Below are 57671 nucleotides of genomic sequence, written 5' to 3' on the forward strand. Positions count from 1 at the left end.
GCTCGCCGAGTGCGACCGCGTGGGCGACGGCAGGGCCGACTACTCGCACAAGCACCGTCGCCATGGCGTGAACGTGCAGGTCGTGACCGACCCGAACGGGCACGTGCTGTGGATGTCGCCGGCCTTGCCGGGCCGGTGCCACGACCTGACCGCGGCCCGCACCCACCGGATCATCCGGATCTGCGAACGCCAGGGCGTCCCCGTCCTGGCCGACCGCGCCTACCAGGGCGCCGGCCCCTGGGTCACCACCGGACGCAGACGGCCGCCCGGCGGGCAGCTGTCTGCGACACAGCGGACGGTCAACCGAGCACTGGCCATGTCCCGGGCACCCGTCGAACGGGGCATGGCACTGCTGAAGTCCTGGCGGATCTTCCGAAGGTCCCGGATCAGCCCCAACCGCATGACGTCAGTCACCAAAGCCGTCCTCACCCTGGAGAGGCAGCGCTGAAAACGCTCAATGACTGGGGCAAGCGCCTGCGTGGCTCGGGCTCTCTGAGGTGGGGTCTGCCTGCAGCCGCCTTGATCGCCCGAGCAGAACACTCACTGTAATCAGCGAGTTTCTCCCACCGCTTGGCCGGGCCGCTGCATTGGAATTCCGAAGCGGCCGACGACGGTGAAGTAGATATCCCACTCATAACCCGCTTGGGTACTGCCATCGTGGATGAGGTTGTCCGTAGGTGCTATGTACGCCTCGCCGGGTGAAATACGCAGCCGCACAACGGGATAGGCCGGCATACGCTCCACAAAGCGAACAAGCAGGTCTCCGGTTAGCCGCGCAACGGATAGATCCGTGGCGTCATTACCAAGCTGCCATATTCTAGAGAGGGGAAGATTAATGTAGGTGAAATACCGATCCCCATTTCCAAGGTTCATCGCGATACGATTTGGGGAACCATCGCGAGCTTTCATCTGTGCCCCAAACCAGTTGTCGCAATGAAGCCCAACGAGACGGCCAGTCTTGTTGTCCACTGTGACGTTGGGCAGCCCCGGAGGATTAACGCGGATACCCATTTGCCATATCTGCGATGAACCGGATTCAGCATGTTCAGTGGCGCACTCAATCGCTCGCTGCAGCGGCTGACCGCTTACATATCTATTCACCTCATCCCAGTCGGACAGCATCTCAGCCCTACTTCGGGCAGCTTCGAACTCATCGTAGAGATCAGACGAAAGAGATAGAACCGCAACGCAGCAGCCGGGCGCCGCGGAAACTCCGTTCACGATGGTGTCAAGCTCGGAGGCCGACGGAAGAACCCATGGCTCTCTGGCAACCACAGCGTTGTCCTCGTACAGCAAAGCATGCCGTGGGTGGCATGACAGGGTTGAAGCATATGGCGGCGCGGCAAGTCCAGAACTTATCCAGACCCGAGGCTTTTCTGAACGGGGGCTTGTTGTTGCATCGACGAAACTGATTCCACGTTCGAGTACCACGCGTCATCACCACCCCACACTCGGATCTGAGAGTCCCAAGCGATGGGCATATATGTCGAGCGAAGGGGCTGGACCCTCAGCGTCCGGATGGTGCTGAGCGATCTTCCTCCACCCCCACCTCTCATAGATGGAGATGGAAGCGCCAGCCTGCGGCTGCACTGCCAAGGTTGCCCACTTCTCGGACCGATCACTGAGAATTGAATCATGCAGGCTTCTGCCTACTCCAAGGAACCGAAAGTCCTGTCGGACTGCGAAATCAGTAACATGGAAAGTTGGCCCTGCGAAACGACGGACGACCCTATCCGGAAGGAATCCCCGCTGCTGCTGGGAGGGAACAGGAGCTCCGTACACGAAACCGATCAAAGTCGACCCTGTCACAGCCAAAGCCAGCGTGAAACCCTCGGTCAACATGAGCCTCGACAGGCGATTCCGTTGGTGGCATCCCTCGTCATCGCACCACACGAACGGAGGCGCCGAAAACACCTCGACGTACAAGTCCGTGATCTCGTCACGCCATCGAGAAGCGAGGTTAGCCGAGCCAAGTCGGACGATCACTGCCGACCGGACCATCACAGAAACCCGCTAGTCAGCTGGAAAGACAAGGCGGAAGCCTCCTCCCAGATACATGCCCGAATACCCGAATCCACGACATGCCGCCCGGGAGTTGTAGGGTGCGCAGTACCATGCTCCCCCTCTCATCACTCGGTCGCAGATCCTATACAGGTTTTCCCTACCATCTGATGCATCATAAGGGTAGGGCAGCGGCATAGAGCTGCACCATTCCCAAACGTTGCCAACCATGTCATGCGCGCCATAGGGACTCACCCCAGCGGGGTAGAGGCCGATTTCAGCAGCTTTTCCCAGCCCGCCGTCCGGCGTATTCACCAGTTGAGGATCCCAGGTATCACCCCATGGATAGATCCGGCCGTCTGTACCCCGGGCAGCTTTCTCCCATTCAGCTTCTGTCGGTAGGCGGCAAGGACGCTCCAGCCGTTCACTCAACCAAACAGAATAAGTGACGGCATGGAACCAAGAGACAGACGTAACCGGGAGAGCAGGTTTAGCCAACTGATCGTCCCACGTCACCCCACGGAATGTGTATGGCCTGGGAACGGCGCCATCGGATACGGCGACCGCATACTCCGCCACCGTGACGGGAAACACACCAAACTCAATGTCTACTGTATTTGCAATATGAGCTGGACACTCATCAGTGTAAGCGGCTCGGTCTCTTTGCGGATCACTGCCCATGCTAAATGATCCGTGAGGAACATGCACGGCCGGCGGGGTTACGGCCCCGCAAGATGCTTGGACACTAAAGCCGAGCTCTTGCAGGTAGACCGGCAATCCATGTAGGGAAAAGAGGCCGAATTGACCACTCGCCTGACGCTCGCTGGCGGAGGTGCGTGGATTGATCTTCGACATGTGAGCCTCGCTCCCTTGATTGGCGCCGCCGGGAGGCCCCGAATCTCGGAGCTCACCGGTGCCTGCGTGGCTCAGGTTGCGGCGACTCAGACCCCATCTACCATAACTACTAGTGAGCGACCTTCGTCAAATTCTACGGAGGCAGTGATGGACTCTGAGCGGCATGCCTTCCACCAGGAGATTGGCCCCCACCTGGACCAACTGGGTGATGCGGTTCTAGACCTCGCCGACGAGACTGCCGAGGACAACCTGCCCGAAAGCCCAGAACTTCAGTGGGGGCAGTGGGCAAACTGGGCCTCATGGACCAAGATCGCATGATGCGTTACTTCCGGGCATCTAACGCCGTATGCCTCGTGGGATAAATCGCCAAACGCGAAATGGCGCCAATCATGACAGCTGGGCATCCATCTGTGCAGACGCAGCTTGCGGTCGTACAGGCGACACCATTCTGCAATATTCGCTGCCGATACTGCTATCTGCCTGACCGTGGATCAACCGAAGTTATTTCCATGGCTACGCTCGAGCGCATTGCCGACCAATTGTCTAAATCTCGTCATGTGCGGGATACTTTGACAGTTGTCTGGCATGCGGGAGAGCCCTTGCGACTCCCAATCCAGTTCTACCGCGAGGCTTTCGACCTGTTCCGGAACCGGGACTGGGGCGGTGTCGACTTGTCCTTCTCGATACAGACCAACGCCATGATGATCAATCAACAGTGGTGCGACCTATTTAGCGAATATAAGGTAAACGTAGGTGTGAGTCTGGATGGGCCGGCGGAGTTGCACGACCAAAATCGAGTCGACCGAGCGGGACGCGGCACGTTCGATAGGGTGATGCGGGGAGTCCGCCTACTGCAGGATTCCGGCCTGAATCCATCGGTTATCGCGGTCGTCACCAAAGGCTCACTTACACACGGCCGGGAGTTCTGGCAGTTCTTCGCTGATGCCGGCATTAGCGTTGTGGGTCTGAATCCGGAAGAAGCCGAGGGATCACATGAGTGCTCCAGTATCCACGACGACGACTCAGAGCACGGATTTCGGGCCTTCGTCGATGAGATCCTGACTCTGGGCATCGGTCAGCGCGGGTATCCCCGCTTGCGAGAGTACGACAACTTTCGTCAGCTCGCGAGTTCGTTCCGCACGAATGAAGTGCGCTGCCACGACAACGTTCCTATGGCGATCTTGAGCTTCGACCATCGGGGCAATATCTCTACATTCTCACCTGAACTCTTGACGGCAAGGCATGAGCCATTCGGAGATTTTCTCTTCGGTAACGTTCACGACGACGAAATAGATACCATAGTCGAGAGCCCAAAGTTCACGGCGGTCAATAAGGCCGTCCAAAGCGGTGTGGCCAAGTGTCAATCGGAGTGCGGTTACTTTGACTTTTGTGGTGGTGGTTCTCCGTCGAACAAGATTGCGGAGGCCGGCACGTTCGACGTGGCGGAAACTCGATCATGCAGGCTCAGAATAAAAGTTATGGCAAGCGCATTCGTCGATTCCGCTCGCCCACGGAAAGAGTCTCGAGGAGGTCGGAGTCATGACAACTAGCGCAGATGGTGGACGATGTCCGGCAGATGTATTCATCGTTGGCGCCGGGGTACAGGTGCCGGCTCATCTCACATCTGCGGCGATCGACGCCCTGGACCAGTGCCAGGAGATCTATTCGATCCTCCCGCGGTCCACGAGCCGCTTGATGCCGAGCAGATGGGCATCAAAAACGAGAGATCTGCAGGAAATATACCAACGGGGTGGGCGTCGGCTGGATGTCTATAGGAAAGAGATCGACCTCATCTGGCAAGCTGGTCGCAGCAATCCCCCCGTGGCTTACCTCACAGTGGGAAATCCGGTGGTTTTCGACAGTGTCACTGCAGGGCTGATCGAGCGGGCTAAATGCGGCGACATGCGCGTCCGCGTGGTTGCTGGCGTATCCTCCGTAGATGCCATCATGGCTGATCTCGGGATCGATTACGCACCCGGGATCCAGATTTTTGATGCGTCTTCCCTTGTGGCTCACAATATTCAGCCACGAAATGACATTGACTGTTTGGTGATGCAGCCCAACGTTTTTGGCACAGCATTTGTGACGATGGGGCGGAAGCCGCGTGCGGCAGCGTTGTGGCCCCTGCGCGATCATCTTCTTAAGTGTTACCCAAGTGATCATACGGTGACCTGTATCACGTGTTCTGTGAGATCAGGTAATCCGGCTCATGTCGAGTCCTTTCCGCTGAGTTGTCTAGGCGGGACCGAAATGTCACCCCAGACCCTAGGCGCGTCTCTTTTCATCCCTGCAGCAGTTCCGCTCAAGCCAGATGAAGACTTCTCGGACCGCTTTCGAGATCAAAGCGAGTTTGAGAGGAATTATCGGTAATACTTAGAGGTGTATATGAGGTCAGGACAGGGCCATACGATCAACGATGGGCGGTTCGGCGTTGCTGTATTCCTCTCAGGGGGTGTCGACTCCACCGTTCTCCTGGGAAAGATGTGCGCCGAGGAGTCGAGCGAACTGATCGCCGTTCACTTCGCGGGTTTCTCCTCACCGGAAGAGGCAGCAGCCGCTCGAGCCATCGCGCATCAGGCGCGAGTCGCATATTGGAGCATCGATATGTCATCGTTGCTGCTGTCCTGGAGATCCGCACGAGTCACCCAGGAAGGGAGCGGTGAGCGGGCTGTTTTCGGCGCAGCCACAATGTACTCGGCTGCTTTGGCTTTCGCAATGGCACACAAAATCAACTCGGTGGCGTTCGGGCTCCACCGAGAGGATGCGCAAGAATATATTGAGCAAAGTCCATCATTCCTCAACCATATACGGCAAGGAATCAAGCTCGTCGGAAGTGAGGTGCGAATTCTGGTTCCATTCCAGGATATGAGTAAATGCGACATCGTCCGGATAGGAAACGCTCTGAGTGTGGATATGTCTCGGTCCTGGAGTTGTCTGCGTCCATCAGTAAGTGTGCAATGCGGTACTTGCGAGGCATGTCTCTCAAGGAGAAATGCATTCAGGCAGGCCGCAGTGGTCGATGCCACGCAGTACGAGAGGCAATAACCCGTTGAAATAGGAACTGAGGTTCGCGTCGCTTTGGTCTAGGGAGGTTGCTGTGGCAGCTGAGATGTGGGTCGGCCTGGCGGACGCGGTGCGCGGGGTAAGGGCAGAACTCGATGCGGCGCAGAAGGAAGGTGCTGGGAGGGAAGTCGGGTTTGAGGTGGGACAAATTGAGCTCGAGTTCGCTGTTGATGTCCGCAAGGAAGCTGCTGGCGAGGCCGGCGCACGAGTGTATGTGTTGTCGCTGGGGGCGCGGGGGTCAGTCGCAGCGACAGCCACAAACAGGATGAAGCTCGTGCTCACTCCCAAGGACCAGCAGGACAGGAGCCTGCGTGTAGTGGGCCCAGTAGAACAACAAATCCCCCCTGAATGACGCGCTTTCGGTAGGTTCCAATGGGGTTGGACACAGGTGCGGTGGCAGAGGTCTGGGTTCGAGGTTCGGAGCCCGGATGGGCCGTAGGCTCTGGTTGCCTAGTAGGGGAGAGACTCCTTCTAACGGCGGCACACGTGGTCACGCCTAGCAGCACGGTACAAGTGCGCTTGCTGGACGAGGGCGTCCTACGTGACGCACGTGTGGTCTGGCTTGGCGAGTTGGACGCGGCGCTGGTGGAAATCACCGACCCATCCTTCGACCCCGGTTGGCGGGCTCCCGCCCGCTTCGGACGGCTGGTTAGTTCTGTCCCGTCTGTGCCGTGCGAGGCAGTCGGGTTCCCCGAGGCTATGCGATTCCTCGAAGATCCTGAGCTGCTGCGGCGAGACAGTGAACATCTGGCTGGTCACATAAATACAGTTGCACGCTCAAAGCAGAACCTACTGGAGATACTTGTGGACAGCGGGCCCGATGACCAGATAGGGCAGATATCCCCGTGGGCAGGGATGTCGGGTGCCGCCGTGTGGAGCGGGGACTTGCTGGTGGGTTCGGTTGGCTGGGCGCCCCGGGGTTTCAGGCAGAGCCGGCTCACTGCCGTACCGATCGAGGCGCTCGCCGTCGAAGAAGGCTTCAGGTGGGCGGTGACGTCGGCTACCGGCCGGAAAGTCCTTTGCGAGCCAGTGGAACTGCAGGACCTTGTCGCCCCATGGTTTCCTGCTCAGGGCCCTCAATCTCCAGCTGCACTGCTGAGAGCTGAGCATGAGGTCGTCCCATTCCGCGGCCGTGAGCGGGCTCTGCAAGCCCTATTGAGCTGGTGTAAAGATCCCGAGACGTGTTCTTCGCTACTCCTGACGGGGCCGGGCGGGCAGGGTAAGACCCGTCTCGCCCGACGTCTGTGCGAGTTACTAGCAGAAGAGGATTGGGTGGTCGGTCAGATAGCGGAACCCACGGACGTGTCGACGCAACATTTGGCGACCCTGACGCGATGCACGGCACCCGTGCTACTGGTGCTCGACTACGTTGAGACCCGACCCGAGCAGGCACAACAGATCGTCGACTATCTCGTCAGTCATCCTCCGCGCTGCCCCGTGCGGTTGCTGCTCCTAGCCCGCGCGTCCGGAGAGTGGTTCACTGCTCTGCGTTCCGCATCAACGGCCATGTCTACCACCGTACGCCCAGAACCACTGCGCGTTGAAGCTTTCACCATTACAGCAACGGAACGCGAGGCCGCCTGGCAAGAAGCCCTCACCGCCCTTGGTAATGGGCTTCAGCTATTGGACGAGGTATACACAACCGTGGACCTCAGTGCTCGATGCACGGGAGCCCGACCACCGGCCTTCGCAGATTCGGGTTCTATCCAAGCTTTGACATTGCATGTCGCGGCGCTCGCGAAGCTCCTAAGTGAACAACCTGAAGCGGATCTTCCACCGCAACGAGTGTTGCTCGCTCATGAACGCCGGTATTGGCAGCGCGTCGCCAACCGCCGTGACCTCGATATGGATCAGATCCGCCCGTTGGCGATGGCTGCCGCCCAGCTGTCCGGACCTGCCCCACGCGCCGACGCACTACATATCCTCGCCCAGGTTCCCGGGTTGCGGGGTGAGATGGCCGAGCAGGATCGACGCGCCCTCGCGGAATGGATCCGCGACCTGTATCCGCCCCCCGCCACCGGGGATGCTTATTGGGGAAGCTTGCAACCTGACCCCCTGGCCGAGCAATATCTCATCGACAGCATTACCAGCGAGCCTGAGCTCGCAGTCCATGTGTTGCCCGCGTGCAACCCAGAGCAGCTCCGGCATGCGCTCACCCTTCTCAGCCGAGCTGCGGCGCGACCCGGTGGAAAGGCTCTCATGGAGGCTCTCAGCCTGTTCGTGCATGCCCCGCACAGCAAACCTGAAGACCTGCAACGGTTGTACGCGGTGATGCCCGACCAGCCTCAGGCTTTTGCAGAGCTCGCCGCAGAGTTGGCCACTCGCCTCGTAACCCTACGCCGTACGGGCAAAGATAGGGCGGATTTGGCTGGGTGGCTCACAAACCAAGCGAGCCGCCTCGGTTCGCTCGGGCGCCCTGTGGATGCTCTCAAGGCCGCCACCGAAGCCGTTGACACTTACCGGCAACTAGCCAAGGACCACCCTGATGTCTATCTCGCTAGTCTTGCCGGGTCCCTACACAACCAGTCGACCTACCTATCCTCACTGGGGCGACTGGAGGAATCCCTCAAGGCCGCCACCGAAGCGGTCGCAATCCGCCGCAGCCTGGCGGAAGAGCACCCCAACGCTTATCGCCCAGACCTTGCCAGCTCACTAACCAGCCAATCCAACCAGCTAGCATCTTTGGGACGCCACCGGCCATCCCTAGAGGCGACCATAGAAGCCGTCGGAATTTATCGGCACCTGGCCGAAGAGTATCCCGATGCCTATCTGCCTGGCCTCGCTGGCTCACTCCATAACCAGTCTCTCAGCCACTACTCACTGGGAGAACTGGAGGAGGCACTAGGGTCGATCACAGAAGCGATCAAGATCCGTCGTTTCCTAACTTCCGCCGGAAAAGAGGAATTTGAGCCCCTGCTAGCGGAGTCCGTGCAGGTACAGGCTCTCCTACTCAATGAGCGTGACAGCCGCCAGGGCGAAGGAAGCCATTGAACCCTCCACCTTGCGGCGGTCGACGAACCGGTCAGACTGGCCTGCGGAATGCACCAGTTGACCGCTTAACTTGACCCCATCTTCTGCACCATCCTGACAGTTACTCAGGTTGAATTCGCGGAGTCCGTCGAGCCGTGACGGTTCTTGATCGCTGCGGCACGACGTCATCATGCGGTACGCGCATGGGGAGGGCTGACGCCCAGGGAGCAGGAGAAGCACGAGCGGGTGCGTCTTGAGGCGGCCGAGCGGTTCGCTCGCGGCGAGAAGAGCGAGGCTGTCGCGAGGGATCTTCGGGTGACGTCGCGGTCTGTGCGGCGCTGGCGGCGGGAATGGCACAGCTCCCCTCGCGAGGAGGGCATCAGGCTAGCCTCGTTCCTGCCGGCTACCGGTGGTAGGGACACGGAGTGCCAGACAGCGCCATCCTCGAAGATCCTTATCGCGTGATCGGCGCGACAGGGGTGAACGTTCGGTTGTCGCGCAGGAGAGCCCATAGGACACTGGCGCGCCGGCGGGCGAGCGCAATGACGGCCTGGACTGCTTGCAGCCCTCGCCGTGCTTCTTGAGGTAGAAGTCCCTGTTGGGGCCCTCGCGGATGATGCTGGTCTGGGCGGACAGGTAGAACACTCTGCGTAGGCGCCGGCTATAGCGCTTGGGGCGGTGCAGGTTGCCGATGCGACGGCCCGAGTCCCTTGGCACGGGCACCAGCCCCGCTGCTGAGGCCAGGTGGCCAGCGTCCGCGTAAGCCGACAGGTCACCGGCGGTCACGACGAACTCGGCACCGAGAATTGGGCCCATACCTGGCAACGATTCGATGATCTCGGCCTGAGGGTGGGTGCGGAATCTTTCCCGGATCTGGCGGTCGACGCCCTTTAGTCGGTCATCCAGGCTAAGGATCTGCGCAGCCAAATCGGCGACGATCTGGGCGGCAACATCCTCACCGGGCAGCAAGATTTGCTGAGCCTGAGAAGCCTCTAGCGCGGTAGCAGCGACCGCATGGGCGGCGCGGACACCGCGCTTGGCAAGCCACGCGCCGTGAGTCTCGCGCCAGGTCGGTTGCCAACTGGGCAGGCACATCGATGGTTGCGAAGTCCTGGCGATGGCGGGCAGTTTCGGCGATGACGTAGGCGTCGCGTGCATCTGTCTTGGCTTCGCCACGGTAGGCGCCAGCCATGCGGTTGACCGTGCCACCAGGTACATAGACAGCCTGCTGACTGTGACTAGCGAGCAGTGCTATGAGTAGAACGGAAGCCGTTCCGGAGATGTCCACCGCCCAGCGGACCTCATCTGCCAGGTCCAGGATCTCGCCGAGGGCCACGAGGATGGCAGTCTCATCGTAGTCGATCTTCTTCGACCATAGGGTCGTACCGGTTTCGTCGACCACTGCTGCCCCAGTGATGGCCCTTGCCTGCGTCGATCCCACACCAGGCTTGGCTGAGTCGGTTGCTCACTCGCCCTCTCCTCACTCCGCACGGCATGTCGTGAGCCCGAGGAACACCCCCGCTGTCCGCACCGTAAACAGGGGCCGCACAAGGCGCGCACATCTCAATCAGCAGTCAGGGCGCCCTAGAGAGTCGGACGGCCACTCCTCGCTAGCCACTACTGGCAGGCCCTACTCAGCCACATAGGACTCTCCTGGGCTGACCAACACCTTACGGAGCCCTACTGGGCCGACCCGGCCACCCAAGCCCTCGACGCCGAAGGGATCACCACCGAGATCACCCCCAGCCTGTCCCGTATGCCGATCCCAGATCGCATCCACCGCGTGCGTACCCCCGGAGGCCGCCAGGCGATCAACCGGTCCGGGCGGGGAAGATCCGTGAAGATGCATGGCTCCTTTCGCACGGGAGGTGCGCGCCTCTCTCCCCTCTCACTGTCGGCCGTTCTGGTTCGGTCCCAGCGCAAATGTCAGTGCCGCGTTTTAGCGTGAACTCCAAGTGGAAAAAGGGCGATTGGAGCCTTCGGGGTGATCTTTGAGGAGCCACGGGCGGTCTACGAGAGCATTACGTCACGTATGAAGGCGCTGGCGGTGGTCCGCCCGCTGCTGGCGCTCGACAGCAGCAAGGCCAAGGCTGAGCGGGGGTGGGAGGGCTACCGCCTGGCTGAGCTGGCGCTGGCTGCGATCGATGTCGTCACGCTGCGCACGGACATGCGCACGGCGGTCCGCCAGGAGACGGTGGTGGACCATGTGGCCGAGTTCGCCGCGCTGCAGCTGCCGGGACGCCCGGCTGAGGAGTACCGGGCCGTCGCGCGCTGGGTGACCGAACGGCTGATCAACACCGAGGAGCGCGACCGGGCGTTCCGTCACGCGATCGGCAGCGTGACGGACGAGGGATTCCAGACCCGTATGACGTCGTTCCAGATCCTCAAGGAGGTGCCTGACCATGTGGGGCAAGCGGCGCTGATTGCCACGGATGCGGCGATCACCGTGCTGGTGCATGCGATCGACGTGGACATCGCTTCCGAACAGATCGCTGCCGAGGCCAAGTTGGAGGCGCTCCTGAAGCGTGCCCGTATCGGCGAGGCGTGGCAGATCGCGCACACGGCCCGTCTGCAGAGCATCCGTTACGCCAAGGACATCCATGGGCGTATCGAGGCGATGAAGCGGAACGTGCGGGCGGTGGACTGGGATACGGAGGTCAAGGAGACCGTCGACGATGCCCTGGAGCACGTCCGGAGCCGTTCCGCGACTGAGCAGCAGCTCAAGGAGCGAGTCGACCAGCTGCTGGAGGTCACTGACGACGCGCACAAGCGTCGGCAGTTGGAGGGGCTGGGGGCGCTGATCGTCGAATGCATGCAACGGCATTCGGTGCTTATCGACATGCTGTTGAAGGTCGGCCCGGAGTACCGGCGCCAACAGGACCGCCAGGTGTTCGTGGCCCCGACGCTGCACGCCCGGGTGCACATGCACGAGCAGCTCCTGCAGCCGGTGATGGAATTTTCCCTGGATGCCTGCCTGGAGCCCTTGGAGGCGTTCACCAGGGCCGTCCTGGGCCCGCAGCAGCCCCGCGTGATGTATCTGCCGGACTATTTCGAGGCCCTGGCCCGCGTCAGCGAATCGGCCGCGGGGGACCTGGTACCGGTTGCACAGGACGACGACCCAGGCGACAGCGAGCACACGGCCCTGTTCAGCGACGCGCAGCACGAGGCGGTGGACGCCCTGCTGAACACGGCCACCGACCAGGGAGTGCGGCTGTCCGCGCTGCTGGGCTCCGCCCGCCTGCCCGGCTCCGGCATGGGTCCTGAATCCGGCACGGACGCACTCCTGGCGATGCGCGTGCAACAGCTCTTCCGGCGGGTGCCGGTGCGTCAACTGGCCGTCGGTGAGCCTGCCGTCGTGGCTCTCGACGACGGCACCGAGCTGGTGGACGAACGCTTCGGCGGCAGCGACTTCCTGCTGATCCGCGCCCAATCGCAGCCCTCGGTCCCACCCGGACCATCCGATGCCCCCACCGACGACAACCGGCTGTCGTCGGTGACGCCCGTCCCCGACCGTGACCAGGAGAGCGCGTGAGCCAGCACGAGGACATTGCGGACGCCGCCCGGATGGTCGCCCTGGCCCTGGCCCGTGGCAAGGCACCGGCCCGCTCCGGGGAGTACGCGCGGCTGGTCCGGCGCTTCGAGACCGAACCGGCCTTCGCCCAGATCGTACGGAAGATCGCCCAGGGCTTCGACCTGACGGTGCTGGAGGTCCACCGCATGCCGGGCCTGGTTCTGGGGACCACCCCGGAGACCGACTTCGCCGTCTCGGTGGCCGACCTGGTCCCTCAGACCGCCGACCGGCCGCTGTATCTGCTGGCCCAGCTCGCCATCGCCGCCCTGGCCTTCCCCCGGCCCGAGGACCTCGACGACGACGAGTACGTCACCCGAGTCTCGGTCAAGCAGGTGGACGAGGAGGTCCGCTCCCTGGCCCGGGCCATCGAGCACCGGCTTGCGCAAACCGACGCCGACACCGATCCCCCGGCGGACCAGCCCGGCCTGGAGGGACTGTGGCGGGCCTATCTGCGGCGCAACGCCACCGGCACCACTCGGGCGGACAAGACTCCCAGGACGGTGACCTACTCCCTGGTGCGCCGGGCCCTGACCCACCTGGCCGAGCACGGCTTCGTGCGCAAGGTGAGCGACGAGGACGCCGGCACCTACGCCACCAGCGTCAAGTACCGGCTACAGATCCGCGACCAGGCCGCCGGCGACATGCTGCGGGAACTGGCGGCCCTGGGCGTGGCCGCCCTGCCCTCCCGCGACCAGGCCACCACCTCCGAGTCGGCGGCAGACAGCGCTCTGAGTGCCGATGACACCCTGCCGGGTTCGCCGCTGCCCACTGACCTGCCGTAAGGACGCCTGCCATGTATGAACTCAATCGGATTCTGCTGCGCAATTTCGGCCCGGTCGACGCACGGTACGAAGACGTCACCCTGGACTTCTCCGGCGCCGGCCCGGAGGTGGAAACCGCTTCGCTGATCCCGGCCGCCGGCCATGTCACCCACCGCCCGGCCCCGGCCAACCTGATCATGCTGCAAAACGGCGGCGGCAAGGGCGTACTGCTGACCGGCATCACCTGCACCACCATCCCGCACCGCCACCAGGATGTGGAGACGTTGCGCAACTTCACGGTGTCCCTGGCACAGCCCTCTCACGTGGTTCTCGAATGGGCCGACGCGAGGACCGGACGCCTGCTGGTCACCGCCCAGATCCTGGCGCCGGACCGCGAGGGGAAACTGCACCGCCGCTTTTACAGCTTCCACCCGGCCGCCGCCCTGGACGCCGACCGTCTGCCCTTCCACCGCGACGGGCACTGGCTGCCGTTCGAGGACTATTGCACCGAGTTGCGGGACGTACAGCGCCGCGTCGACGCCCTGGAACTGCGCATCGAGGACGGCCAGGAACGATGGGAGAAACACCAGCGCACCCTGGGCCTGCAGCCCGATCTGTTCGACGTGCAGCGCCGGATGAACGCCAAGGAGAGCGACGCGGCGGCGGCATTCACCACCACCACATCCGACGCCTTTGTGGACTGGCTGCTGCGCAAGGCCACCGACGACGACCAGTACGCCGAGCTGGGCACCGCCTTCCACTCCTACGCCCATGCCCACGACCAGCGCGCCGCATGGGACAAGGAACGACAGTTCGCCCTGACCATGCAGCGAGCCTGTGGGGAGGTCGCCATCCTTCACCAGACCCGGCAGAAGACCGCCCACGCCGCCGAGAGCGCGCAGCAACGGCTCGTGCACCTGACCGCCACTGTCCAGCTCCGCGAGCAGCAACTGTCCGACGCGCTCACGGTCCACGCCGACGCCATCACGGACACCTACCGAGCGCACGAGGAGGCAAAGCGGGCAGCCGAGCGGGCCGAGCAGCGCGTGCACCACGTACGCCATCACGCCAGCGCCCTCGAACTGGCCACCGTCCGGGCAAAGCAGCGCGGCGCCGAGCAGGACAAGAAGGAGACCGAAGCCGAAAAGTCGGGCTGGGAGACGGTCCCGGTGGCGCTACGCCATGCGCATGCTGTGGACGATCACACCCGCGCTCAGGAAGCCCTCAGCCAGGCAGAGCGCACCGCCGCGCCCTACCTCCGGGCCGTCCACCAGGCAGCAGCCGACCTCCGTACTGGGTACGCCCGCGCCGAGGCCGCCGCCCAGGACAAGGTCCGCCGACTGGCCGAGGCCAACCAGCAGACCGAGACCGACATCGAGCAGTGGCAGCACCGCCGCGAACAGCTCCTTGAAGACACCGGCGCGGCCCAGGCCGATCTCCGCACGCTCCGCGAGCAGATCGACTCCTTCACCACCACGCTGGGTCGGGCGCGCCATGACCGGCTCGTCGAGCCGGACGAACTAGCCGGGGACGCCGCGGCCCGCGCCGAGGCGCACACCCGCCACCTCGACCAGCTCATGGACGAGGCCAAACAAGCACGTCAGACTGCCCGCACCGGGCGGGACCATGCGCACCGGCACCTGGCCGACACGCAGCGGCAGGCGCTGTCCGACCGTGCCGCGGCTGATGCGGCGCTCGCCCAGACCGACCGGCTGCGCAAGCAGGCCACGGCGGTCCAGTCCCTGCCGCTGTGCGCCGACCTCCTCGAAGCCACGCCCGACGAGCTGCGCGCCGTCGACGCGTTGGAATGGCTCCATGAGCATGCCACCGTGCTGGGGGAGGCCGCCGGACGCCGCATCGCGAACCTGGAGACCACGCTCACCGGGACCCGCCTCGGCCTGCGCGAGGACCAGGACCTGCTCGACGTGCTCGATACGAGCGGGGGCCTGCACCCGGCCAGCGCTGCCGTGCGGCGCCTGTGTGAGGACCTTGTCACGCACGGCATCTCGGCCTGGCCCGGCTGGCGGTGGATGCACGACAACGTGCCCGCCGACGCCCATCCCCAGGTCATCCGCGCGCACCCCGACCTGGTCGGCGGGATCATCGTGGGCGGCGCCGATGGCCTGGACGCCGCTCGCCGCCACATGGAACAAACCCGTCCGCTCCCGGCCGCCGCTGTGACCGTGGGCACCGGCGAGCGCCTGCTGCGCCCGGGCTCCTGCGACGACGACCGCTTCGTAATCGAGCCCTCCCCCGCCCTGCACGACGAAGACGCCGCCGAACGCGAACGAGGCGAGGTCACCGCGCGCATCACGGCCGCCACCCGCCAGCTGCAAGACCTCGATGCGCGCCTGGCGGAGGCCCGGGAGCTGGAGCGCCACCTCGCCAACTGGCTAGAAGCCTGCGCGCAGATGCCCGTCCCCGACCGCCTCGCCCAGCTGAACGACTTGCAGACCACCGCCGCCGCGTCCGAGACCGCCGCCCAGGAGGCCCGCGACGCGGCCGAGGGTCACGACGCCGCCCTACACGAGGCGGAGCAGGCGTACGAGGTCCTCGTCGACCGGGCCGGTCAAGCCCAGCGCGCCCTGCACGTCCTCCGGCAACTGGCCGGCGCCGAGACCGAGGCCGGCCAGGCCCGCGACCGCATCTCCGCCCTGACCGCGCAGTGCCAGGAGTGGCGGACCGAAGCCGACGATTTGCGTGCCGCGTGCAAGCGGGCCGAAGCGGAGCTGCTGCGCCGCGCCCAGGCCATCGAAGCCGCCCGGCAGGAGGCCGACAGCCATGCCGAGAGCCGTCGGGCCGTCCCCGCCCCGCCCGGCGGCGACGCGGCTATCGAACCCGACACACCGCACGAGCCTCTCCCCGTGCTCAAGCACCGCTACGAACAGGCCCTGGACGAGCTGCGCGCCGTCCAGGTCGGGGAAGACCAGCAGCAGCGCGCCGCCCGCGCCGAAGAACACCTTCTGACGTGCCAGAGGGAATGGAACCAGGTGCCCGGGCCGATTCAGGCGCTCGCCCAGAAGTTCAGCGCGGACCCGCGGGCCACCGACGAGGTCCAACGCCACGCCATCCTGCGCGACGTGGCCGGACAGCTCACCGACCTCGACGAACGGCTCAACGCACTGCGTGACAAGGAGAGCGAGCTGAAGATCCGCACCGACCACCTTAAGTCCGCCGCCGCGGCAGCACCGCTGACCGGCGAGGAGGCCGCCGCCTGGACGCCGGCCACCCTGGAGGATGCCACCGCCCTGAGTGCCCGCGCGGGACAGGAGCTGGAGGAAGCCCGTACCACGGAGCGCGCCGCGTCCGAACGCTACAACGGCGCCCGCCGCAGCCAGGCCAACAGCAGCCGCGACCTTGCGGCGTTCCGGTCCGTCCTGCCGCGCCTGGAAAGCGCCGCTCACGGTCTCGACCTTCCCGCCGCCGCAGAGCCCTATCCGGGCACCGCCGAGGCTGCCGAGACAGAGGCCCGGCAGGCCGCCGAGGAATACCGCACCTGCCACCAGGCTGCCCGCGACGCCGACCGCGCTCTGGAAACCGGCGTCAGCCGCCTCAAAGAGGAAGCCGCCGACGTCCGCTTCGAAGGACTCGACATCCCGCTGCGCACGCAGATCTCCGCCTTGGGCGGCGCGAAGATCCCCGCCCTGGCCGAGAACTGGACCCAGGCGCTCGGCTCCCGCATCGCCGCACTGACCAGCGACCTGGATGCCATGGCCAAGACCCGCGACGCCCTCGCCTCCCAGCTCGGCGCCCACGTCACCGATCTCCTGCACCGCCTCGACCAGGCCAGCCGCTTCTCCGCCTTCCCAGACGGCGACGCCCCGTGGGCCGGACAGAAATTCCTCACCATCCGCTACAAGAAACCCGACCAGCAGACCCTCGCCGCCTCGATGCGCGAAACCGTCGACGCCCTCGCCCAAAACCCCCGCACCCGCAAACTCAAAGGCATCGACGTCGTCCTGCGCTGCCTCAAGGAGGCCGTACCGCGCGGATTCACCGCCGAGGTCATGAAGCCCAACGCCGCCCAGCGGATCACCCGCGTGCCCGTGGAGAAGATGGGCACCACCTTCTCCGGCGGTCAGGAACTCACCGGCGCCATCCTCCTCTACTGCGCCCTGGCCGCACTGCGCACCTCGCCCGGCCCCCGCAGCCGCACCCGCAACGGCGGGCTCCTGCTCCTGGACAACCCCATCGGCCGCGCCAACGCCACCTACCTCGTCGACCTCCAGTTCGAGATGGCCGCCGCCCTCGGCATCCAGCTCATCTACACCACCGGCCTGAGCGACGAGGAGGTCACCGCCCGCTTCCCGATGTGCATCCCGCTGCGCAACGACGCCGAAGCCCGCGCCGGCCTCTCCCTGATCCGCCTCGACGAGCGCATCCGCCACGCCCTCGTCCCCTCCCCTCGCATCGTCCCCGACGACAGCGCCGCCGTCCCGTCCGGCTACCTCCACTCCGCACGCCTGTACACGAAGGAGACCCCCGCTCAATGACCGCCGGTTCTCCCCCTCCGCTCCCGCCACTGTCACCCGCGGCGGCCAGCCTCAGCGCCGCGCTGCAGGCCCGGGCCGAGAAGGCCACCGTGTCCCGCGCCACCCTCGTCGAAGCATTCACCGCAGCCCTGCCCGGCCTGGCCAGTGGCGAGCACGCGCGCACCGCGCTCGCCACACTCCTGCACGAACTCGCCGACCACCGCCTCCTCAACCTGCCCACCAGCAGAGCCCACTGGGACGCCGGCCGACCACGCCTGCCCGAACAAGTACGCCTGCCCGCCACCACCCAGGCGACGCCGCGTGCACCGCGTGAACCCGTCTCGTGGCGCCCGGAACTCGACTGGGCCTACACCGCCCGTCTCACCGCCGCACAGACCGAGGACCTCCTGGCATGCAACCGCTGGTTCCGGGACAGCAGCAACGCCCCCGAACGGCATACGCCAATCCCGCTGCGCGAGCGGTCCTACGAGATCTTCCGCGACGAGAAACGTCTCGACGCCCTCATCTCCGGCGCGCTGTTCGCCCCCGGGCGCCTCACCCTCGATCAGCTGGCCACCTACCGCCAGCCGCCCCCGCTCGCCCACCACCAAGTCGGCGACGGCGACACCCTTCTAGTGGTGGAGAACAGCGACACCTACGCCACACTCCACGACCTGCTCTCCAAGCAGCCCGGCCGCACCCGGTTCGTCGCCTTCGGAGCCGGACGTTCCTTCGAAGCCTCCGTCAGCCGCCTCACAGAACTCTCCGGCATCCACCGCATTCTCTACTACGGCGACCTCGACGCCGACGGCCTGGCCATCCCTGCTCGCGCGTCCCTCACCGCCCTCCAGCACGGCCTGCCCCCGATCGCACCGGCAACTGACCTCTACCGACTCCTCCTCGGCCACACCCCCACGCCCTCCGCTCTCGTTGCCGACGACCATGCCGAGACGCTCACTGCCTGGCTGCCGCCGCCCCTGTCCACACAGGCCCACGATCTACTCACTGCCGGCCAGCGCCTCGCGCAGGAAGCGACCAACCGCAACCAGCTCTCCGTCGACTCCAGTTGGCGCACTTGACATCCCGTTGACGGCCGCCGCCGACCCCGGCGGCGTACACCACCGGAGGTCCCGTCCCACGGGTGAGGGATAGAAAGTGACGATCGAGGGCAGGGAGGCATCTATTCCGGCAGGGGGACCCAGCCCGAGTGTGTCTTGGTCGAGATCGCGCGGGGGTGCGGGCGGAAGCCCGCACTGACGAGCCCTCGCCAAGACGACCCTTCCGTAATCCGCTGACCACGGTGTCCGCGAGTCCTGAGGACTTGCAGCGGACCGTTGCCAGGTCGGAGATACTGGTGTTTCTGTGACCCCCTGCGGCCTGATGCTATCCCCATGTGCCTGGGTGGTTACGCTCCGGCAGTGACGGCATTGGTGAAGGAGTCTGCCCAGGTGGCGACGGCGACGGAGTACCCGCAGGGATCGGCGAGCAGCACCCCGAATACGGCGGCCGTTCCGCCGGTCCCAGAGCCGGGACAGGTCGTCAAGGTGCGGGGCTCCACCTGGGCCGTGTCCGATATCCAGAAGCAGGGCCTTCCTCGTAGCCCCGCAGACGAGGGCATGCCGGGACTTACACATGTGGTGAGCCTGCAGTCGCTGGACGAGGACCGGCTCGGGCAAGAGCTGACGGTGGTCTGGGAGCTGGAGGTCGGGCACACTCTCGCTCCGAACCAGGGACTGCCGGAGACCGTGCGGGCGGAGGCGTTCGATGATCCGAACACTCTCGCCGCATTCGTGGACGCGGTCCGCTGGGGTGCGGTCACCTCGGCGGACTCCAGCTCCTACCAAGCCCCCTTCCGCAGCGGCGCGAACGTGGAGGCGTACCAGCTGGTGCCACTGAGCCGGGCTCTGCAGTCTTCGCGTACGAATTTGCTGCTCGCGGACGACGTCGGCCTGGGCAAGACCATCGAGGCTGGGCTTGTCGTGCAGGAGCTGCTGCTGAGGCACCGTGCACGATCCGTGGTGATCGTGTGTCCGCCGAGCCTGTCGCTGAAGTGGCAGGACGAGATGCGGGAGAAGTTCGGCCTCGACTTCGTCATCGTCAACAGCGAGCTGATGGCGAAGGTGCGGCGGAGCCACGGGCTGAACGCCAACCCGTTCCGGCTCTATCCGCGCGTGATCGTGAGCATGGCGTGGCTGCCGTCACTGCGGGCACAGCGCCTGCTGCGCGACGTGCTGGCCGATGTGCGCAGCGCGGGCACGGCCAAGCGGTACGCGTTCGACGTGCTGGTGGTCGACGAAGCGCACCATGTGGCGCCGGCCAGCCCGACGACGGCGCCGGGGCAGCGCGGATACGCGGTGGACAGCAAGCGGACGACGGCGACGATGCGGCTCGCCGAGTCGTGCGAGCACAGACTGTTCCTGAGCGCGACGCCGCACAACGGCTATTCGGAGTCCTTCACCGCCCTCCTGGAGATGATCGACGGTCGCCGGTTCACCCGCGGCGCGAGCATCGACGAACAGGCGCTGAAGGAGGTGATGGTGCGGTGGCTGAAGACCGATCTGCCGGACAAGGGATTCAAGACCCGGCAGGTGAAGCCCCTTCCCTTCACGCCGTCGGAGGAGGAGCAGCAGCAGTTCGCGAAGTTGGAGCGGCTGCTGGCGGACAGTGCCCGGGCAAACGGTAAGGGCTCGGGCGGCGACATCGTCGCGATGCTGCTGAAGAAGCGATTCCTGTCCAGCCCGTGGTCGTTCGCCCGCACCCTTGAGCTGTACGAGGGCGCGGACGGCGGCGACCGGCAGCTTCGGATGGACGACGAAGACCAGTACTACACAGAGGTGCTGGGTAGCGGCCAGTCCGACGAGGAGGAGGGCGCGGCCGAACACCCCGAGTTCACCGCGCTGCGCCACTCCAAGGGCTCGGACCCCCTGGTCGCGGCCACCAGCAGCGAAATCGCCTCGCTCATCGAGTGGGGGCGCCGTTATGAGCACAAGCCGGACTCCCGGCTGGAAGAACTCCTGAATTTCCTCGCCGCGGTCTGCCGACCGGACGGCACTCACTGGACCAACGAACGCGTCGTGGTTTTCACGGAGTACGCGGCCACCCTGGAATGGATCGAGCGCGTCCTGCGGCAGCGCGGCTACAACGACGTACTCGAGGTCATCCAGGGCTCGACCCCGACCGAGGAGCGGGAGAAGATCCGCGCCCGGTTCACCGAGAGCCCGGACAAGCACCCGGTCCGCATCCTGCTCGCCACCGACTCCGCCGGCGAGGGCATCGACCTGCAGACCCACTGCCACCGCCTGGTCAACTTCGACATCCCCTTCAACCCGTCCCGCCTGGAGCAGCGCATCGGCCGGATCGACCGGTACGGGCAGACCAAGCGCCCGGAGATCTTTCACTTCGTTCCGGTCTCCAGCTCCACGACGTACGACGCGGACATGAAGTTCATGGGGATCATCGCGACCAAGGTCGGACAGGCCACCAAGGACCTCGGCAAGGTCAACCAGGTCATCGATGCCGAGGTGCAAGAGCACTTCGCCCCCACCCGTACGGTGCGCAAGGCGCGGCTGGCCGCGCCGGACGACGGCAACGAGGTGATCACCCGCGTGCTGGCCGGCGGAATGGAGCTGAACCGCCGGCTCACCAAGCTCTCCGAGACCTACCAGGAGAGCAAGGCCGCCATGCATCTCACGCCCGCAAACGCCCGGCGGGTGGTGGACACGGCGCTCACGCTGACCTCTCAGCCCCCGCTCGTCGAGATCGGCGATGACCGCACCGAAGCACAGGTCTTCGAGATCCCGAATCTCAGCCGCTCCTGGCAGCCGGCCCTGCGCGGCCTGGACACTCGCCTCGAGCCTGGGGTGCCGCGCCCGATCACCTTCGACGACCAGGCCGCGCAACACCGCACCGACCTGGTCCATATCCATCTCGGGCACGCCCTCATGCAGCGCGCCACCCGCACTCTGCGCTCCGCGCTCTTCAGCACGGACTCCCCGGTACATCGGGTCACCGCCGTCATCGCCCCCGGCCTTCCCGAGTCCTGTGTCGCCGCTGTCTCTCGGCTCGTCCTGGTCGGACGCGGCGGGCTACGCCTGCACGAGGAGGTCTTTCTCACCGGCGTCCGGCTGCGTGGTCAGGCCCTTGCCGAGTCCAAGGTCGAGCAGGTCCTCGATGAGACCCTCGACTCTACCGATCTGCTCCTTGCCGATGAGAAGGTGCGTGTTCACCTCGCCGAGCTGTGGAACGACGACAGCTCCCGGTTGCGAACACGCCTGCTGACCGCGATGGAGCGCAAGAGCGCCAGCCGCCAGGAGAAGGTCACCGAGGCACTCACCCAGCGCCGGGACGCCGACATCAAGCGCGCCCACGAAATCTTCGGCGCCTTCCGGCTCAATTTGTCCGAGTCCCGTGACCGCCTGGAGCAGGCCATCCGCGCCGAGGAAGAGCTGCTGTTCACCGACGACCAGCAAAAGCAGCGCCGCCGGGACCTGCACCACATGAACGAGCGCCTGGACAGCCTGGACGACGAGGAGGCGCGCGAGATCGCCTCAATCCAGGAGCGCTACAGCGACATCAAGCCCTATGTATCCGCCGCGGCGGTCGTGTTCGCCCTCACCCCCGAAGACGCGAAGAACGGAATGGTCAAGGCATGAGCCGCCGCTACCCCCAGACCGCCGCCGACCTGCACCGCGCCTGGCTCGAACTCGTCGATGCCGACGGCCCCTTCCTCGCCGTCCCCGCCCTGGAACGCGTCTACCGCGAAGGCATCCCTCAGCCCGACTCCCGGGCGCTAGACGCCATCAAGGACGCCAAGCCCGCCTTTGAGAAGGCATGGGAGAACTGGGACGAGCACCCGGGTGACGAAGCCGCCCTCGCCCTGTACCGCGAGGCCCGCGACACCTGGGTCGACCTCGTCCTGCGCCAGGGCCTGCGCTGGGGCGCCTCCTACACCGTCCCCGCCCCGGCCGCCGCCGAGGTCCGCTCACCCGATTACACCGTCACCGTGCGCGCCGACGGCGCCCTCGTCCACGGCGACACCACCGGCGCCCTCGTCCTGATCACCGACCCTACGGACTCCCTGCGCGACCCGCTCACCGACGGCTGGTCGGCCAGCCCCATCGACCGCATGGAAGAGCTGCTGCGCGCCTCCGGCGTCCCCATCGGCGTCGTTACCGACGGCCGCTGGTGGGCGATCGTCAGCGCCCGCCCCCAGACCATGGTCGCCTCCGGCATCGTCGACGCCCAGACCTGGATCGAAGAGCCCCAGACCCGCAACGCCTTCATCGAACTCCTCCAGCGCCGCCGCCTGGTAGGCGGCAAACAGCAGGACCGCCTGACGGAACTCTTCGGCGAGTCCGTCACCGCCGCCGAGAAGATCACCGAAGCCCTCGGCACTCAGGTCCGCCGCGCCGTCGAACTCATCGTCCAGGCCCTGTCCGAAGGCGCTCTGGACGCACAGCGACGCGGCGAGCCCGACCCGCTGCCGGCGGCACGGGGCGAGGTCTACGAGGCCGCCGTCACCGTCATGATGCGCGTCGTCTTCCTCCTCTTCGCCGAAGAACGGGGACTGCTGCCCCAGAGCCGCCTCTTCGCCATGGGATACGGCATCAGCGACGAACTCGACCTCCTTGACGCCCGCGAGAAGGAGGAGGGCGAACAGGCCCTCGACGCCACGTTCCTGACCTGGCACCGGCTCCTGGCCACCTCCCAGGCCCTTTACCGGGGCGCAAGCTTCGAGGACCTGCGCCTGCCCGAGTACGGCGGCTCCCTCTTCGACCCGGCCCGCTTCCCCTTCCTCACCGCCTGTGACTCACAGGAGACCCTGGCCATCACGGTCAGCGACCGAGTCATGCTCGAAGTCCTACGTGCCGTCCAGTACGCCAAACTCCCAGGAGGGGACCGCAGGATCTCCTTCCGCGACATCGACGTCGAACAGATCGGATACATCTACGAGGGTCTCCTCGGCTACTCCTGCGAACCCGCCGAAGAGGTCATCGTCAGCCTGAACGGCAGCGCGGGATCCGAACCGGAAATCCCCCTCGCCACCCTCGAAGAGCTCAGCCAGGCTACGCACACCGAGACCGCGCTGGCCGACGCGATCCTCACCTGGGTCAAGCAGCACCAGCCGGCCGCGAAGCCGCCCAGCAAAGCCGCCCTCACCAAGGCGCTGAAAGCGGGCAACACCCTCGACGACACCGAGATCGCCCTACGCGACGTCACCGACGACCCCGAACTACGCGACCGGCTCCGCCCGTTCATCGGCATCATCCGCCGCGACCTGCGCAACCGGCCGCTAGTCGTCGAGCCCGGCGGCGTTCTCTTGGTGGAAACTCCCTCGCGAGCCTCGGCGGGCGCGCACTACACGCCCCGCTCTCTAGCCGAGGAGGTCGTTCGGTACGCGCTGGAGCCTCTCGTCTACTCGCCCGGACCACACCAGAGCGCGAACCAGGACGCGTGGCGGCCGATCGACTCCGACCAGATCCTCGACCTGCGTATCGCCGACATCGCCTGCGGCTCGGGTGCCTTCCTCGTGGCCGCGGCACGGTACCTCGCCGACCGGCTCGTCGAGGCATGGCAGCGCGAGGGCGTGGCGTACGGAAGGACGCCGCACGACCTGCACGTCCACGCGATAAGGACCGTCGTCGCGACCTGTCTGTACGGCGCCGACATCAACGGCATGGCTGTGGAGATGTGCAAGCTGTCGCTCTGGCTGGTGTCGTTGGACCCGAAGCTCCCGTTCTCATTCGTCGATGACAAGGTGGTGCACGGCAACGCCCTCCTCGGCCTGACGGACGCCCAGCAGCTGCGCGACCTCCACATCCACGTCGACGCGGTTCGCGATCAGATTAGTCTCTTTGATATCGATATCGACGGTACTCTAGGCCGCGCTGCCCGGCTGCGTCGCCAGCTTGCCACCGAGGTTAACGACAGGGACCCGCAACGTTCCGCGGCTACCAAGCGGCGACAATGGCGCGAATACCAGAGAATCACTGCGCAGCTCACTGACGTGGCCGACGCTGTGATTGCTGCCGGTCTCCGGTGGGGAGGCAAGCCCGGCAAGCAGATGCGAGATGCGTACGAGAACCTGCGCATTGCCGTTGAACTTGCCTACCCGGTCGGAGGCGGTGAACCAAATAGGGTCATGCTTGACGGAATCTTGGAAGCAGGACTCACTCCGACGGTCGCTACGGATTACATGCGATGGAAGCCCCTGCATTGGATCCTTGCGGTGCCGGACGTCATGGAGCGCGGAGGGTTCGACGCCATCGTCGGTAATCCTCCATTTCTTGGCGAGTACAAAATCCCAAAGGCGATGGGCTCTAATGTCCGATCCTGGTTGGTCGAGATCCTCGCTTTCGGAAGGAAGGGCAAGGCCGACCTTGTCGCGTATTTCTTCCTTCGCGCGATGATGCTCGTCAAGAATCAAGGCACTCTCGGGCTCATCGCCACTAGTTCCGTCGGGGAAGGGCAAACGCGCGAAGTCGGCTTGGATCAGATGGCTCGAAATGGTTTCACGATTGGTCGAGCCATCCAAAGTAAGTCCTGGCCTACCACCAATGCCGACCTCGAATACGCCGCAGTATGGGGTGTTCGCGGCAACATTCCGCAGGAGGTGCCGCGGATTGTTGACGGAATCGAAGCGAAGAGAATTTCGACGGTACTTGAGCCTATGGGGAACGTGGACGATTACCGCGTAAGGCTGACAGTCAATCGAGGTATTGCGTTCAAGGGCTGCGAGCCGTACGGCGGAGGGTTTATTATTTCACCGGAGCAGGCTTTGGAATGGATTGCCGTCGACCCGGAGAATGCGCGCGTGCTCAAGCCATTCCTTGGAGGGGATGACCTCAACGCCCGGCCCGACGGCAAGCCCTCCCGGTGGGCAATTGACTTTACGGGACTTTCCGAAGAGGAGGCTCGCGCCTTCGTTCTGCCCTATGCGCACGTACTCAAGCACGTGAAGCCTGACCGCGCCAAGAAGGCCAAGGCAGTGCGAGAGGCGCCCTGGTGGCTGTTTCACCGACCTCGCCCGGCTTTGCGTACAGCGATCTCCTCATTGGAGGAAATGCTCGCTATCACACGGCACAGTAAGACCGCGCTACCTATGCGCATTCCGACTACCTGGTTGCCTAGCGACGCGACTATCGCTTTCGCTACGGATTCCTTCGGGGATCAGGCAGTGCTGTCGTCGAGTCTTCATCAGGTCTGGGCTATCAAATTTGGCTCGGGGATGCGTAACGATCCTCGCTACACCCCGTCGTCCGTGTTCGAGACCTTCCCCTTTCCGCCAAAGAGTGAACGAATGTCTGACGCCGGCAGGAGGCTAGAGCTTGATCGACGGGAAATCATGACTCGCCGCGGACTAGGGCTGACAGATCTCTATAGCCTGGTCAACAGTCACGCCATTACTGATTCCGCTGACCCTGATGTGGCGAGAATCCGTGCGATCCACATGGAACTCGACCTCGCCGTCATGGCCGCCTACGGATGGGATAACATCCCCCTGGATCACGGCTTCCATACCTACCGTCAGATGGAGCGTTGGACGGTGAGCGCCGCCGCCCGGGTGGAGATCCTCGACCGCCTCCTCGAAGAGAATCATCGTCGCGCCGCCTTGCAAGGCGTTGTCAGTCCCACCGGCAACGATGAGGACATCGACGAGGATGAGGAGGAGGACGAGTGACTACCTCCCAGCGCGACGGCGCGTGGCCCGCAGCGACACCCGGCGTCCTCCCGGCCCTGGCCTATCGGCTCGCCCTGGACCCTGACGACCGTTCCTGGACCGCCCGCGAGAACCTGGTCGACATCTTGGAGCGTGAGCTCCTCGGCCCGGCCAACGGCCCGGACGAGATCCTGGACGGTGTTCCCGACTCGGCGTACCTGATCGGCCGGATCGCGCCCGTGCGCCTCACCGCCGGCCAGGACGACCCCAGCGAGGCCGGATCGGACGACGCCGCGACCGACGTGGGCGACGCCGTGGACGCTGCCGAGAGCCGGGGCGTGCCGCTCACCGCCGTAGACGACAGCAGCGCGAGTTCGGATGAGGACGAGGTCGAGGACCAGCCACAAAAGCGTGGGCTGATGATCCCGGCCTCGATGGGGCTACGCTTCCAGATCCCTGACGATCTCGAAGAGTTCACGGTGACCGCCTCTTGGGGCACGTACGAGCCGCTGAAGGAGAAGCGCGGCGAGGGCACCGAAGACGGCGAGGGCGCGGCACCCGCTCCGGCTCTCCGTCGTTTCCAGCGCACCCCGCACGCCATAGCGAAGGCGATCAAGGTTGCTGACCTGAAGCCGTCCCGTACGACCGAGATTGTGCTCAAGGACAAGGTCTTGCTCCGGGTGGATCGTTATGACGACTCCGAGCGTGGCTGTCGGCTGATCGAGGTGGCGTTGTGCAATGACCGAGAGACGCCTCGCAAGATCCCGGTCGAGGCGTGGCTGTATCAGACCAAGCTGTCGGTGTCGGCCGGTGGCGCTGAGGTGTTCCTGCCGGTCAATGACGTACTCCTGGACACGCGCGAGGAACCGGACGACGAGCTGCGGCGGCTGCGGCTTCAGTACCGCAACCGTCTGGAATTCGCCCATGGCCGGACCTGCTCGGTGGACTGGGAGGTAGCCGAAGGAGCGCGCAGGGCCAGTGGGGTCTGGACAACGTGGCTGCCGGTAAGCGAGACGCCGCAGACGGCCGCCGAGGAGATCGGCGCGGCTCTGCTGGACATGCGCAAGCTCCAGGAGGCATCGATCGATGAGCTGCGTACGGGTCTTGAGCCGATCGTCGCGGGTTACACGGCCTGGCTGGACGGTGAGGAGCAGCGGGCCGAGGCGCTTCCGGAGCATCTGCGGTCCGAGGGTTTGGACGCGGTCACCGAGGCGCGTCGAGTGCAACGCCAGCTTGAGGAGGGTCTGAAGCATCTCCTCGGGGACAAGGAGGCGTTGCGCTGTTTCCGGTTCATGAACCGGGTGATGGCTGATCAGCGTGTGCAGTCGCAGGTCGCGGAGCGGCGGGCGAGTCGGCCGGAGGAGAGCATTGATGAGGCTCGCGAGGCGATCCTCGCGGAGAAGGGGGCTCTGGCGCACTCGTGGCGTACCTTCCAGCTCGCCTTCGTGCTTATGCAGTTGCCGTTGCTGTCCGACCCGGCGGCCGAGAAGCGGTCGGGGGAGCTGGCCAAGGCGCAGCTGCTGTTCTTCCCGACTGGTGGTGGCAAGACGGAGGCGTATCTAGGTCTGGCCACCTACACGTTCGCGATCCGGCGCCGCCAAGGCGTCGTGGATGCCTTCGACGGTCCGCTGGACGGGCGGTCCGGGGTCGCCGTCCTCATGCGGTACACGCTGCGCCTGCTCACCGCCCAGCAGTTCCAGCGCGCCACCGCCCTGGTGTGCGCGGCGGAGCTTGCACGGCGCGACGATGTGGCGACGTGGGGGGAGGAGCCGTTCCGGATCGGGCTGTGGGTCGGCACCGATGTGAGCCCGAAACGGTACGACGAGGCCGCCGAGCAGTTGCAGAAAGCCCACGGGGGCCGTGGCTATCGGCTGACGGTGCTGCAGATCCAGCGCTGCCCTTGGTGCGGGACGCGGGTCGAGGCGCGCGATGTTCGCACGGAGCCCACGTTGCGCCGGGTGTACGTGTACTGCGGGGACGAGCTGGCCGACTGTCCGTTCGCCGACGGCGGTGATGTGCCGGACGGGCTGCCGGTGCTCACGGTGGACGAGGAGATTTACCGGCTCGCGCCAGCATTCGTCATCGCCACGGTGGACAAGTTCGCCCGCCTGGCGCGGGAGGGCGAGGCTGCCTCACTGTTCGGGCACGTCTCGCGGCGCTGTGAACGACACGGCTTCGTGCATCCCGACTATCAGCAGTGCGACATCAAGGACGGCAGCAAGCATCCCAAGAAGGACGGCTGGCCGGCGGCCCCCGTTCACCCGGCCACGCGGTTGCGACCCCCGGATCTGGTTATTCAGGACGAGTTGCATCTGATCACCGGGGCACTCGGCACGACGGTGGGCCTGTTCGAGGTGGCCATCGACGTGATGACCGACTGGCGGACGAAGGACGGGCGCCCGGTGCGTCCGCTGCTCGTCGCCTCCACGGCCACTGCCCGCAACGCGTCGGAGCAGGTGCGTGCGCTGTACGGGCGCGACGTCACCATCTTCCCGCCGCAGGTCCTGGACGCCGGGAACACTTACTTCTCCAAGGAAATCCCGGTCTCCGAGAAGCACCCGGGGCGCCGGTACGTCGGGATCAGCACGACGGGGGTGCGCCTGACCACAGCGGAGATCCGGGTCGCCGAGGTTCTCCTGGCCGGCGGGCAACTGCTTCTCGACCGCTCCGGCCGCGTGGCCGATCCGTACATGACCCTGGTCGGCTACTTCAGCGCCACCCGTGAACTCGCCGGCCTGGCCCGATACATGAGCGACGACATTCAAACCGCGCTCGCCAAGGGCCGCCCCTGGTCGAAGCTCCCCCGCCGCACCGGAACCGACTACGGTTCGCTGCACGTCGCCGAGCTGACCTCGCGCGTGGCCAGCGCGGACATCACCGCGACCCTGGACCAGATGGCGACGGCGTTCGACCCGGGCTTCGACTCCACCGCGGGCAAGCGCAACCGGCGCGCGCTCAGGGAGGCGAAGAAGCCGGAGCCCACGCGCGAGGTCAATCCGTACGACGTGGTTCTGGCCACCTCCATGCTCCAGGTGGGTGTGGACGTGACTCGCCTTGGCCTGATGCTCGTGGTCGGGCAGCCGAAGAACACCGCAGAATACATTCAGGCGTCCTCGCGTGTGGGCCGTACGGCGGACCGGCCGGGGCTGGTGGTCGCGCTCGGAAACTGGGCGCGGCCGAGGGACCTCGCCCACTTCGAGCAGTTCCGCCACTACCACGAGACGTTCTACGCCCAGGTGGAGGCGCTGTCGGTGACCCCGTTCTCGGTGACCTCTCTGGAGCGCGGCCTGGACGGCGTGCTAGTGAGCGCCGCCCGGGTCCTGCAGGCCGCGAAGGCTGGCCAGGGGCTGTCCCCGGAGGACGGGGCGGCCCGTATCGAGGCCGAGCAGCACTTCGCGGGCGAACTCGTAGACGCCCTCGTCCGTCGCGTCGCGCGGGCCGGCGACGAAGACGCCGCCACCCGTGCCCGCCTGCGCCTGGAAAACCGCCTCGACCAATGGGGCAAGCGCCGCAAGAGCCTCATGGAGGACCGCAAGTCGCTGGTGTACGAGAGGGTTCTGGACGACGGTCGACACGACGCGCTGATGATGAGCGCGGAGAACGCCAAGGCGGGCATCGACACCCGTGACGCCGCGCCGTTCATCGTGGCGAACTCGATGCGCGAGGTGCAGCCGGAGATCAACCTCCTGGTGAGCCCGATCAAGGAACGACTGGTCTACCGCGCACCCGACCATGCCCCTCAGTGGAAGATGCCGGAGGACAACTCGTGAGTGACGAGACGCGCTTCGTCTACGACGTTGCCCACGCCGTCGACCCGCTGGGCGACCTGGAGCAGGAGGCGGAGAAGGCCACCAAGCACAACCGTGCCAAGGTCGGCTCGGCCCGCCCCTCCTCCCTGCTGTACACCTACGGTCCCGGCGCGATCATGGACTTGCCGCAGTTCACGATCATGCCCACCGGCCTGGACGACTGGGATCGCATCTGGCGGCGCCGCGACTCCGCACCCCCGCAGATCCACGCTCCACGCCTGCGTGACGTAGTCCGGATGATGCTGCGTTCCTCCGACGTCCAGTTGCGGCCGTACCCCTGGCAACCGAAGAAGCACAGCCGCTCCGCCGAAGGCAACGACCTCGGAGTCCCCTCCCGGGTCTTCCCGCAATGGCTGCGCTGCACGGGCTGCGACATGCTCGGACTACTCACCCAGTTCGACTACCGCAACACGCACCCCTTCCGCACCGACCTGGCCGTCTTCGAGCACGCCAAGTGCACGGGCCGCGCGGGCGCCGGCACCCGCAAGCCGATGCGCCGCACCGCCATCCCAGCCCGGTATCTGCTGGCCTGCGTCGACGGACACCTGGACGAGTTCCCATACGACCTGTGGGTGCACCACGGACAGCCGTGCAACAAGGCGGAGCTGCCCGCCCTGAAAATGGTCGACCGGACCGCCGGCAAGGGCGCCTCGGCCGTCATCCACTGCGCGTCCTGCGACATGCGGCGGCCCATGAACGAGGCCCAGGGCGAGGCCGGCAGGGCAAAACTCCCGCAGTGCCGCGGACGCCACCCCCACTTGGACGCCTTCGAGCCCAAGGGCTGCCGCAACGAGACCCGGCTGATGCTCGTCGGCGCCTCCAACCTGTGGTTCCCGGCCACACAGTCCATCATCGTGATGCCGGAATCCCAGGAGGAGAAAGCCAGCGACCTCGCCGACCGGGTCCGCACCGCGCTGGGCGACAAACTCGCCAAATACCGCGACAACCTGGGTATGATCCGGGACCTGCTCGGCATGGACGGCGGCGTCGACGTCACCGGCCTGTCCGACCACGACCTGGAGCAGGTCCTGCAGGCCGCCACCGCCCCCACCGACACCCCGGAGGAACAGGAGGAGAAGCTCCGCGACTGGGACCCGGTCGACCTCCTCGTCCCCGAATGGCGCTACCTGCTGCGTGACATCGTCGGCACCCGCGTCGAAGACCCCAAGAGCGGACTCACCCTCGCCACCCGCAAACGGGGCGACGCCCTCCAGCCCGAGATCACCCGTGTACTCGCGGTCGAACGCCTCCGCAAGGTAAATGCCCTGGTCGGCTTCACCCGCATCGACGACATGGACCGCGTCGGCGACCTCCCGCGCCGCCTGGCCCCACTGACGCGCACATCCTGGCCGAGCTGGACCGTGGCCACCGAGGACCGCGGCGAAGGCATCTTCCTCCAGCTCGACGAAAACGCCGTCGCCGCATGGGAGAAGCACGTCCTGGACACCGACCTCTGGAAACTCCACCGCGAGGCACACCGCAGAAACTTCGAGCGCCGCTTCTCCGACACCGCTGGCCAGATCGACCCCGACAGCCGCCTGAAGCCCCCGCGCTACTGGCTCGTCCACACCCTCGCCCACATCCTCATCCGCGAACTCGCCCTCACCTGCGGCTACTCGGCCGCCAGCCTCAGCGAACGCCTCTACGCATGGCCCGCCGCCGAAGGCCGCGACCCCGCGGCCGGCCTTCTCATCTGCACCACCGCCTCCGACAGCGACGGCACCCTCGGCGGCCTCGTACAGCTCAGCGAGCCCACACGCCTCCAACGCGTCGTCAACAGCGCACTGCGCAAGGCCACACGCTGCTCCTCCGACCCCATCTGCTCCAAGCGCACCCCCCAGGATCCCGAGGACTTCCTCCACGGCGCCGCCTGCCACTGCTGCGTCATGGCCTCGGAGACCTCCTGCGAGCGCGCCAACCGCTTCCTCGACCGCCGCTTCCTCCTCGACCTGCCCGGCAGCGACCTCGGCTTCTTCCAGACCCATGAGTGACGCGAACGCGCCACGCCAGCTCGGTCGGCTCCTGACCGGAACCGAGGCCAAGGACATAGCGGACCGCCTGGCCGACGGCGACACCTTGACCACCGCCCTCAAGGTCGTCGCCGTCGGCCAACGGGCGGAAATCCGCCGCCTGTTGGAGGCCGTCGGCGGCGGTCCCGGAGCGGCACCCCAACAGATCCTGGTCCTGAGAGCGATCGAGGGGGCACGGGCACTTCCGACCACGCTGTCACCGCTGTGGACCATGCCCGGACACCTCGCCCAGAGCGGACCGCTCACCACCTCGGTCACCCGCCTCGTCGACAGCGCCCGCCACGCGATCACCTGCTCGACCTTCAACTTCCAGCGCAGCTCGGCGCTCTGGACGTCACTTCGAACGTCCGCGCAGCGCGACGGCGTTGCCGTCCGCGTCTACATGGACACCCGGGCCGCCGACGGCAGCGGACAACACTGGTCACCAACGACCTCGGAGGTAGCTGAGCAGCTGGCCCCGGCAGAGGTCTGGCGCACCAAGGAATTCGACGGCGGCTACGTCCGCAACCACGCCAAGTTCCTCGCCATCGACCACCACCTCCTCCTGGTCACCAGCGCGAACTTCTCCTGGAGCGCAGAGAACAACAACGTCGAGTTCGGCGTCCTCATCGACAACCCGAACCTCACCGAAGCCGTCGAACGCGAGCTACGGGAAGCAGAGGGGGCCCTATACGAACAGATCTCCTGACGGGCCGGCGCTGGGCACCCGCCAGCCCAAGGTCGGGCACTTCGGCGCTACAGCATCGATAACAAGCAGGACGACACCGCTCCGTTCCGCCCAGTGGCTGGGCCGGCTACCGCGCCAACACCACCCTCACCGCCTCCCAGCGGCAAGCTCGCCGATCCCGTACAACGACCCACTGACCCACGTCCTGCTCCGCCAGGACCTCTCCCCCACCGACCGGAAGACCGCCCGCGCCGAACTCCCCGACTCCCTCACCCTGCCCACCGTCGACCCACCAGCCGTTCGCGGCCTGCTCGGCGGCACTCCCCATCCGCATCGCCACCCCATCCTCGCCAAACGCCTCGCCGACTTCGACGGAGCCCTCGCCACGGCCCGTGAGCCCGTACAAGTCGAATGGGGTGTCACTCACACACATGTCCCGCCGCGCCAAAACGACAACAACAGCCCCGCACGAGGGCGGACGGCCTCCCGTCTCATCACGAAGCACCTTGGCCGTCACGGATGTTGGGCGTGAGTCGTCGGCACAGCACCCTGAAGCACGGACCGCCCTTCGAGCCGCGGCGACGGGGCAGCTGGAGCCCGTTGCCCGACTTGCGGAGCGGTCTCACGAGTACGGCTACTCGTCCTGTGCCCCCCTGGGGCCGGCGGCGGCGTCGCCCGTGAGCCGCCGCCGGTCCATCGGCACGGAGACATAGGCGTCCATACCCGCTGTGGCCAAGGGATAGAGGGGAGCCGTCTCGAGATCGCCGTGCAGGCGCAGCAGTACATGGTCGTCACCGACCAGGCAGTCGGTGTACGGAAGGGTGTGGGTCAGCAGCCGGGCGAAATCGTCGCAGGCCGCCTGGACGTCCACCTTGTCGAGGCCGAGCCAGACGTGCAGTGTGCCGTCCTGGACCGTGAGCTCGACGTCAATGCGGGCGTCGGCCGCCTCGGCGGCTTCGCCGCACCACGTCAGGGTCTCGTCCAGCGTGCCAAGATGGACGGGGAGCGGACGGAAGGTCTCCTGACGCATGTCGTCCCGGACCGTGACGCCGGTGGCCGGGGCCTGATCGCGCCACCAGCCCTGCACAACGTCGCGGACCGAGGCGGCCTGCGGCCCGTTGCTCAGCGCTCGACGTACGGCGTCCGCCGCGTTTCGCCGGATCACGCTCGCAGCGTCAGGTCCGGGGGCGGCAGCCATGCGGCGCAGGAGCGAGCCGGGCCCGATACGCGTGTCGTCGAGGACCTTCCGGTACAGCTCGCGCAGCGCGTCCGGTACGGCCGTGCCCTCCGGCCCGAGCAGGGGGCGGACGCGTTCTGCCCAGGCAAGAAACGCCTCTGTGTCGCCGGTGGTGAGGAGGTCGGTGCCGAGATCGCCGCGGGCGAGCATGCGGGCGCGCTGCCGTTCCGTCGGCCGGCCGAGGCCATCGAGTTGGGCACGCAGGAGGAAGACGAGCAGGTCCCGTTCCGGGGCGGGGAGATCCTCGACGGCACCGTTGATGGGAGTGGCGAGGATATCGAGGATGGCCTCGGCAGTCGCCTTCTTCGCCTCCGGCTTCCCGGGGGTTCCGGACAGACGCTCGGTCCACTGGTGGGCCCGGCCCCGAGCGTCCCGCAGCTCGATCGTGGCGGTGAAGCATTTCAGGTGATCCGGCCCCGAGACGTTGTACAGGTACTCGTGGTCGATGCCGTACGTGGCGGCCATGGCGTCGAGGACGGTCACCGGGTCGTGCTGGTGTTCCAGGCCGGAGAGCCAGTCGTCAAGGACGGCGGGCCGGCGCCCGAGCAGTCGAGGCCCGTGGATGCGCCAGGCCGCGGCGACGACCGCCTGCGTGGCATCCGACACCGCTGTGCGGCCCTGTCCGCTCTCACCGCGGCTCGTCAGCAGCCCTTCCGCGAGCTGGAGGTTCGCACCGAGTCGGGCGGTGTCGTCGTCAGAGACGGTAAGGATGCGCGCCTCGTCCTCGTCGGGGGTGAGGCCGTGCGCGAGGGCCTGGCGGACGCGGACGTGAGCGGCGAGGTGGTTCACCACGTGCGAGCCGTGGTGGGCGAGGAGCTGGTTGTCGCGCTGGCGGGCGGCGGTCGCCGCCGCCTGGTTCTCGTGGACCCAGGAGGCATGGGTGAGGGCCTGGGCGAGGAGCCCATCTGCTCGATGGCCGAGCTCGAACATGGCCGCAAGGTCGCTCACGGCGTCCCGGTGCCTATTGCCCGGCTGCGCGTACGGCAGCGGCGACCCGGCTGGCAGGGGCGCGGATGCCGCCGTCCGCTCGGTGGCCGCCGCCGCGGCCACCTGCGGGTATGCGTCAAGCAGCGCTCGTGCCGCCGCAGCTCGCGCCGCCTTCTTGGACGGGCCGGTGCCTTCCGCCCTGCGGCCGGTTCCAGTGCGGACGGCAGCACGGAAGACCTTGCGGTGGTCCGGGCCCTCCTCGTCGTAGTCATAGGTCAGTCCTTCCTTGCGGAAGGCCGTTTGCGCCAGAGCGACAGGCTCGGCTCGCGTCTCCGACGGGCGGTCGAGGTCGGGCCACACGGAGGCGACCAGCCTCCGGGCGATCTCGTGCTCGCCGCAGAGGCTGAGCACGCCGAGGATCTGCCGGGCCACTCCTTCAAAGACGGACCGTGCGGGCTGCTGCGCCTCCCCCGCCCCCATGCGCACCAGCCCCTGCTTGGCAGCCCACGCGCCCAGCGCGAGGTCGGCGGCGGCTCGTCGCCGGGCGTGTTCGCTCGACTGTTCGGCCGACTTCCGAGGGTTCGTCCATCGCGTGTAGGCGTCGACCAGGATCACGTCGAGCGCGGTGCCGCCGAGCCGGTCGAGCAGGCCGAGTGCGTGTGGTGTGACCTGGGCGGCGTGGTGGCTCTCGTAGAGGTGACTGCGGTGTTCGGCGGCCAGGCCGAGCCAGGCGGTGACCTCGGGGCCGGCGTCCCATCCGCGCACGGCCTTCCCCACGACCTCGCCGACGTCCTGCCCATACGTGCCCACCAGCGACTCGGGCGGCTCGCACAGTGCCGGGTACGTGACGTCGTGGACGTCGAGCCGCCGTTCGGCGCGGGAGTAGGGCCGGACCGGCTCGGGCGAGGGACGCTGTCCGGTCGCGGGCGGTGCCGACTGCCTGGGCCGGGCCGGGCGGGCGGCTTCGGGGGGTGTGGTCCGGCCCCGGCGGGTGGACGCCGGGCGCTGGTGGGCGGGACGCGAGTCGGTGCGTCGAGGGGCCGCCTGCGCCTTCCGCCCGCCGGTCAGCGGTGTGCCGGACCTGCCGTCCAGGAGGTTCTGGAGTTCGTTGGTGAGCCAGGAGGGCAGTCCGGTCGGGGGGTGGCCGCCGTCGAAGAAGTCGCTGGCCAGGTCGACGCAGTACTCGTACCGCCCCCACTCGTGGTGGCGCGCGTGCTCCTGACCGAGCGTGCGCAGCGCCGACCGCATCCGCGCGTACGGCACCGTCTGGCCGGCCAGACGGTACGACGTCCGGTTCCGCGCGGCGGCGATGGCGAGCGCGATGCGGTGCACGGGTGTCGACGGCGCGGTCTCGCGCAGCGACACGATGCCGACCCAGCGGTTCATGGCCCTCCCCCTGCCGGGTGACGCGACCCTGTCCGGCCCGGCACGCGCTCCCGGGTAGCGTCGCTGCGCTGTCCCGGTGCTTGCGTACGGGCCGCGGCCTGCCCCCAGTCCTGCTGTCCACTCCTCCCGCCGCGCCTCACAACTCCCGGTCATCACGGCGGCACTGGCCGATCAGCGTAGGCCGCCGGGCGCAGGTTCGGGAAGGGTTGCATCGCGGGCAAGAGGTGAGGCCAGTGGCCCCACCACCTGCCGCTACTGGTGCCGTCCGCCGCTCCACCACCGGCGCCGCTGAGCGGACGGCGGTTGCGGCGGGTTCACTGGCGTCGCCGACTGTGCGGTCGCGGCCGCCTCGCCCAGCACTGCGGTGCGGATCGCCGTCCAGTCGGCGGAACGCCACCAGTTGAACAGCTCCACCGTGCTGATAACCGTCACCGGTAGTGAGTCGAGCGAGGCGACGAACTCGGGCCGCGCGTACACCGCCGCCGTCCGCTCCGACGGGTGCAGCTTGTGCTGGTGGTTGACGATCAATACGCCGTCGGAGACCGGTTCGTCGGGCCGCAGTTGCGGCCAGGTCTCCAGATGTCGCTCGAGATGCCCGACGAGATGCTCTTGTGCGGGACCGGAGGCGCCCTTGACCTCGACGAGGCGCGATGCCACACCGTCGGCGCCGACGAGTAGGTCGGCTGACTTCGTCCCGCCGAGCTCCTCGTCCAGGTCCACGGTGTGCATTCCCGCCGCGGTCAGCACCCGCGCGACCGCATGGACCAGGTCGGCGCCGCTGCCGTAGAGCAGCCCGTACCGCACCGGCTCCGCTCTTTCCTTGGCGTGCCGTAGTTCGTCCTCCAGGCGCTGCTTCTCGTCCGCGTACCGCGCCTCTAGGTCATCCAGAGCGTTGCGGGCGCTCTGCTCACCGACGGTCTGCAAATCGGGGTCGATGAACAACGGCGACCGTGCACGGCGCAACGCTGCGGGCACGTACTCCGGCAGCGCTCGGTGCACCAGCCAGCCCAGGACGCTCTCCCAGCGGGTGGCATCGGGGATGAGATACCACCGCTGGTCGCCCTCCGGCGACGTCCAGGCCGCGACCACCGGCTCCCCGAGCGAGTCGACGAGGATGGGATGCAGCTCGCCCGCAGCGGGGCGGTCGACCCTGCCGGAACGGTAGCCGTCGTACGACTGAGAGCCGTACAACTTCAAACTCCACCACGGAGCCCCCTCGGGGCGGGTCAGCAGCCGGATCGCCAGATCACGGTCGGCGCCCTCCAGACCCTGCACAATTTCGGGCCGCATCCCCTTGGGCAGGCGCCGACCGCCGACGCTGGTGGACTGGTCACCGAGGTGTACGGAGGCGTCTACAGAAGACAACACGTTACGGGGACGGTCCCCTTCGGCGTGGCCGACGACGGCGAAGACCAGAGCGACCTCGCCGCGCTGCCGTGCACCGCCGAGGAAGCGCTGGAACTCCTCATGGCCCTGCCCGGAGAAGAAGCCCGGCTCCACGGCCGCCGGACAGTCGCTGCTCTCCATGCCCCACCATCGCGGCACGAGGCCGTGCCGCTCCCAGGGCACGTCGCCGGGGACACGCAGCGGCTCTGGCGGGCCCATCCGGTTCAGAGCTCGCTCCCTGCGGAGCAGCAGCCCCTGCTCTTCTTCGGAGCCGGGCTCAGGCTGGCCAATGTGCACCGGCACCAGGCCGGTGGTTGAGCTGCTCATCGCCGCAGGCTAGCACCCCTGTTGACACCCGGTCGGCGTACGGTCGACTCACCAGGCAGCCCGCCTGAGATCAACTGATGAGTAGCCGAACAGTCACCAATAAGAGCTCACCGCTCGGCCCTCAATCGGCTACACGGGCGCCCGGCGGATCACGAACACACTCTCCAGACTTTCGGGGTCGACGACACGGTCGGCGGGGCTGGCTGTCCGTAGCTGGCTTCCTACGCCGGGACGGGGCTGCGAGTAGCCGATCACCGCTGTTCCTTGCTGCATGGGTATGGCTGTGCTCATACTGCCCGGCGTCCCTCGTGAACTCCTCGCTGTGCAGGCGCTGCTGGTGATGCGCACAGTCCACACCTGTCCAACCGTTACGGGGGCGTACGGTCGGCCGGGGTGATGAACAGACGCGGAACTGCTCGCCGGGCGGGGTGTGGTCAGCCACTGGTTGCGGAGTTGATGGCGCCGCGGATAGCCATGTCGACGGTGCGCTCCCGCGTCAGGTCGGCGAAGTGCCCTGCGCTTTCGGGGTATTCGCGCAGGACGGCGGCGAGGATCTGAGCGGCCTGCCCACGCAGTTGGCGCAGCCAGTCCCGGATGGCGTCGTGCTGGTCCCACTCGTTGGACGCCGCGTCCCAGGTGCACATTCCGCGGGCCGCTTCCTCCAGCAGTTCCCACTGCTTGTCCCGGGCGGCGCGGACGGCGACGCCGCGAAGCCACGCGATGGCCCTCTTGGACTCGTTCCAGTGAGGCTGGCCGTTGCCGTCGCCCTGGACGTGCCCGGTCATCGCGTGCACGAGTGTGAGGGCCTGCTCAGGGTTGGCGAGGAGCAGCGGAGCGGCGGCCTTCATCTCCAGGTTCGGCAGGACGTCCAGGTAGAGCTCGTAGTCGTCGCCGTGGTCGGCGGCCAGCGCGAGCAGCCGGCCGGCGGCATTGGTGTCCCCCTCTTGGGCGGCCGTCATGAGTTCCTGGGCACGTGCGATCGGCAAGTCGATGTGAGGCGACGTCTCCCGCTCGACCAGGTCGAGGAACTCGGCGATGGTCTGCGGACGCTGGAGCGGATCCCGGTAAGTGCACTGCCTCACGACGCCGCGCCAGGGGCCCGGTGCCGGCAGAAGAGGCACGTTCGCTTCGGGTTCGATGCCCGTCAGCAGCCAGCCGATGACCTTTCCCAGGCTGAAGATGTCGCTGGAGGGTGTCGCGTTGTGGGGGTCGACGGACAGTTCGGGGGCCCCGAACTCAGCGGTGCCGATCTTGATGCCAGTGCGCTTGGGGTTGGTCGTCTGGCCGCGGGGGCGGCGCACGATGCCCCAGTCGCCGAGTACCCAACGGCCGTCGAGCCGCAGGATGTTAGCGGGCTTGATGTCCCGGTGGAGGTAGTCCAGGCGGTGGGCATCGGCCAGCGCCGCCGCGACCGCGTCCACCAGGGCCCGCAGTTCCTGGCTGTCGTGCTGCAGCTGGGGCTGGAGGCGTTCTGCGGTGTCCTGGGCCAGCGGCATGACGAACCACTCGGCCCGCGGGCTCGAGTCGAGGACCGGCATGACGTGGCGGTTGCCACCGAGGGCTTGGGCGGCCTCGATTTCGCGCAGCATCCGTGCGGTCAGCTGCTCGCGCAGCGACCTCGGCTTCTTGAACGCGACGACCGTGCCCGTCGGCTTGTGCACGGCCTCGTGGACGATCCCCATACCGCCCTCGCCGCCCGGCATCGGGAACTTCTCCAGGGCGTAGTCGCCGCGATTGCCGCAAGCCTGCTGGCGCACCGCGGCGTATGGATCAGCGGCGGGAGCTGGCGCCGGTTCCTCCTCGACCGCGGGGGAGACGGCAGGGGCGTGGCCGGTGATCTTCACCAGCACGGGGTGGACGACGCCGACATCGTTCGTCGGCAACGAACCCAGCAGGTAGGCGGGCCCGCCCTCCGGCGCTTGGGCGAGTCCGAGGACTTCGCCGAGCTGCACCGCGGCCACCGGGTCGCTCTTGTGGGCCGCCGCGTCGACGGTGTGCAGTTCCACGCCGATACCGGATCCGGCCCGCCCGGCCACCAGGACCGTGTCACTCCCCATGCAGGCTATGTGGCCCGGGTAGGACACCGGCGTCGGCGTCCAGTCCTCCCGCCCGCCGACGCTCGTACCGACGGCAAGGTCGACGACGGCGCTGTGCCCGCCAGCGGCGAGGAAGAAGCGCCGCCCGTCAAGCCAGTCGGCCGACCGCACCGCCGCATCGAAGGTGATGGAGAACCGCTGCTGATCGCCGACCTCATCGCTCAGACGCGTGAGTGCAAGGGTCGAGCCGGTGCCGGCGCCGAACGTCGCCCCAGACCCGGACAGAACCCACACGCTCGCCTCGGGGCCGAGAAGCAGGCTCGCATGCGGCTCGAACCCCCCGCCCAGCGCCCGCAGTTCGCCGTCGCGCCACATCACTACCGCATGCCCGCACGGGACGCACACGGCTCCGTCCGGCAGCACGACAGCGGCGCCATGCACACCGGGCAGTGGCAGCCGCCACCGCACCCCGCCACGCTGCAGATCGACCTCGGCCAGCCCGGCCTCGGTGCTGATCAGCGCCCGCTCGGCCGACTCCCAGGCAAGCCCGCTCGGCGGCAGCGGCCAGTCCTCTCCGGCCAGGACTACGGAGGCCACGATGCCCGGCTCCGTCCGGGCCGGCACGGTGACCGGTCCGGATGGCCGCGTCGGCAGGGACAGGGCGGGGGCTGGCTCCTCCGGCTCCTGCAGCAGGAGTTCGTGCAGCGGGGTGTACGGCGGCCGCGGCGTGCGGAACGCCGACCGGATGAGCGTTGCGAGCGGGACGAGGGCGCACACGGCGGCCTCCAGATGGTCACGGTCGAGTAGCACACCCCGCGTTCCCAGGACTGCGCGCAGGCCATCGTCCACCGCACCGGCCGGAGTCCTCGCACACACTAGGACCCATCGCACACCAGGAGGCAGGTCCCGCTGGTCAAGGGCCCGCACCGCGGCCCTTGCCGACTCGGCCACATCGGTGCCTGACGCAGCCGTCACGGTGATCACGTAGTCGCGTCCGGCGAGTTCGAAGAACACGGCCGGATCATCGGGCGAGTGGTAGTCCACCGTCGCCTCGGCGTCGGTGCGCCGGATCAGGGCCGCCACCACGTTGACCAGGAGCCGGTGCCTGCCCGGCTCCGACACCTCGTCACTGTGACACTGACCGTACTCGGCCAGCAACTCCCGTACGTCGTCCATCGACCCGCCCCGTGCATCGTGCCTGCCGGGCACCACGCCCGGAGGGGCGATTGTCGCCCACACCCGGACACGACGCGCGGTGATCACGAAGATCCGCCTACGCCCAGAGTTCAGCCGTCGCCGACAGCCCACCTCAGATTCGTCAAGGATCGAACTCATGACGCCGAGCGTCTCGACCAGGCCGCCGCCGAAGCGGGATCGAGGTCAGCACGAGAATGGCTAATTCGCAAATCACCGAGCGGGCCACCGCGCTAAGGAAGAACTTGCGGGCCGCGGACGCAGAAGGCCCCCGGGCGCGCGGAGTTACCGCGCCCTGACGTTTTCTCTGCCTGAGACCTTTCGAATCCTCATCACGAACCTTGACCAGGCACCCGACTCAGCCTTACGTGTCCATCAGCTGCTGTCTCTCCGCCAGGGGACAAGGTCAGACTGTCGTCCCAGTAGGTATCCCAGGGTGAGGGCGATCTCGGTCGGGCCGTCAGTGAAGATCCAACCCCGCAGCGCTGTGCCCTGCGTCGCGAGCATCTCCGTCATCTTGAGATTCCAATGGTGGTGGACATATCGAACCAGTGCCTCGTAGACGTCCCGTCGATCGGGGACGTTGCCCGACCGGGTGGCGAAAATCAGAGCGCCGGCGCAGTGTTCTCGGTCTGCCGGGGAGCCGGTGAAAAGGTATTCGTCATGCTGGCCCGCACGTGCGGCAGCAAGTGCCTTCTCCCGAGTGCCGGCGAGGTGTCCGGCCATCGGCAGGATGAGCGCAATCCGTCGCGCTGTGTCTCCGTCAGGGCGGTCGAAGGACAGCCACTCTGGGCCGTCGGTCTCTGGGTCTCGTGCCAGCACGTCGCGCAGTGTCTGCAAGTCTTTGGTATCGGGCTGGCGGGTCAGTTCGCTGTGTAGGCGGAGAGCCTCGAAGATGCCGACGCCGTCCTCGTGGGACTGCCTCATCAGCCGGAGCGAGGTGTGGCGCTGGTCCCGGAGGAGCTCGCCCAGTCGGTACGCATCGTGATGGCGCGCGGTGACGTAGAGGGAGACGTTCTCGTATGGCTGCTCCGCCTCCAGAATCCGGGCCTGGAGTACGCGGTGTGCAAAGCGAACACGGTCGTGAGCGTCGCCGGGAACCTGTTGTTGGCTTCCGAGCAGTTCGGAGACGTTGACGGTAAAGCAGCTGGGGTGCCGCTGCAGGGCGTCGGCGCGCAGTGCGGGCAGCCGTGTGACATCCCACCCTCGTTCACTCACGATGACGACGATGCCGACGCCTTCTTTGCCGTGAAGCAGTGTGGCGGACACGGCGAAAACCAGTACGGCGGCAACGGCGACGACCGCAAGCCACCACAGGTGTCCTCCCACTTCTGGCACTGCTTGCGCAAGGTTGGGCAGCAGTCCCACGGCGAGGCCGGCCGCTGCGGATGCGGTGATGGTCAACAGCCCCTGTGCGGAGGTCAGGAACCGCAGCAACCAAGTCACTCTCTGCGACGCCACACGTTCCCCAATTCCCTGTATGCGTTAGACGAACGAGGGCCCGTGCACCCCTTCGCCCGGCCGGAAAGCTCGGTGACACGTCCGCGCTGCCGCGTCCTTGACAGTCGCATCCACGCACGCTGACGCCGTATCACCTGTCGCCAGACCGGTGGTGGATTGTAAGTGGGCAGAGGTGCCCCTGGTCGGCAGAGCGTGCTTCGAACGTGTCGTCATTGCGGTGGACCAGCAACAGCAGCGGCTGGCTGTATCCGCGGGAGGCATTGCAGATGGATTGCTCGTCCTGGCTGCTTGGGCCGCAGCGTGCGGGGTGGGTGTGCCAGTCTCCAACGTAGCCGAGCCAGGGGTGGTCCAAGTCCGTGAGCGCCCGGTCGAGCGCGTCCTGCGCTCGGTGATCCGCTCGCGTCCAGGACGACGTCGTCGCATCCGGGTCTGGCACCTCGATGGCGTAGCGGGCCACGATGGCGTCGTCCTCCCACCAGCCGAGCAATAGACCTCCCGTCTCGGTGCGTCCAGCGGCAGACGCGGCTGCTCGAATGACGTCCAGAGCGCTGGCAAAGAGAATGGCTTCCAAGTGCCGCTGTTTCACTTCACCACCTGATCTTGCGGCATGGGCCCCGGGAGCACCAGCCCGATGTGGGTGTACTGCTGCTCTGGTTGAGGACGGCTCACAAACGCGACGGACGTTGGGAGCTCGCAATGTCCTGCCAACTCGTCGAGCACCACGCAGCAAGCCAGTTCGGCAGCGGCGACGACCGCTGTCGGTGGGGTACGCGAAACAGGGCTCCCGCAGCCGTTCTCTCGCAGCTCGTTCTGATCATCGAGAGCAGGCAACGGGGGGAGAAAGGTCTCTACACCCCGGGCCGGAAGTCGATCGACGCGTACGACATCTCCGTCACGTTGCGCACAGACTGTCACAACCGCCTTGTCCGCTTCGGCGTCGGTGGTATTCGCAGCGAAGGCGAGCATACTCGTGGCGCGTGCACTTCCTGTCGCGTCCACAACGATTCGGTGGTGCTGGACCAGCAGTTTGGCCTCATCGGCCGAGGTCATTGCCGTTGTCACGGACCGCACTGCGTCGATCGCCGGGTCGATGGCCGTGAGGCAGTTTCGGACCGCCTCTGATTTCCAGGCGCCGACCTGTTCGAGGCCGGCGAGGTGTCGTACGACGTTTCCGGGGCGTAGTCGTTCGTGATCAATAAGGGTGAGACGCCGGGCCCCCGCGCGGAAGAGCAGAGCGGCCGTGAACGATCCGATGGCGCCGCATCCGACGATGGCGATGGGTACGTCTGCGAGTTGTGGCGCCATCGTGCCGGCCCGCAACTGCCGTGTGAAACTGCTGGTGTCCGCGCTCTCGCAGGCTCGCACCTTGATCTCATCGGCCGCGTACTTCACCGTCAGGGCCAAGACCGACTGCTGGTCACCGCGTTGATAGCGGAGCAGCACCAGGTTCACCACGCCAGCTGCAACGAGTTGCTCTACCGAAGCCGCGCGCTCCCCGAGTACGTCGTGAATATCGGCCCAGGACCGGACAGGTCTGTGAATCTGTCCCAGATCCTCCACCCACACAAGCTGCCTGTCTGCCCGGCTGAATCCAGGGCGCCCTGCCCGTTTCTTCAAACGGTGCGGGGTATTCCGGATCTCCACCGTGCCGCTCGTGGAGCCGCGGCGGGTGCGTACAGCGTGGCCCTCAAGGCGAGCCAGGCTCTCGGCGTCGTAGAGCACGAACGTCGTCGGGTCAGCTTCGAGGTACCGCTCAAGATCACAAACGTTGTCTCCCGGCCATCCAACCGCTGTCTGCTCGAGCCAGCCAGCGATTCGGGACAGCAACTCGTCGGGATCAGTCCACGGTGCTCTGTCGGCCGGCCATGCGTCGTCCCACAAGCACAAGTTGCCGGAGACTCCAGGACGAGCTGCACGGTCGACATGAAAGGTGACCTCCAGCTGTGAACCCGGGTCAAGAAGTCGGACCTGCGGTGGATAAAAGGGGAAGCGTTCGTCGACTTCGATCTCCACGCGCGCTCGGGCTTCGGCACCACCAGCACCGCGCCAGGGAACAGGCCCTCGCAGGCGTACACCGTCGTCGGTGAAGCCACGTGCTACCAAGCCCTCGCGGAGCAGGTCAGCATCCCAGCCATCGGCCCCGCTCACGCGTAGCGGTCCTGCCCCGCCGGGACTGCCGGCGCACCCTTGAGGACACTCCTGCTCTTGGTCGTTCCGTCCGCGTTGCAATAGTCGGGCAGGGGAAAGACATCCTCCGGAACCTCGGTGTTCTCAGTCGTACCCAGCAGCTGACGCCACTTCACAGCTGCCACGCACCGATCTTCTTCACCAAGTGCCGCCTCGGCGAGATCTGCAGCCTTCGCCATCTGGTCTGCCGCTGCCTCAATCTGCTCTGACGTGGCCTTCGTCTTGATCGTCTTATCGGGCAATGTGGGATCGACCGGTCCTTCATCCACGTGCTCCGGCAGCATCTCGGCGATCCGTCGCAGGATGCGAGTGAGGTATGCGGCGACCGTCTGCTCGTCCGGCTGCAACTCCTGAAAGGCGTGGTAGGTCAGGACCTCGAAGTAGTAGCCACCCGGTTGGCCATTGACCCACGTACGGCGCACCTGTCGGACGAGTTTGACGATCCGGACATAGACGCCGCTGTCATCGTCGTCGTCATACAGGAGGAATGACTTGTTCGCCGCGGTTGTCAGCTCCGTCATTTTGGTCGGATTGGTCTCCACCCACCGCGCCCGGCCGTCTCCCTCGATCCGCTGAGGTATTTCCCAGTGATCTCCACACGGTCGTGCGATCACCACGTCCACCGACAGGTCGTAGTCGGGGAAGTCGACCTTGACCGAGCGATGCTGGCGCTCCACGTCTCCCGGGAACGTCACGCCAAGAATATCGGCAACATGATCAAGAATTGCCCCTGGCCTGAGAGACCCGTCGGCTTTGGTCAGCCGTGCGAAGACATCGACATCCTTCACCCGCTTGATGGAAACGTGCCGCTTGTACGACCCGATGAGCAACGGATCGACACCAAGCCCACGAAGGCGTTCGTCACCCTCCAGCACCTTCGATACCTGCGCGTGTGCGACTTGCGCGTGAGCGGCGTCCTCATCTGGCTCGACAACGCTCAGGGCCTCTCCGAATTGGGTGGGAAGCGCGGCCATCCTTGGTCCTCTCTCCCAGTGGTGCGCCGCTTCCGGAGGAGGGCTCTCAGCCGCGAAGCCACATACGCCCGCTGCGCTCCAGCTCGGCCCCATGCCGAACACGCACCACATCGCTCCCAAGAGGCTACGACTCACCACTGACAATCCCGGCCCATGTCGACCCACCGCCCCTTCGGCGCCCAGGGCCGAAGGCAAGCCGTGCGGAGATCCACCGCACCCAGCAGCCCACCGGGCACATCACTTCGAGCGAGCGTGACATGAGGACGTCTGATCAAGATCAGGACCCGCCCGCAGGCCATCATGACTGGTCAGAAGCCCACAGGGCAATTGTGGAAGGCGTCACCCGTACGACGCCGGGGGGAGGAGATCCTCGGCATCAACATCGAGGAGCTGGAGCTGGTCGGCCGCCGAGCCCCAGTGAAGGCGAAGGGTGCCCGGCCGCGTACGCGCCGCCGCGGCGGCCCGCGCGAGGACTTCGTGCTGGGAGCCCGTCTTCTCGGAGGCCGGCACCGCCCGTTTGGGGCCATTCCCTCGCCGTCCCGGCCTTGGCGGAGCGCGTGTGGAGCGCGCGGCGGCCCGGCCTGGAGAGCAGGTCCGGCCTGCTGATGGCGCTGTTCTACTGTGCGAAGGTCGCAGGGCCGCACGCGCACCCCGAGGATCCCCGGCTGGAGCCAGCCAGGGAGGAAGGAAGCTGCGCGGCTCATTGCTGAGCTTCACGACGCCGCGCAACGCTCCCGCGGAAGCCGCCCGAACTGACCGTCATCCGGCCTCTGGCCAACCGTCGAACGAAAGGATCGGGCCCCCGTCCAGGTACCGCTGCACGGCAACCAGGGTGGTGTGCGTGAAGGGCTGCGGAAGGTCGTTCGGAGGCACCCAAGCGATGGTGTCGTGCTTGTGCGGTTCCGCATTGTGGGGAGTTCCGCTCCACCGGTCGGTATGAAAGATCAGGGCCATGAACATCCCCGGGACCTCCACTCCCCAGCAGCCATGGACCACGTGGACGAGGCGCAGGTCCGCCTCGGCGACCACGACGCCCGTCTCCTCCTTCAGTTCTCGTACCGCAGTCGCAGTGATCGGTTCCCGGGACTCGCCCTTGCCGCTTGGGACATCCCACTCGCCGGGTGCGAAATCCAGGTGACTGCTCCGGCGCAAGATGAGGAGTCTGCCGTTGTCGGGATTCGTGACGAGTACGGCGGCGATGAGCCGCGTCGTCATCGGTTCGCTCTTCCACCGGGCCGCCGGCTGATCGGACTCAGTCAATCGCCTTCCTCCAAACGATCTCGATGGCATGGGAGCGACGCACCCAGCGCGGGGCGGGCCAGTCTGCCGCAGAAGCCAGCCGGTCCGCCTCGTCTTTTCGCGGCACGAACCCCGCTGGCCGCGCGACACGACCAGCCCTCGCCCTGTGGTCGAGCCTCTCAACGAGGCACGCGTACACCTCACCCTGGCCACGGCCTGCTTCATGCTGGGTCCGCCGGTCTGGAGATCCGGTCGCCGCTAGGCGGCCCTCCGACCCTGTGCATGCCACACCGCGGCCAGTAGGAACTCACGCCATGGCCGACGTCGTGAGGCGCAGCGCCCGCGCCATCTTCCTCGACGACGAAGAACTTGTCCTGATCTAGCGCATCAAGCCGGCCGGGATCCCTACTGGGTGACGGTCGGCGGCGGCGTAGAAGCCGACGACCACACCATCGAAGCGGCCCTCCACCGCGAGGTGTTCGAAGAACTCGGCGGCACAGTGGACCTCGCTGAACTCGTCTACCTGATCACCGACAACCTCAACGGCGGCATCGGCATCCAGCACATCTTGGCCGCCCGCCTGGTAGCGATGGAAGTGACCGCGCAGATCGGCACGGAATTCACAAAACCGGAACGAGGCGACTACGAGGTCGTCCGAGTCCCGTTGACGCCCTCTGCGAACTGAATCTGGTCAGGCGCACCGCACGCAGATCCGGCTCATCCTGGCCAGCCTCATTGGAGCCCAGAGTCCGCCCCCCATCGCACCTGACTACCAGGCCGGGCGAGCAAGTAAGCGGCGGAGTCCCGGTTACCGAAACCGGGACCCCGCCGCACTATTAGTAGTCCACCGCCACGTCCGTAACCGCCACTGTGAAAGCCCAGCAGACAACGACCATTCACAACCGAATAGCTGGCGTTGCCGTCTTACCCGCCATGAAGCCGCTACGCCGCGGCGTAGCTGAGCCGGAACAGTTCGAGGGCGCGCTCCAGGTCACGCTCGGTGCGCAGCTGTACCTCCAGGTCGCCCGTGCCGTGGTGGCCGAGCCCCTTCACGTCCCGCGTAAACCCGGGCACGAGGTCCACCCCCTTGGGGTCCGCCTTCAGGTAGACCAGCACCTTGGTCTGCTGGGGCGGTATGACGCAGGCGAAGTTCCGCAGCCGCTGATAGGCCACGTACTGCTTGCGCTGGACACGGGTGACGTCCTCCCCAAGGCCGAGGAAAACCTCGGTGACAGCCTCGGCCAGCTCCGTCATGGCACCTGTGCTCTTCGGGGTTGCCGGGAGCACGCCCGTGCGCCGGCGAGCCCGTCGGCTCGCACCTGGCTGCCCAGTGACCGAAGCCACGGTCTCAAGCCCAATGAGGTCGTTGCCGAAGTACCGGTAGCGGACCAGGTCGATGCTGCGCCGGTGCTCACGTACGGCGTGGGCGTCGTAGCGGGTGAAGTCCCCGGCGATGCAGATCAGCCTAGGCGCGCTCCACAGGACGTGGGCCGCGGCTGGTACCCCAAGCCGGTCGCGGACCAGGCTGTCGAAGGCGCCTCTGTGCGCAGTGAGCCAGGCCATGTAGTACAGGCCCTGATTGATCACGCCGGCGTCCGTGCCGCGCTTGTACTCGACGATCACCGGTGCCCCGTTCTCGTCTATCCCCAGCGAGTCGATCCGTCCACCGTCGACGCAATCGATGACGTACTCGCTCGCGAGGAACGTGACGCCCAGCATCGTCTCCATGTGCGCCTCGACGAGGCTCTGCACGTCCGCCTCAACCTCAGCAAGACGCGGCATGACCTCGGCCACGCCGCATTTCGTCGTATGGAACAGCTTCAGGCTCGCCACCTTCCCCTCCTCGGCTAGGGGATCAACAACGTCGAGCAGGTGCAGATTTGTTTCCACGGGGGGCTTCGGCTGCGTGAAGAAGGTGGGAGCCTTCCCTTGCCAGCGCACAGCCTCGCCTCCTGCGTCGCTGTCATACGCGGTCTACCTGACCGCATCTGCTGGCTCATGTCGATCTGCTCCTCCGGTTGATCGAGTGGCCGCGAACAGGAACGACGCGAAGCCTTCCCTGACTGGCTGCGCACCTACAATCACCACCGCTGACACACCGCGCTCAAGGGCCAACCACCCGCTAGCCGCGTCGCCAACCTCACAGGGCAATACAACTAGGCCCGGGAGGAAAGCCCGTAAGCGCCTGGCCGGCGACCCAGGACTACAGCTGGTCCCATTCCGGCTACGACTGCTCCATCGATGCACCGGTCACGTCACCCTGTTGAGCCACTGGCTCACGGACGGCGCCAGCCTGCGTCAGCATCCGAGCAGACCGTTCTGGTACGACACCAACGGCACCCATCAGGTCCAGCACCGGACCCACACCCGGCCCACGGGCAAGGTCAGTAACCTGCTCGTGGCTGAGGATTGGCTCCTCGAGCGCCTCTCCGCTCTCGGAACGGGCCTCGTGCAGGGGATCCTCGGAGAAGGCCAGCCCGTGACCACCGAACCGCTCACCTGGCAGGAGTTCAGCCAGGCGGCTGGGGTGCGGACCAACACCCGCACCATGATCACGCCGAGAACCAGCACGGTCAGAAACAACTACCACTGACGTGGCACTGGCGGCACTGCGCCCCCACACTCTGTATAGAACCGAAAGAGTGGCTCCGGGCAGTGGGAGTGCTCAGGGACTTTTCTGGGACCTCCGGCTGCATCAACGGGCATGAGCGTGAAACAGCCGAAAGTTCATTCACCAGGTCAGGAGCGCGTAACCACCCATCACAGCAGCTCACGGGGCTGCCTGGTCTCTTCCGGGACATCTGCCCGGTAGGGCTCAATATGTCTGCGCTTAGCCTCGCCCGCCCTCAGTGCCCCATCGGCCTCCGCATGTGCCTTCCCACCACTCCACCTCAGGGCTCAGCTCGTCGCGACCTGGCCCTGCCGACCTTGGAGCATCCAGGCGATGACGTCGAACACACGCAGGACGCCGATGTCCTCACCGATACCCGTCTTGCCGCGGAGATGGATCAACTGATCATGGAAGGCACCGTTGTCCACCCGCAGGGCCGCAGACAGCGCGGCCCAGAAGGAGTGGTCCACCTTCGGTCGCTCGAATAGCTGCTTGATGCGGATGTCGTAGATGGGGATGAGGTGCGGCCGCTTGCGGGCCAGCAACTTACCTGCCACAACCGGGCCGCTGCCGTCGGGTTTCCCTGGGTAGCGCTTAGTGCCAGCTAGGCGTTCCCACAACTCCCACGCGGGTCCATCCTCCTCCATGAGCGCATCGCTTCCAGGATTCTCCAGGCGCGCGTCACGAGGGATTAGCGACAGCAGGCGCGCCCAGTGCCCGTCGGGGTCGGTCAGCAAGTTGATCGCCCCATGCGGCTCTAGGGAGACGTTGAGCATGGTGATGGCTAACAGGTCGTTGCTGTCGAAGCGGTCTGCGACATGCTCGGCGTCGCCGCCCCCGCCCAGGCGCTCGAAGTGCGCGCCGGAATAGAACAGGTCACCGCTTGACCGTCGTCGGGTGAAGTACTCGACCAGCAGACTCACGGCGTTCTCGTCGTCCCAGTAGATCTCCGGGATCTGCAATCCGATCACTAGAGGCCCCCCAACTCCCTCGCGCACAGTGATATGTCGGCGGACTGTACAGCAGTGAGATCAGACGGTGGCTCGGGCGGAATGCGCCCCCGACGCGCGTGCCTGCGCTACACCGTTTTGAGGTGTGGGATGGCTTCTTGCACCGATCCCACCCACGCGGCGGCCGCGATAGCCAGCCGCGAATAGGCTCGCATGCGGCTGGTCCTTGCCGACCAAGTGCAGTGCGAGCAGCGGGGTTTGGATACCTATGACCGCATCCTCGGCGTCATCGACGGCGGGCTTTCCTCCGATGAGAGAGTCGCCTGATGGCCAGCAAGCAGACCACGAAGGGCCGGGACCCTGCGGCTCACTCACTTCGGCACCTCCGGCAGCGCCGGCACCGTCGCGATGGACTGGATGGTGGACTCCCACTCCCCGGTCCGCGTGTTCTTGAACCGAAGATGCAGCACCTCGAACTCGTCCGGCACCCAGTCGAACTCGCCGACCTCGTCCTGGTCGAAGATCTGGTGCTCCGCGAACAGCTTGGCGAGCTCGATGTCCGTGGACGCCTGCATGATGAACTTGCCAACCTTAACGACGTGCATCACCGGACGACCCTGCGCCTCCGCCACCCGGACGCTCTCCCAAAACGGCTCGTACCTCCTGGCGGACTTGGTCATCCCAACCCACTCGTCGCGCCTGATCTCGCTCACTTCGGCCCCTCCAGCTTGCTCGTCATCACCGGCGTCCAGCTCTGCACATACTCCACCTTCGGCGGCTTTACGACCGCCAGGCGGTTGGCCTCCTGCACGGGCTCCGCTTCCGCCTCCACGCGCAGCGCCGCGTGACCGTGCAGAGCCACCGGCTCGGCTCGGCCGTGCCCACTCAGTGTCCAACCCATGCTTGCCAAGCTCGTCAACAAGGCCAACGTCTCACAGCCAGCCGGGCCCGAACTTATTGATTCAGCCAAGGTTGAAGCGGAGCCTCAGCTGGGTGCTAACCAGTTCGTAGCCTGCGAGGTCCGGAGCGCCGAATGGGTTGGGCAGGACGGTGATGGCGCGGCGGTCGCGGTCGAAGACATGGGAGACGTACACGATGAAGTACGTCTCGCCCGGGGCCAGCCGGGAAGCGCGTCGTACCTCCGACTCGCCCAGCATGATCTCTCCGCTGTCGCCCGTGGACGCCTTGACCTCGTAGAGGTAGGCCGCGTCGCCGTCGTGGATGAGGAAGTCGTAGCCGAGCCTGTCGTCCCCCGGCTGTGCTCCGGCGAGTCCGTGCACGCGCAGGCTGGACTTCCATGAGTCCTGTGGTTCGACGCCGAACTGCTTGTGCAGCCAGGCGGCCACCGCCGCCTCCCCCGCTACGCCCACCGGCACGGTGCGGTCCTGGTCGTTGCCCGCGGCCTGGTAGGAACCGCCCTGCGATCCCGTTCCGGGCTGTGACGGGGTGCGCGGCCGGGGAATGCGGGGAGCGAGCGTGGTCACGGCCGTGGCCGAAGTGGCGCGTTGTTCCGGTGTCAGGTCCGCGGCCACCTCACGGGCCAGTGCGGCCAGGTCGTCGGGGCCCGCCGGGACGAGCCTGCCGTTCAGGGCCACTTGGGGGCCGGGCACGGGTGCTCCGGACTGGCCTCTGCCCGCGGCCATGCCGCTGTTCCCGGCAGGCGCCGACGAGCGCGTCGGGGACAGCCCGAGTTGGGCGCGCCGGTCCGACAGGGGCATGTCCGTCGGCCAGTGGCCGTGGTGGCTGAGCCAGGTGATCAACGCCTTCGTGGATAGGACCTCGAAGTCCAGCAGCCCTTCGTCGTCCAGCGCTCGCAGCACCTCCTGCGGGGGTGGCGGCACCACGGTGTGGCTCGTCGGGTGCAGACGCTGCCATTCCTGGATCAGCTGCCGTAGACGCGGCAGGTGCTGGTGGACGGCGGTGGTGGATGCTTCGCGGACCTCGGTGAGCGGCGGCAGCGCGCGGGACGTCGGCGGTTGCGCGGGGAGCGATCGGGTCAGCCAGGCGTCCGCGTGAGCTTGGAGGAGCTGGTCGGTGAGGTCCCAGAGTGTCGTGTGCCAGGTCGGGTCCGGCGCGAGTGTGGGCAGGCCCCGCAGGCGCACGTAGGCGGCCAGGGACCGGCCGGAGCGGTGGACGTCGGCGTGGGCGTCCCTGATCCGCTCGGCGAGTGCGGGACGGTTTCGCTGGAGCCAGGTCGCGAACTGCCGTTCGTGCCGGTCGGTGTTGTCGATCTGCGGCAGACTCAGTGCGCGCCAGGCGCGGTTGGCCTCGGCCAGGGTTACGGACAGGGCCCTCAGCTGCCGTTCCGGGTCGTCGTCGAGGAGCCGCATGAGGCGTTCCGCGTCGGGTGCGCCGGTGCGGGCGGTGAGCCAGGTCAGGAGGGCTGCACGGTCGGGGAAGTCCTCGACGCGCTGTTGGAGTTCCTCCGCGAGGTCGAGGTCGAGGCAGGCGAGGAGCGGCACGAGCCGCGCGCTGCCGGAGCGCTGCGAGGCCCGCTCGGCGAGGACGGCGCGCAGTTGGTGCTGCCGTAGCTCCAGGACGTCCGCGAGATCCTCCTCGGACACGTCGTCCGTCTTCAGTCCCCGCTCCTCCAGCCGGGTCAGGGCCTTCCACAGGATGTCCGCGAGGTAGGGCGCACGGATGAGAGCGGCCAGGGCGGGGGCGGCGGTACGGAGCACCCGCCAGCCGGTGCGCGGCCCGCTGTGCACGACGACGACACAGGGCCGGTCGGGGTGCGGGTGAAGCAGGGCGCGGTCCGTGCCGTTCTCGGTGAGACGGTGTCCGGCGATCCAGACGACGGCCTCGTCGGCCACGGTCACCTCGCAGCGGCGCAGCAGCCCGGTCGACTCGGCCACGGTCACAGGCTCCGTCCGGGACGCGCGCTCCTCGTCGAACTCCACCAGGGCCGCGACCAGAGTGAGCAGCCAGGCGCCCGCGTACTGGGTCAGCGGCAGGCGCATCGCCTCACGGACGGGCAGCCCGTCGACCTGGATGTCGTGTGCGGCGTCGCTGCACCGTTGGACGTCGAACGTCGCCCCATGGTCGAGGAAGGCGTGGACCCGGGCGCCCAGCGCCCTGTCCCTGATCGGGATCACAGGTACCGGGACGCGGTCCAGGAGGGCCCGGTTCTGGGCGCCGTCCGGGTCCGGGACGAAGACCGTCTCGTCCGTCTCCGTCAGGTCCAGCGGTTCGAGGGCACCGGCCCGGTGGACCAGCAGCCGGTGCGGTGGCGTGGCGGGCCCGCCGTCGGCGGTGCGTGTGCCGCCGTTCGCGGGCAGCAGCTGGGCCCATGCCTTCTCGTACTCCTGCCCGATCTCGTGCGCGTGCCTGCCTTCACGCAGGTGCGGGACGGCCTGCACCAGGTTGGGCAGATGGCCGAGCCGGTCGAGCGCGGTGCCGGGGTCGTCCCAGGCGCGGATGCCGATCAGGCCGAGGCGTGCCACGAGCTTGGCGGACCGCCTGCTGCGCAAGGTCGCGGGCACCACGCCGAGGAACGGCGGCGGGGACTGAGCGCCCTGCCACCACCAGGTCCGGCCCGCCGTGGCGAACACGATCCCCTCAGCGGGGGCGCCCGGGACGGTGGTCTGCGGGATCCACGGCGCGTGAGCGAGGAAGGCGGCCAACGGAGTGGGCCAGGGGGTACCCGCGGAGTCGGTGTGGCGTACGAAATGCATCTCCAGCGCGGAGTCCGGCCACGAGAAAGCGAGGCCGTGCACAATGAGTTCCGCGTAAAGCCTGCGGTCCTCCTCACCGAAGGCGGCGTAGTCGTCCTGTCCGGGCAGCACGTCCGCGGAACGGGCGCGTGAGTGGTAGGCCACCTTGAGGTAACCGACCCGCCGCCGGTTCGGCCAGCGCTCGGCGGTCGTCCGCCACTGCGGCAGCAGATCCCGCCGGTTCGGAACCCAGAAACGAGCGGGCCAGTTGAGATCCTGGCCTCGCACTTCGGTGCGGAAGACCTCGTGCCGGGGACGCAGGCCGTGAGCGACGCCGTGCCGTTCGAGGAAACGCCCCATGGCCTCGACGGGGAGCGTGTCCCCGCACAGCTCCTCGGGGCGCGGGAGGAGACGCTGCTCCGTCTGAGTCAGTACGGACGACAGTCCCCGGACGCGCTCCAGGAACCGGGTCAGAGTGTCATCGATGGAAGAGTGCTCACCGGGCCATCCCGGCCCGAACATGGCACGGCTCGCCTCCTGCCAGCCGCCCCGGGTCGGTACGCGGAGATCCTTCAGCTGCGGAGCCCTGCGCCCCTCGGTCTCCAGCGCGTGGGAGACCGCGCAGGCGTAGCGAAGGCAGGCCAGGCGCACGCCGTCCTCGACTCCGCCCTCTCCGTCCGCCCTCAGTGCCGCGGCCACGACCTCGAGCACCCGGTCGGCTCCGTACTCATGGACGAGGCCGGCGGTCCTGAGCCAGGTGCGGCCCTGCGCTCTGCGCTTGCGGCCCTTGCCGGTCCAGGCGATGCCCTCGTGCACGAAGTGCAGACGGCCGGACAGCCCGTCGGGCAGGGCCGGAAGGGAGCCGCCCCGCGGGGACTCGCGGTCGAAGAAGACGCCTTCCCCGCCAGCCGGTGCCGGCGACGCCGACCCGGATGTGAGAACGATCCGCTTGCCGGTCAGGTCCGAGCCGTCGGGGAACTCCTGCGAGAGGTCGTAGTAGAAGTCCGCCCACCATCCAGGGTCGAAGGGGGCACTGGCGGCGGCCTCGGCGAGCCGCTCCGCCCAGGAGGCGAGGCGCTCCGGCGGCGGTTCGAGGCGCGTGCCCACACTCCTCGCGAGAGACACCAGCCGTCGCAGCCGTACGGAATGCAGCTGCGGGTCGAGGAGATCGGTAACCCCACTGGCGGCGACCGCGTGCGGGGTGAAGGCCGTGGCGTGCTCCTTGCCTTCCCACAGCACTGCCCGGTGCAGGGAGGTGCGCGTGCCGGACGCCGTGGCGATCACAGGGATGAACGGGACCTGGGCGATGCCGTGGCCCAGCCGCTGGAAGGCGGAAGTGAGCCGGGTCAGTGCCGTGGGCGACCGCCAGCACATCAGGTCGACCAGCGCTCCGGCGGGAACGGGGGCCCGTCCCTCGGCCGTGGCGAGCACCGCGCGGGCACACGTCTCGGCCACGGTGTCGAGCAGCAGGCCATTCCACGGCACGGCCTCGTTGAATGAGCGCCGGTTCATTTCGGCGAAGAACGGGGCGTGAACGAAGCCGCGCAGGGGCGCCGGGATCTGCTCGCCCATCGGCAGGAAGGTGTACAGCCGCCCCTCCCGCAGGGGATCGGCGACCGGTACGGCGACGCGAACCTCGGCCTTCTTCTCCCAGGCCATCCAGTCGCGTCGCATCCCGCTCTTCTCGATCGACGCGGTGAGCGCCTCCCGGGCGCGGTCCGGGTCGACCTTCCCGCAGACGACGATCAGTCGCATCCGCCGGCGCAAGGTGACCAGCTGCACCTTCAGGCCGCGGGTCTGGTGCAGCACCTCCACCTGGCGGTCATACGTCTTGCCCCGGGTTTTCCCTGCGACCCGCCGCTCCAGCCGGACACGTTCCAGGCGGTCAAGAAACAGCTCGAACGGGGTGCTGTCGTCCATGAGTTCCCGCACCTGCGCCCCGGCGGCCGAGCGCGCGTCGGCCGACTTCAGCGGCAGACGGACGACGGTGACGAAGCCCCGGCGCACGAAGTTGTGGACGCTCTTCGGTGCCTCCTCCAGGAAGACGGGCACCTTCAACGTGAGCAGGTTCTCCTTCAAGTAGTCGTCGAAACCGGCGCGTTCGGGTGCCACCTCCCGGGCGAGAGTGTCGTAGTCATCGAGCCGGGCGAACCGGAAGGTGAACCCGTCGGGGACCCGGGATCCCTCCCTGGCCACGCTGTAGATCTCGGGCGCGTCGCACAGGTGCAGCACGCTCTTGAAGCCCACGCCCTTGTGGCCGATCCCGGCGTCGGCACGCTTGCTGGACAGGGCGATGCTGCACAGGTCCTTGAAGTTCTTGCCGCCGAACGGCTTGCCGCCATTGGCCACATAGAGGGTGCCGTGCTCACCCTCGTCCTCGTCCAGCCGGATCTCGATACGTCCGTCGGCGGCGCCGGCCAGGTGCGCGTCGTGCGCGTTCTGCAACAACTCGATGAGCACCCGGCCCTCGTACTCGGGCGCGATGATCGTCTCGGCCACCGCCTTGGCCTCGCGTGCCGCGTCCCGGCCGTCGTCCCAGTCCCGCAGACAGCCCCGCACCTCGACCAGTGCCTTGTCGTGAACGCGCTTGCGCACCGCGGCCCTACGGCGCTCCCGAACCCGCTCCGCCGACCCCCGCCGACCCCCCGCTGCCATACCGCTGCTCCCCACCCCCGTGCGCCTCCGCCCCGCTCTGCCGGTGATCCTACTGACCGGGAAGGAGCCCTGAAGGGCGTTTGACACGAGCGGCCCTGTGACTCCGCAGCACCTGCAAAGCGGCGCAACATAGCGCGGGATTGCCGGTTAGCCAAACCGGCAATCCCGCGGATCATTAATGGCCCACCGCCAACACCTGCTCGCATGTCGGAAGGAATCGCGAAGATGACACCAGATCGACTCCGAGAGCGAAGATCCCTGGTCCCCCTTCAGCTCTCTGCAGCACGCAACAACCCCGTCACCGATCGGCGCGCTCTCTCAGCTGGTATCGGTGTAACCGCTACCGGCCCTTGCCGCTGTGCCGTTTTTTGCCAGCCGACTCCGCAGTACGGGGCCCCAGCCACCGACTCTAAAAATAGCGATACCGCCTGAGCAAGGAGAAACACTTCGAAATGCATCAAGAAGGCAAAGCGCCGTCAGGCCCCCGCTACAGCCCTATCCGCATTCGGGCTACCTGGGACGGAACAGGGAGCGTGGAAGATGCATCAAGGGCACTGGGATTCTCACGAGCGAAGGGCTACGACCTTATT

The 57671-nt window shown here is 66.8% G+C and carries 34 protein-coding genes and 5 pseudogenes (1 of these 39 running past the window's edge); 22 read left to right on the forward strand and 17 right to left on the reverse strand.

Annotated elements, in window-relative coordinates; translation table 11 throughout:
• The coding region (locus tag ACIRPP_RS10995) for a transposase family protein (RefSeq protein ID WP_403640139.1) at positions 1 to 448 on the forward strand (448 nt) is incomplete at its 5' end.
• A gap of 101 nt (positions 449 to 549) precedes the next feature.
• Here the strand turns inward: ACIRPP_RS10995 and ACIRPP_RS11000 are convergent.
• From ACIRPP_RS11000 to ACIRPP_RS11010, 3 genes are all read right to left on the reverse strand, one after another.
• Positions 550 to 1275, reverse strand: a complete 726-nt coding sequence (locus ACIRPP_RS11000) for a hypothetical protein (RefSeq protein ID WP_403640141.1) — start codon at positions 1273 to 1275, stop codon at positions 550 to 552.
• 162 nt (positions 1276 to 1437) lie between these two features.
• Entirely contained in the window at positions 1438 to 2001 is a 564-nt protein-coding gene (locus ACIRPP_RS11005) for a GNAT family N-acetyltransferase (RefSeq protein ID WP_403641151.1), read from the reverse strand.
• 12 nt (positions 2002 to 2013) lie between these two features.
• Positions 2014 to 2856 carry a formylglycine-generating enzyme family protein gene (locus ACIRPP_RS11010; RefSeq protein WP_403640143.1) on the reverse strand — a complete coding sequence of 281 codons (843 nt, stop codon included), beginning with the start codon at positions 2854 to 2856 and terminating at the stop codon, positions 2014 to 2016.
• Between the two features lie 389 nt (positions 2857 to 3245).
• Between ACIRPP_RS11010 and grrM the strand changes: the two genes are divergently transcribed.
• The 7 genes and pseudogenes from grrM (at position 3246) to ACIRPP_RS11045 (ending at position 9354) form a co-directional block, all read left to right on the forward strand.
• The gene (gene grrM, locus ACIRPP_RS11015; protein ID WP_403640146.1) at positions 3246 to 4406 is read left to right on the forward strand and encodes a cyclophane-forming radical SAM/SPASM peptide maturase GrrM/OscB; all 1161 of its coding nucleotides are present in this window, start codon (positions 3246 to 3248) and stop codon (positions 4404 to 4406) included.
• Complete coding sequence (locus ACIRPP_RS11020) at positions 4396 to 5226, forward strand: SAM-dependent methyltransferase (RefSeq protein WP_403640149.1); 831 nt, start codon at positions 4396 to 4398, stop codon at positions 5224 to 5226. Before grrM ends, ACIRPP_RS11020 begins: the two co-directional genes overlap by 11 nt.
• Before the next feature lie 15 nt (positions 5227 to 5241).
• Positions 5242 to 5901: a 7-cyano-7-deazaguanine synthase gene (locus ACIRPP_RS11025; protein ID WP_403640152.1), complete on the forward strand. Its 660-nt coding sequence runs from the start codon at positions 5242 to 5244 to the stop codon at positions 5899 to 5901.
• A 52-nt stretch (positions 5902 to 5953) separates the two neighbouring features.
• On the forward strand, positions 5954 to 6271 hold the full coding sequence (locus ACIRPP_RS11030) for a trypco2 family protein (RefSeq protein WP_403640155.1): 318 nt from the start codon (positions 5954 to 5956) through the stop codon (positions 6269 to 6271).
• A gap of 20 nt (positions 6272 to 6291) precedes the next feature.
• Positions 6292 to 6786: pseudogene (locus ACIRPP_RS11035) on the forward strand (serine protease); the annotation flags it as partial.
• Between the two features lie 489 nt (positions 6787 to 7275).
• The gene (locus ACIRPP_RS11040) at positions 7276 to 8910 is read left to right on the forward strand and encodes a tetratricopeptide repeat protein (protein WP_403641154.1); all 1635 of its coding nucleotides are present in this window, start codon (positions 7276 to 7278) and stop codon (positions 8908 to 8910) included.
• Between the two features lie 225 nt (positions 8911 to 9135).
• On the forward strand, positions 9136 to 9354 hold the full coding sequence (locus ACIRPP_RS11045) for a helix-turn-helix domain-containing protein (RefSeq protein WP_403640158.1): 219 nt from the start codon (positions 9136 to 9138) through the stop codon (positions 9352 to 9354).
• On the opposite strand, the pseudogene ACIRPP_RS11050 reads toward ACIRPP_RS11045, so the two are convergent.
• Positions 9344 to 10385: pseudogene (locus ACIRPP_RS11050) on the reverse strand (IS110 family transposase). The gene ACIRPP_RS11045 and the pseudogene ACIRPP_RS11050 sit on opposite strands and share 11 nt — an antisense overlap.
• A 488-nt stretch (positions 10386 to 10873) precedes the next feature.
• On the opposite strand from ACIRPP_RS11050, the gene ACIRPP_RS11055 reads away from it, so the two are divergent.
• From ACIRPP_RS11055 to drmC, 9 genes are all read left to right on the forward strand, one after another.
• Complete coding sequence (locus ACIRPP_RS11055; RefSeq protein ID WP_403640161.1) at positions 10874 to 12421, forward strand: hypothetical protein; 1548 nt, start codon at positions 10874 to 10876, stop codon at positions 12419 to 12421.
• Complete coding sequence (locus ACIRPP_RS11060; RefSeq protein WP_403640164.1) at positions 12418 to 13242, forward strand: hypothetical protein; 825 nt, start codon at positions 12418 to 12420, stop codon at positions 13240 to 13242. The genes ACIRPP_RS11055 and ACIRPP_RS11060 overlap by 4 nt, the downstream gene beginning before the upstream one ends.
• An 11-nt stretch (positions 13243 to 13253) precedes the next feature.
• Entirely contained in the window at positions 13254 to 17714 is a 4461-nt protein-coding gene (locus tag ACIRPP_RS11065; RefSeq protein WP_403640167.1) for a hypothetical protein, read from the forward strand.
• Positions 17711 to 18772, forward strand: a complete 1062-nt coding sequence (locus ACIRPP_RS11070) for a Wadjet anti-phage system protein JetD domain-containing protein (RefSeq protein ID WP_245726833.1) — start codon at positions 17711 to 17713, stop codon at positions 18770 to 18772. The genes ACIRPP_RS11065 and ACIRPP_RS11070 overlap by 4 nt, the downstream gene beginning before the upstream one ends.
• Before the next feature lie 339 nt (positions 18773 to 19111).
• Positions 19112 to 22345 carry a DISARM system SNF2-like helicase DrmD gene (gene drmD / locus ACIRPP_RS11075; protein WP_403640170.1) on the forward strand — a complete coding sequence of 1078 codons (3234 nt, stop codon included), beginning with the start codon at positions 19112 to 19114 and terminating at the stop codon, positions 22343 to 22345.
• On the forward strand, positions 22342 to 26373 hold the full coding sequence (locus tag ACIRPP_RS11080; protein WP_403640173.1) for an Eco57I restriction-modification methylase domain-containing protein: 4032 nt from the start codon (positions 22342 to 22344) through the stop codon (positions 26371 to 26373). Before drmD ends, ACIRPP_RS11080 begins: the two co-directional genes overlap by 4 nt.
• Positions 26370 to 30122: a DISARM system helicase DrmA gene (gene drmA, locus ACIRPP_RS11085; RefSeq protein ID WP_403640176.1), complete on the forward strand. Its 3753-nt coding sequence runs from the start codon at positions 26370 to 26372 to the stop codon at positions 30120 to 30122. Before ACIRPP_RS11080 ends, drmA begins: the two co-directional genes overlap by 4 nt.
• The gene (drmB, locus tag ACIRPP_RS11090) at positions 30119 to 32152 is read left to right on the forward strand and encodes a DrmB family protein (RefSeq protein ID WP_403640179.1); all 2034 of its coding nucleotides are present in this window, start codon (positions 30119 to 30121) and stop codon (positions 32150 to 32152) included. The genes drmA and drmB overlap by 4 nt, the downstream gene beginning before the upstream one ends.
• Positions 32145 to 32879: a DISARM system phospholipase D-like protein DrmC gene (gene drmC, locus ACIRPP_RS11095; protein ID WP_403640182.1), complete on the forward strand. Its 735-nt coding sequence runs from the start codon at positions 32145 to 32147 to the stop codon at positions 32877 to 32879. Before drmB ends, drmC begins: the two co-directional genes overlap by 8 nt.
• 613 nt (positions 32880 to 33492) lie before the next feature.
• On the opposite strand, the gene ACIRPP_RS11100 is transcribed toward drmC, so the two are convergent.
• From ACIRPP_RS11100 to ACIRPP_RS11130, 7 genes are all read right to left on the reverse strand, one after another.
• Positions 33493 to 36408: a putative dsRNA-binding protein gene (locus ACIRPP_RS11100; protein ID WP_403640185.1), complete on the reverse strand. Its 2916-nt coding sequence runs from the start codon at positions 36406 to 36408 to the stop codon at positions 33493 to 33495.
• A 252-nt stretch (positions 36409 to 36660) separates the two neighbouring features.
• Complete coding sequence (locus ACIRPP_RS11105) at positions 36661 to 38121, reverse strand: hypothetical protein (RefSeq protein ID WP_403640188.1); 1461 nt, start codon at positions 38119 to 38121, stop codon at positions 36661 to 36663.
• A 434-nt stretch (positions 38122 to 38555) separates the two neighbouring features.
• On the reverse strand, positions 38556 to 41333 hold the full coding sequence (locus tag ACIRPP_RS11110) for a protein kinase (RefSeq protein WP_403640191.1): 2778 nt from the start codon (positions 41331 to 41333) through the stop codon (positions 38556 to 38558).
• 393 nt (positions 41334 to 41726) lie between these two features.
• Positions 41727 to 42788 (reverse strand): hypothetical protein, encoded by a 1062-nt coding sequence (locus ACIRPP_RS11115; protein ID WP_403640194.1) that lies wholly within the window; start codon positions 42786 to 42788, stop codon positions 41727 to 41729.
• Positions 42789 to 42942: 154 nt separating this feature from the next.
• Positions 42943 to 43398: a Mov34/MPN/PAD-1 family protein gene (locus tag ACIRPP_RS11120; protein ID WP_403640197.1), complete on the reverse strand. Its 456-nt coding sequence runs from the start codon at positions 43396 to 43398 to the stop codon at positions 42943 to 42945.
• Complete coding sequence (locus ACIRPP_RS11125; RefSeq protein WP_403640200.1) at positions 43395 to 44960, reverse strand: ThiF family adenylyltransferase; 1566 nt, start codon at positions 44958 to 44960, stop codon at positions 43395 to 43397. Before ACIRPP_RS11125 ends, ACIRPP_RS11120 begins: the two co-directional genes overlap by 4 nt.
• Positions 44957 to 45973 carry a nucleotidyltransferase gene (locus tag ACIRPP_RS11130; RefSeq protein ID WP_403640203.1) on the reverse strand — a complete coding sequence of 339 codons (1017 nt, stop codon included), beginning with the start codon at positions 45971 to 45973 and terminating at the stop codon, positions 44957 to 44959. The genes ACIRPP_RS11125 and ACIRPP_RS11130 overlap by 4 nt, the downstream gene beginning before the upstream one ends.
• 515 nt (positions 45974 to 46488) lie before the next feature.
• Here ACIRPP_RS11130 and ACIRPP_RS11135 point away from each other — a divergent pair.
• A pseudogene (locus tag ACIRPP_RS11135) lies at positions 46489 to 46683 on the forward strand (hypothetical protein); the annotation flags it as partial.
• 49 nt (positions 46684 to 46732) lie between these two features.
• On the opposite strand, the gene ACIRPP_RS11140 reads toward ACIRPP_RS11135, so the two are convergent.
• Positions 46733 to 47233 carry an NUDIX domain-containing protein gene (locus tag ACIRPP_RS11140; RefSeq protein ID WP_403640206.1) on the reverse strand — a complete coding sequence of 167 codons (501 nt, stop codon included), beginning with the start codon at positions 47231 to 47233 and terminating at the stop codon, positions 46733 to 46735.
• 293 nt (positions 47234 to 47526) lie between these two features.
• Between ACIRPP_RS11140 and ACIRPP_RS11145 the strand changes: the two are divergent.
• Positions 47527 to 47891 (forward strand): annotated as a pseudogene (locus tag ACIRPP_RS11145) (NUDIX domain-containing protein); the annotation flags it as partial.
• Positions 47892 to 48154: 263 nt separating this feature from the next.
• Here ACIRPP_RS11145 and ACIRPP_RS11150 read toward each other — a convergent pair.
• Positions 48155 to 49045, reverse strand: a complete 891-nt coding sequence (locus ACIRPP_RS11150; protein ID WP_403641157.1) for a DUF5655 domain-containing protein — start codon at positions 49043 to 49045, stop codon at positions 48155 to 48157.
• Positions 49046 to 49246: 201 nt separating this feature from the next.
• Here ACIRPP_RS11150 and ACIRPP_RS11155 point away from each other — a divergent pair.
• Together ACIRPP_RS11155 and ACIRPP_RS11160 are read left to right on the forward strand one after the other, a co-directional pair.
• Positions 49247 to 49372, forward strand: a pseudogene (locus ACIRPP_RS11155) (IS481 family transposase); the annotation flags it as partial.
• A 103-nt stretch (positions 49373 to 49475) separates the two neighbouring features.
• Positions 49476 to 49805 (forward strand): hypothetical protein, encoded by a 330-nt coding sequence (locus ACIRPP_RS11160; protein ID WP_403640209.1) that lies wholly within the window; start codon positions 49476 to 49478, stop codon positions 49803 to 49805.
• Between the two features lie 305 nt (positions 49806 to 50110).
• Here the strand turns inward: ACIRPP_RS11160 and ACIRPP_RS11165 are convergent, their stop codons facing one another.
• The 4 genes from ACIRPP_RS11165 to ACIRPP_RS11180 form a co-directional block, all read right to left on the reverse strand.
• Positions 50111 to 50794 carry a DUF6308 family protein gene (locus ACIRPP_RS11165; protein ID WP_403640212.1) on the reverse strand — a complete coding sequence of 228 codons (684 nt, stop codon included), beginning with the start codon at positions 50792 to 50794 and terminating at the stop codon, positions 50111 to 50113.
• 350 nt (positions 50795 to 51144) lie between these two features.
• On the reverse strand, positions 51145 to 51381 hold the full coding sequence (locus ACIRPP_RS11170) for a hypothetical protein (RefSeq protein ID WP_403640215.1): 237 nt from the start codon (positions 51379 to 51381) through the stop codon (positions 51145 to 51147).
• Between the two features lie 101 nt (positions 51382 to 51482).
• On the reverse strand, positions 51483 to 51674 hold the full coding sequence (locus ACIRPP_RS11175; RefSeq protein WP_358494378.1) for a hypothetical protein: 192 nt from the start codon (positions 51672 to 51674) through the stop codon (positions 51483 to 51485).
• Positions 51675 to 51735: 61 nt separating this feature from the next.
• The gene (locus ACIRPP_RS11180; protein ID WP_403640219.1) at positions 51736 to 57021 is read right to left on the reverse strand and encodes a sacsin N-terminal ATP-binding-like domain-containing protein; all 5286 of its coding nucleotides are present in this window, start codon (positions 57019 to 57021) and stop codon (positions 51736 to 51738) included.
• A 512-nt stretch (positions 57022 to 57533) separates the two neighbouring features.
• Between ACIRPP_RS11180 and ACIRPP_RS11185 the strand changes: the two genes are divergently transcribed.
• Positions 57534 to 57671, forward strand: partial view of a helix-turn-helix domain-containing protein gene (locus tag ACIRPP_RS11185; RefSeq protein WP_392708819.1) — the 5' portion only. 135 nt of this gene lie beyond the right edge of the window; the window shows 138 of its 273 coding nt (coding positions 1-138); the start codon lies at positions 57534 to 57536; its stop codon lies off the right edge, out of view.

This window comes from Streptomyces sp. NPDC101219 (assembly GCF_044767675.1).
GTDB lineage: Bacteria > Actinomycetota > Actinomycetes > Streptomycetales > Streptomycetaceae > Streptomyces.

Excerpts from the sequence above, each read along its gene's own strand:
- ACIRPP_RS11175 (WP_358494378.1), bottom strand. The coding sequence starts at position 51,674 with ATGGGTTGGACACTGAGTGGGCACGGCCGAGCCGAGCCGGTGGCTCTG.
- ACIRPP_RS11100 (WP_403640185.1), bottom strand. The coding sequence starts at position 36,408 with ATGAACCGCTGGGTCGGCATCGTGTCGCTGCGCGAGACCGCGCCGTCG.
- ACIRPP_RS11105 (WP_403640188.1), bottom strand. The coding sequence starts at position 38,121 with ATGAGCAGCTCAACCACCGGCCTGGTGCCGGTGCACATTGGCCAGCCT.
- ACIRPP_RS11005 (WP_403641151.1), bottom strand. The coding sequence starts at position 2,001 with ATGGTCCGGTCGGCAGTGATCGTCCGACTTGGCTCGGCTAACCTCGCT.
- ACIRPP_RS11020 (WP_403640149.1), top strand. The coding sequence starts at position 4,396 with ATGACAACTAGCGCAGATGGTGGACGATGTCCGGCAGATGTATTCATC.
- ACIRPP_RS11065 (WP_403640167.1), top strand. The coding sequence starts at position 13,254 with ATGTATGAACTCAATCGGATTCTGCTGCGCAATTTCGGCCCGGTCGAC.
- ACIRPP_RS11010 (WP_403640143.1), bottom strand. The coding sequence starts at position 2,856 with ATGTCGAAGATCAATCCACGCACCTCCGCCAGCGAGCGTCAGGCGAGT.
- ACIRPP_RS11070 (WP_245726833.1), top strand. The coding sequence starts at position 17,711 with ATGACCGCCGGTTCTCCCCCTCCGCTCCCGCCACTGTCACCCGCGGCG.
- drmC (WP_403640182.1), top strand. The coding sequence starts at position 32,145 with ATGAGTGACGCGAACGCGCCACGCCAGCTCGGTCGGCTCCTGACCGGA.
- ACIRPP_RS11080 (WP_403640173.1), top strand. The coding sequence starts at position 22,342 with ATGAGCCGCCGCTACCCCCAGACCGCCGCCGACCTGCACCGCGCCTGG.
- ACIRPP_RS11130 (WP_403640203.1), bottom strand. The coding sequence starts at position 45,973 with ATGGCCGCGCTTCCCACCCAATTCGGAGAGGCCCTGAGCGTTGTCGAG.
- ACIRPP_RS11025 (WP_403640152.1), top strand. The coding sequence starts at position 5,242 with ATGAGGTCAGGACAGGGCCATACGATCAACGATGGGCGGTTCGGCGTT.
- grrM (WP_403640146.1), top strand. The coding sequence starts at position 3,246 with ATGACAGCTGGGCATCCATCTGTGCAGACGCAGCTTGCGGTCGTACAG.
- ACIRPP_RS11110 (WP_403640191.1), bottom strand. The coding sequence starts at position 41,333 with ATGGACGACGTACGGGAGTTGCTGGCCGAGTACGGTCAGTGTCACAGT.